This is a genomic window from Streptomyces sp. LUP30 (genome assembly GCF_001746365.1).
Taxonomy (GTDB): Bacteria; Actinomycetota; Actinomycetes; order Streptomycetales; family Streptomycetaceae; genus Streptomyces.
The window spans coordinates 1-57,671 of sequence record NZ_MJAJ01000008.1 but is presented as its reverse complement, the minus strand read 5'-3'; the positions used below and the strand labels follow the sequence as shown (position 1 = coordinate 57,671).

Genomic DNA, 57,671 nt, shown 5'->3' with positions numbered 1-57,671 from the left:
CGCGCCGGCCGCCCCGGCGGACACGGCATGTTCATCGTCCAGCGTCTCTGCCTGGACTGGGGTGTCATGCGGGCCCAGGGCATCGCCGGCAAGACGGTCTGGGCGGAACTGGGCGCTCCGGCCTGACGGGCCCCGACCGCGGCCCCCGTCGCCGACCCGCCCGGCGGGCGGCGCCCGCAAGCAGGGGGCCCGCCCGCACACTTCCCGCGCGCCCGCCCGCGCCCGCGGCGGCGCGCCCTCGTGGTTTCCCGGATTCGTAGGTTCCCGGGTTCCCGGGTTCGCAGGTCACCGAGCGCCGAGTCGATGGACGGGCTGATGGTCCGGCCGTTTTCGGCCTTCGCCGGTCGGTTTCCCGGCCGTCCCGGCGGCCCCGCGCCGACGCGCCCCCTCGGTCCCGGGGCTTGATCTCCGCCCTCAGGGCCTCCCCTCCATCGGCCCCGGTCCGTCCCCCGTGGAACCTCGGCGTCCCCTCCTGGGCCGCCAGCGGACGGGTTCCGGGCGGCCTTCGCGCCGCCCGGGCGCGGGTGTCGGATCGTCACAACTCCGGTCCGTGCCTTCTCTTCCCTCCTCATCGCCCCGGGCGTACCTTGACGGCTCAATCTGATGCCTCGTCAGTAAGGCGGGGCGGTGGGAGTGAGGGGACGGGACCGTGTCGAACCGGAAGCGAACCGCCGTGCTCGCGACTGCCGCGGCCCTGGCCGGCTCGGCGGTGCTGACGGCCGCCCCGGCGGCCATGGCCGAGGTCGTCAACGTCAACTACGTCTGCAAGACGCCCATCGGAGACAAGAGCGCCGTCTCGCCGATCGACATCAAGGGCGTCAAGAGCGGCGACGGATACCGGATCACGATGTCCTGGCAGAAGGGCGTCTCCTCCAGCCCCGTCGAACTCGGCGCGGGCTCCATGAAGCCGAGCGCCACCATCAAGCTGGGCGGCGCCGACAGCGGCATCGTGAACGTCACGGGCCCGGCCAACCAGGCCGCGATCCCCGAGAACACGCCCATCAAGATCAACGACCTGAGCGGCACGTACACCCCGAGGAAGAGCGGCAAGGTCACCCTCACGGCGGGCGTGCTGACCATCAAGGCGCTCGGCACGACCACGACCTGCACACCGAGCAACACCCCCGGTCCCTCCCTCACCCTCGACGTGACCGCGTCGGGCGGCGGCACGAGCGGGGGCACATCGGGTGGCGGTACGAGCGGGGGTTCGACCGGCGGAGCGGTGAGCGACGGCGGCTCCGGCGGGCAGCTCCCGCAGACCGGCCCCGAGGACTCCGCGATCGCCCTCGGCACCCTCGGCGGCACCGTGCTGCTCGCGGGCGCGGCGGGCGCCCTGTGGCTGACCAGGCGCAACCAGCCGGCCCGCGCCCGCCGCTGACCGCACCCGGAGGAGCGCTGGAGCCGCCGATGCCGTACGCCACCGCCCGCGTCCTGCTGCTGTCCCTGCCGCTGCTGTCCCAGGTGCTGCCGGCCGGTGTGCCCGGCGCCGGTCCGGCCGGCTGGTCGGCGTCGCCCTCCGGCGGAGGACGGCCGTCGTTCTACGCCGAGGGCACGCCCGGGACGGCGCTGCGGGACACGGTCGCCGTGACCAACCGGGGGACCCGTCCGCTGTCCGTGAGGCTGGGGGCCGCCGGTCCCGGCCTGCGGGTCGCCTTCGCCGAACCCGCCCTCGACGTCCCCGCCCGCACCCGCGCCGAGGTGCCCTTCACGGTGGCGGTCCCGGCGGACGCCCGGCCCGGCGACCGCGTCGGCCGGATCGTCGTGCGGGACTCGACCGGCCGGGAGAGCGACGTCCGGCTGCTGATCCGGGTCGGCGGTCCCCGGCTGGCCGCGCTGACCGTCGAGCACGTGGCCGTGCGCGGCGACCGCATCACCTACGAGCTGGTCAACCGCGGCACCACGGCGCTCGTCCCCCGGCTCGCCGTGCGCGCGGACGGCGTCCTGGGCGTCGTCCTGGACCGCGCCCCGCGCACCCTGCCCGTGCGCCTGTCGCCGGGCCGCCGTCTCGCGCTGTACGAGCCCTGGCCCGACCGCCCGGACCTGGACGCCGTCACCGTGCGGCTGACGGTCACCGCGCCCGGCGCGGCCCAGGCCACCGGGCGGGCGTCCGCGCGGTTCGTGTCCCGGAGCGCGGCGGCGGGCGCGGCGGGCGGCGCGCTGTCGGCCGCGGCAGCCGCCGTGTTCCTACGCCGGCGCCGGCGCCGGCCGGTCGTCACCGAAGCCGAGCCGAGGGGAGCGCTGACGTGAGAGGCGAGTTGCGGATCACGGCGACGGCGCCGTTCCTGCTCCTCCTGCTGTTGCTGTCCCTGGTCCCGTCGGCCGCCCCGGCCGCGGCCGCCGACCGACCGGTGGTGAAGGTGTCCGCGGCGCAGGCGGGCACGGGCGGCTCGGTCACCGTGAGCGGCAGCGGCTGGGGGCCGCGCACGCTGCTGATGCTGCTGGTCTGCGGGCAGGCGACGCCGGACCGGGGCGTGATCGGCGGCACCAACTCCTGTGCCAACGCCGACGGGCGCGCCGTCACCACCGACGCCGACGGCCGTTTCAGCCGGGCGCTGCCCGTGACGGAGCCGCCTGCGCCCTGTCCCTGTGTGGTGCACGTGGCGACCGCCACCGGCGCGAAGGCGCAGGCCGACGCGGCCTTCCAGGTGGCCGGGCACCCGGTCCGGCCACTGCCCGCGCAGACCGGAGGCGGACGTCTGTCGGTGCTCACGGACACCCGGCTCGACGGCTCCTCGGGACTGCTGACCTGGTTCGGGGCGCCGCCCGCGCGCACGCTGACGTTCACCGTCGGCAACGTCGGCACCGGGGCCGTGAAGGACCCCGTGTTCCAGGTCGGCGCCGCGCACGGGGTGTTCGCCCCGCAGTGGGACGAGCGGCAGTGGCGCGGCACGATCGGGCCCGGCGGGAAGGCCCGCGTCGAGCTGCCCGTGGAGCTGGCCGCGGGCGCGCACGGCGACTACACGGTCTCCCTGAAGTACGGCGGGAAGGTCCTCGCCGAGCAGCCGTGGGGGGTGGGCCGTCCATGGGGCGTGACCCTGTTCTGGATCCTGCTCTGCGTGGTCGTCCCGGGGGCGGTGTTCCGCGTCGGGCTGGCGGTGGTGGACCGGGTGCGTCCGCGCCGTCCGGCCCGGGGGCCCTCCCGGGTGTCCCGGCGCAGGCGGAGCACGGCCGTCCGGGCCCCGCAGGCCGCGCCCCCGGCCCCGGCCCCCGGCACGGCCCTGCCGTGGTTCACCCCGGACACCGGTCCGGGCCCTGCGGCACGGCTCTCCGCACCGCGGGAGGACCGACCCACGACCCCCATGAGCCCCACCACTCCCACGAGCACTACGACTCCCACGAGCCGTACGAGTCCCACGACCCCGGCAGGAAGGGATCCACGTGAGTGAGAGAGCCATGCCACCCGAACGGGCCCCCGCGCGCAGGCGGGCCGCGGCAGCGGGCGCCGCCGTCATGCTCACCGGGGCGGCCGTCCTGCTGGGCGTGACCGCCGGCCGGGCGCAGGCCGCGGAGGTGTCCTATGCCACCAAGTGCGTGCCGCCCTCGGGCATCGGCCTGCCCGACGTCAACGGCACCACGAAGGTCGAGATCACCGCGCCGGCCACGGCGAAGGTCGGCGACACCGTCGACGTCGTCTGGAAGTTCACGCAGGCCGCGTCGAAGAACCCCGACATCATCGATCTGCCGGCGAACTCCGTCCAGCCGTCCGGCACCCTCAAGGCGGCCGGCGCGCAGAGCGCCGACATCGCGATGCAGGGGCCGCGCGAGAACCCGGCGATCCCCAAGGGCGGCGCGATGACGCTGTCCGACATGAAGGGCTCGCTGAAGCTGACGGCGGCCGGACAGGTGACGCTGACGCCGGACGCGTACGTCGTCAACGCGCTGTCGACGGACACCAGATGCACCCCGACGCAGGCCGTCCAGCCCTCGGCGACCATCACGGTCACGTCCGGCGGCGGGAGTTCGGGTTCGTCGAGCGGCAGCCCCTCGCAGAGCGCGTCGTCCACGCCTTCCGGCACGCCCGGCGGGTCCGGGACGCCGTCCCCGTCGTCGTCGCCCACCCCGTCCTCGTCGCCGACCGGCGGCTCCGGCCGAACGGACTTCACCGGCAAGGTCGTCGACATCCCCTACACCTGCCAGTCGCCCATCGGCGAGAAGAAGGCCACCTCGCCGGTGCAGATCAACGCCAAGAAGAACGGCGGGAGTTACGGCCTGACCGTGCAGTTCAAGAAGTCGGTCATGAACAGCCCGATCGACATCCCGGCCAACTCCGTGAAGCCCTCGATGCAGGTGACCCTGGGCGGCTCGGACAAGGGCTCGGTGAAGGTGACGGGCCCGGCCAACCAGGCCCCCGTGAAGCAGGGCGCCCCGATCGAGATTCCCGACCTGACCGGCACGTACAAGCCCGGCGCGACGGGTGAGTCCACGCTCTCGCCGGGCGTCCTCGTCATCGAGGCCCTGGGCACGACCACCACGTGCACCCCGGACAGCACGGCGGTCTCGCTGACGCTGAACACCGAGGAGCAGGCCGGCGGCGCGTCGGGCGGCGGCGGTGCGTCGTCCTCGTCCTCCGGCGGCGGGGCCGCCTCCGGAGGCGGCGGCCTCGCGGAGACGGGCTCCGGCGACCACGGCGCGCTGAAGGCCCTGGGCCTGGTGGCGGGCACGGCGGTGCTGCTGGGCGGAGCGGTCTTCACGTTCCTGCCGGGCAGAAGGACCCGCTGAGGCGTCCCACGGCGCCGGCGGTCGAGCCGGGGCCGGGACGGGGGAGGGCCGGCGCACCCACTGGGTGCGCCGGCCCTCCCCCGCGGCGGGCGGACGTCAGTTGACGTCGCCCATCAGTTCCTTGACCTTCTTGCGGTACATCCACACCGCGAGGCCGGCGATCACGGCGAGCACGGCCTCCAGGGCCACGATCCCCGTCTTGTTGAGGTCGACGCCGGCGATGGAGAGCAGGCCGGTCGTGGCGTCACCGGCGGTGACGGCCAGGAACCAGACGCCCATCATCTGCGAGGCGTACTTCGCGGGAGCCATCTTCGTGGTGACCGACAGGCCGACCGGGGAGAGGGTCAGCTCGCCGACGGTCTGCACGAAGTAGATCGCCGCCAGCCACAGCGCGGCCGCCTTGTGACCGCCCTCGGCGATCGACAGCGGGGCCAGGAAGAGGAAGAAGGACGCGCCGACCAGCACGAGGCCCGTCGCGAACTTCACCGCGGTGCTCGGCTCCTTGCCGCGCCGGGCCAGCGCCAGCCACGCCCAGGCGAACAGCGGGGCCAGTGCCATGATCAGGACCGGGTTGACCGACTGGTACCAGGAGACCGGGAAGTCCCAGCCGAGGACGCTGTTCTTCGCGGAGGACTCGGCGAACAGGGACAGCGTCGAGCCGCCCTGGTCGTAGATCATCCAGAACACGGCCGCGGCGACGAAGAACCAGATGTACGCCGTCAGCTTGGACTGCTCGGCGCGGTCCAGTTCCCCGTCCCGCTTCATCCGGGCGATCACGAGGACCGGGATGATCAGGCCGGCCACGGTGATCGGGACCAGCAGCCAGTTCAGGGTGTAGACGCCGGAGACGCCCACGACCGTGTAGAAGACGATCGCGACGGCCGCCCAGAACGCGGCCTTGCGCAGTGTGGCCGCCTTCTCCTGCGCCGACAGCGGCGTGGGGACGACGTCCGAGCGGGCGCTCAGATGACGGCTGCCCAGCAGGAACTGGGCCAGGCCCAGACCCATGCCGAGTGCCGCGAGGGCGAAGCCCAGGTGCCAGTTGACGTTCTCGCCGAGGGTGCCGATGACCAGCGGAGCGGCGAACGCGCCCAGGTTGATGCCGATGTAGAACAGCGTGAAGCCGCCGTCCCGGCGCGGGTCGTCGGGACCGTCGTAGAGGTGACCGACCATCGTGGAGATGTTGGCCTTCAGCAGACCGGAGCCGATCGCGACCAGGCCGAGACCCGCGAAGAAGGTGCCGGCGTTCGGCAGCGCGAGGGTCAGGTGGCCGAGCATGATGATCGCGCCGGCCACGGCGACGGTCTTGCGGGGGCCGAGCACCCGGTCCGCGAACCAGCCGCCGGGGAGGGCGAGCAGGTACACGAGTGACAGGTAGACCGAGTAGATCGCGGTCGCCGTCGCGGCGCTGAGGTGCAGGCCGCCCGGGGCGACCAGGTACAGCGGGAGCAGGGCCCTCATGCCGTAGTAGGAGAACCGCTCCCACATCTCGGTCATGAAGAGAGTGGCCAGTCCGCGGGGGTGGCCGAAGAAGGTCTTCCCGGAGCCGGGGGTGTCCGGGCGGACCGAGTCCTTCGTCAGGCTGGACGCCATGTCGTTCCTTGCTGCTCGGGACGCGCTGCACTTGCGCGGTGCGCGCCCGGTGGGGGGCGGCCGGCACCGGCGGGCCGCCTCGTCCACCCCTACGCCCGGGGGGAGTCCGCTCCGGGTCTCGAAGCGGTGGACGGCGGTCACCGGGATCCACGCCCCCTCGCGTCGGGGGCCCGGCCACAGGTCATTCCTTTCGGGGCCGGCGGGAACCGGCCCGCACACAAAAGAGACCCTCGGCGTCAAGTCGACCGCCAAAGGTCCCTGTGTACTACAGGCGCTCTTTCACCATACGGCAGCACAACGCCGGATATGGAAGGACTTGAGACGCGAATCACAGGTGATCATGGAACCCTGGCGGCGTTTTCAAGGCCCCCGCCATCCTGTCATCCTCCGACCGCAGGTCCGTACCAAGATCGACCACGGGCCGGCCCCGGTCCGGCGCCCGGGCTGTCCGGCATGTCCCCAGGTAAGAAACAGCGTCGTCGATCACACTTCGGCCCCCGCCCGCGCGGACTACCATCAGCTCATGACCCGTGTACTGCTCGCCGAGGACGACGCGTCCATCTCGGAGCCGCTGGCCCGCGCCCTGCGCCGGGAAGGCTACGAGGTCGAGGTGCGCGAGGACGGCCCCACCGCGCTCGACGCCGGAATGCAGGGCGGCGTCGACCTGGTCGTCCTGGACCTCGGCCTGCCCGGCATGGACGGCCTGGAGGTGGCCCGCCGGCTCCGCTCCGAGGGCCACGCCATCCCGATCCTCATCCTGACCGCGCGCGCCGACGAGGTGGACACCGTCGTCGGCCTGGACGCGGGCGCCGACGACTACGTCACCAAGCCCTTCCGGCTGGCCGAACTGCTCGCCCGGGTCCGGGCCCTGCTCCGGCGCGGCGCGTCCGAGCCCCAGCAGCCGCCCGCCACGCACGGGGTGCGCATCGACGTCGAGTCGCACCGCGCCTGGATGGGCGACGAGGAACTCCAGCTCACCGCCAAGGAGTTCGACCTGCTGCGGGTCCTGGTGCGCGACGCGGGCCGGGTCGTCACCCGCGACCAGCTGATGCGCGAGGTCTGGGACACCACCTGGTGGTCGTCGACGAAGACCCTCGACATGCACATCTCCTGGCTGCGCAAGAAGCTCGGCGACGACGCGGCCAACCCCCGCTACATCGCCACGGTGCGCGGTGTGGGCTTCCGCTTCGAGAAGAGCTGAGTTACCCCGGAGGGGGCGGCCGCGGGACTCGGCCGTCGACGTGCGGTGCGTCGTCGGCCGCGGGCCGTGGTGCCTCTCGCGCAGTTCCCCGCGCCCCTGAGCGGGGGCGCCCGCACCCCGTCCTGTGAAGTCATCCCCCGGAGGGGCCGTGCGTCGCCGTCTGATCCAGTCCACGCTTGCCGTCGTGCTCGTCGTCATCGCCGTGTTCGGGGTGTCCCTCGTCATCGTCGAGACCCGCACGATCAGCAACAGCGCCCAGGAACGGGTGGACTCCGAGGCGCTGCGGCTGGCCAGCATCGTGGACAGCCGGCTGGTCGGCGCGGAGGACGTCACCGCCGAGATACTGCGCGACCAGGTCACCCAGGACCGTTACGCCGAGATCCGGATCCCCGGCCGGCCGGTCATCGAGGTCGGCGTCCAGCCCGAGGGCGACGTCATCCGGTCGACGGCCAAGGGCGAGGAGGGCGAGACCATCCTGGTCCAGGAGCCGCGCTCCACGGTGACCCGGGAGGTCGGCCGCACCCTGCTGATCATCGCCCTGGTGGCGCTGCTCGCGGTGATCGCGGCGGTGCTGCTGGCCATCCGCCAGGCGAACCGCCTCGCCTCGCCCCTCACCGACCTGGCGGAGACCGCCGAACGCCTGGGCTCGGGCGACCCGCGCCCCCGCCACAAGCGGTACGCCGTCCCCGAACTGGACCGGGTGGCCGACGTCCTCGACTCCTCCGCGGAGCGCATCGCGCGCATGCTCACCGCCGAACGCCGACTGGCGGCGGACGCCTCCCACCAGCTGCGCACCCCTCTGACGGCCCTGTCCATGCGTCTGGAGGAGATCACCCTCACCGACGACCCGGACACGGTGAAGGAGGAGGCGACGATCGCGCTGACGCAGGTGGAGCGGCTGACGGACGTCGTGGAACGCCTGCTGACCAACGCCCGCGACCCGCGCACCGGCTCCGCGGTCACCTTCGACCTCGACGAGGTCATCCAGCAGCAGCTCGCCGAGTGGCGCCCCGCCTACCGGGGTGTGGGCCGGGCCATCGTCAGCTCCGGGAAACGCCATCTGCGCGCGGTGGGCACGCCCGGCGCGGTCGCCCAGGTGCTCGCCGCCCTGATCGAGAACTCGCTGATGCACGGCGGCGGCACGGTCGCGCTGCGCACCCGCGTCACCGGCAACCAGGCCGTGGTCGAGGTGACGGACGAGGGCCCCGGCGTCCCCGCCGACCTGGGGGCCCGCATCTTCGAGCGGACGATCAGCGGCCGCAACTCCACGGGCATCGGCCTGGCGGTGGCCCGCGACCTGGCCGAGGCCGACGGCGGCCGGCTGGAGATGCTCCAGGCCCAGCCGCCGGTCTTCGGCCTGTTCCTGTCCCGCACGGCGCCGCAGAAGCGCACCCCGCAGGGCGAGGAGCCCACGGTCCGGTGAGGCCGGCTCGGCGCGCCGCTCGGCGGGGCTGAAGAGGGCCCGAAGACGACCGGAGGGCCGCCGGGCAGGGGGAGGGGTCAGCTCACGCGCTGCGTGGTCTTGGGCTCCGGTCGCCGGGACTGCTCCGCCACCGTCAGAAAGGCCTCCGCGTCGGCCACGGCCTCCTGCACGGGCAGCGTGCGGAACACCCACGTCCGGTACGACCAGAAGCGGAAGAGGGTCGCGATGCCGATGCCGAGGAACTTGAACACGTTGCTCTGCAGCGGGCTGTCCCAGCCGAACCAGTAGGTCGCCGCGTACAGCAGCCCGTTCTCGATCACCAGGCCCACCACGCTGAACAGCAGGAACAGCGTCAGTTCCTTGGTGCGCCCGCTCTTCTCGCGGTCACGGTAGGTGAAGTAGCGGAAGCCCACGTAGTTGAACGCGATCGCCACGACCGTCGCGATGACGCTGGCCCGCACCACCTGCAGGTCGGTGAGATGCCGGACCAGGTTGAAGACGCCGAGGTTCACCAGCAGGCCCGCGCCGCCCACGGCTCCGAACCTGGCCAGCTCACGAATGAGCCTCTTCAGCCCCGAGGAACCATGTGCCATGGTCGTACAGGCCCCCGTCCGGGAATCGGTTTCGTCAACCCAGCCATGCTAACCACCACTCTTCCCGGTTTCCTGTGGTCCGGCTCATGGGTCGGCCCGCACGGGGCGAGATGAGGGGAAACAGCGGGTATGAGGCCGGAAAGCCGGCGGTAAGAGGCGCGGGATTCGGCCGGGGTGGCGCGGCCGATACCCTGGGGGTGTGACGTTCCCGGTAGTCGGCATGGTCGGCGGGGGGCAGCTCGCTCGTATGACACACGAGGCGGGCATCCCGCTCGGCATCAGGTTCAAGCTCCTCAGTGACACCCCACAGGATTCCGCGGCGCAGGTCGTGAGCGATGTCGTCATCGGCGACTACCGCGACCTCGACACGCTGCGCGAGTTCGCGCGCGGGTGCGATGTGATCACCTTCGATCACGAACATGTGCCCACCGAGCACCTCCGGGCGCTGGAGGCGGACGGCATCCCCGTGCGCCCCGGCCCGGACGCGCTCGTGCACGCCCAGGACAAGGGCGTGATGCGGGCCCGGCTCGACGCGCTCGGCGTGCCGTGCCCACGGCACCGGATCGTGAGCGACCCGGCCGACGTCGCCGCGTTCGCGGCCGAGGGCGACGGTTTCCCCGTCGTCCTGAAGACCGTCCGCGGCGGTTACGACGGCAAGGGCGTCTGGGTCGTCGACTCCGCCGAGGAGGCCGAGGACCCCTTCCGCGCGGGCGTCCCCGTCCTCGCCGAGGAGAAGGTCGACTACGTCCGCGAGCTCGCCGCCAACGTGGTGCGCTCCCCGCACGGCCAGGCGGTCGCCTACCCCGTCGTCGAGTCGCGCCAGGTCGGCGGCGTCTGCGACACGGTGATCGCGCCCGCCCCCGGCCTCGACGAGACGCTGGCGCTCAAGGCCGAGCAGATGGCCCTGAGCATCGCCAAGGAACTCGACGTCGTCGGCCACCTCGCGGTCGAGCTGTTCCAGACCCGCGACGGCCGCATCCTCGTCAACGAGCTGGCGATGCGCCCGCACAACTCGGGCCACTGGTCGATGGACGGCGCGATCACCTCGCAGTTCGCCAACCACGTCCGCGCGGTCCTCGACCTCCCGCTCGGCGACCCGCGCCCGCGCGCCCCCTGGACGGTCATGGTCAACGTCCTCGGCGGCGACTACCCGGACATGTACTCGGCGTACCTGCACTGCATGGCCCGCGACCCCCAGCTGAAGATCCACATGTACGGCAAGGACGTGAAGCCCGGCCGCAAGGTCGGCCACGTCAACACCTACGGCGACGACCTGGACGACGTCCTCGAACGCGCACGTCACGCAGCCGGATACCTGAGAGGCACGATCACCGAATGAGCCCAGTCGTAGGCATCGTCATGGGGTCGGACTCCGACTGGCCCGTCATGGAGGCCGCCGCCCAGGCCCTCGACGAGTTCGAGATCGCGTACGAGGTCGACGTCGTCTCGGCGCACCGCATGCCGCGCGAGATGATCGCGTACGGCGAGCAGGCGGCCGAGCGCGGACTCAAGGCGATCATCGCGGGCGCCGGAGGCGCCGCCCACCTGCCCGGCATGCTCGCCTCCGTGACCCCGCTGCCGGTGATCGGCGTGCCCGTCCCGCTGAAGTACCTGGACGGCATGGACAGCCTGCTGTCCATCGTGCAGATGCCGGCCGGCGTCCCCGTCGCCACCGTCTCGGTCGGCGGCGCGCGCAACGCGGGTCTGCTGGCCGCCCGCATCCTCGCCGTCCAGGACGAGGAGCTCCTCGCCCGGATGCGCGATTTCCTGCAGGAGCTGAACGACCAGGCCACCGAGAAGGGCAAGCGCCTGCGGGCCAAGGTCGAGGGCTCGAACGGCTTCGGCTTCGGGAAGTGACGGCGAAGTGACGGAGCCCGCCTCGCTGGACGCGGCCCGCGAACTCCTGCGCGAGTTCCCGGTCGTCGACGGCCACAACGACCTCCCCTGGGCGCTGCGCGAACAGGTCCGCTACGACCTCGACGCCCGGGACGTCGCCCAGGACCAGCACGCCCACCTGCACACCGACATCCCCCGGCTGCGCGCGGGCGGAGTCGGCGCGCAGTACTGGTCCGTGTACGTGCGCGCGGACCTGCCCGACGCGGTCCCGGCGACGCTGGAGCAGATCGACTGCGTACGGCGGCTCATCGCCCGCCACCCGCGCGACCTGCACCCGACGCTGACGGCCGCGGACATGGAGACGGCGCGTGCGCAGGGCCGCATCGCCTCGCTCATGGGCGCGGAGGGCGGCCATTCCATCGCCAACTCCCTCGGCGTGCTGCGCGGCCTCTACGGGCTCGGCGTGCGGTACATGACGCTCACCCACAACGACAACGTCGACTGGGCGGACTCCGCCACCGACGAGCCCAAGGCGGGCGGGCTGACCGCGTTCGGCCGCGCGGTCGTGCGGGAGATGAACCGCGAGGGCATGCTGGTCGACCTCTCGCACGTGGCGGCGACCACCATGAGCGACGCGCTCGACGCCACCGGCGCGCCGGTGATCTTCTCCCACTCCTCCGCGCGCGCGGTGTGCGACCACCCCCGCAACATCCCCGACGACGTCCTGGAGCGCCTGCCCGCCAACGGCGGCATGGCGATGGTGACGTTCGTGCCGAAGTTCGTCCTCCAGGCGGCGGTCGACTGGACGGCCGCGGCCGACGACAACATGCGCGCCCACGGCTTCCACCACCTCGCCACCACCCCCGAGGCGATGAAGGTCCACCGGGCCTTCGAGGAGACCCACCCCCGGCCCGTCGCCACCGTCGCCACGGTCGCCGACCACCTCGACCACATGCGCGAGGTCGCCGGCGTCGACTGCCTCGGCATCGGCGGCGACTACGACGGCACGGCCTTCACCCCCGAGGGCCTCGACGACGTCTCCGGCTACCCCCGGCTGATCGCGGAGCTCCTGGACCGCGGCTGGTCCAAGGCCGACCTCGCCAAGCTGACCTGGAAGAACGCGGTGCGGGTGCTGGGCGCGGCCGAGGACGTGGCGCGGGACCTGCAGGCGACACGGGCGGCGTCCCACGCGACGATCGAGTCGCTGGACGGCTGACCCCGGCCGTCGGGGCGTGCGGGCGGGCCGGTGCGACCGGCCCGCCCGCACGCGTACCCCCGAACGCCCCGTCCACCAGGAAGCGCGCCGCCCGCCGTGCGACGGTGTCGGTACTGCTGACCGACGTACGGAGACCGTCATGGCCGACCTCCAGGACGAACTGCACGCCCTCCCCGAGGCCGGCGAGCTCCCCGACACGGCGCAGACCGCCCCCTTCGCCCCGCAACCGCCTCCGGGCGACCCGGCCGGTCAGCTGGAGCGGGCCAGGGCGCTCCTCGCCGCCCACCCGGTCATCGACGGCCACAGCGGCCTGCCCTGGGCGCTGCGCGACCTGCCCTGGTACGACCTGCAGCTCGGCGAGAGCGGCGTCGACACGGACGTGCTCCGTCTGCGCGAGGGGCAGGTGGGCGCGCTGCTGTGGTCACTGCACCTGCCCGAGCGTCTCGCGGGCGAGCGGGCCGTCGGCGCGACCCTGGAACAGCTGGACCTCGTCAGGTCGGTGATCGCCGCGCATCCCGAGGGCCTGCGACTGGCCCGCAGCGCCGGGCAGGTCATCGACGCCCGTAACTGCGGCCGGGTCGCCGTCGTCCTGGGCCCCGCCGGCGCCGCCGCGCTCGACGACTCCCTGGGCATCCTGCGCGTGCTCCACTCCCTCGGGCTGCGCGCCCTCACCCTGGCCGGCGCCTCGTGGGCGGGCGAGGCGGGGCTGACCCGGTTCGGCGAGGAAGTCGTGCGGGAGATGAACCGGCTCGGTGTGCTCGCCGACCTGTCCGGCGCCTCCGACGCCACGATCGGCCGCGCCCTCGCGCTGTCCAGGACGCCGGTCCTGTGCACCCGCTCCGCCGCCCGCTCCCTGCGCGCCCACCCCGACAACCTGTCCGACGCGCTGCTCGCCGAGCTCGGCGCGGCCAAGGGGCTGTGCCTGGTGCCGTCGTCGCCCGAACGGACCGGACCGCGTGTGCAGGACGTGGCCGACCATCTCGACCACGTCCGCGCGATCGCCGGCCCCGAGTGCGTGGGGCTGTCCGGCGCCCACGACCCCGGCGCCGGCCCCGACGCCGCCCCGGGCTACCCGCACCTGGTCGCCGAGCTCCTCGGCCGCGGCTGGCCGGAGACCGACGTCGCCCTGCTGACCTGGGGCAACATGCAGCGCGTCCTGCGCTCGGCGGACTTCGCGGCCCGCGCGGCACGCGAACGCCGCAAGCCGTCGACGGTACGCATCACCGAGCTGGACACGACGGACGACTGAACCGGCCCGCCCCTGGGGCAGGCGCCCCGGTCGCGGTCCGGCCCCGCGGTCAGGCCAGCGGCTGTTCGACGCGGCACAGGCAGAACGGGTGGCCCGCCGGGTCGGCGTACACCAGGAAGTCCTTCCTCTCGCGGTCCTCCAGGTCCAGCGGGCGCGCGCCCAGCTTGAGCACCCGCTCGTGGGCCTCGTCCATCTCCTCCCAGGTGGCGCCGCCGTCGAGGTCGAGGTGGAACTGCTGCGGATTGCGGTCGGCGCGCGGCCACTCAGGCGGGGTGTAGCCCTCCACCTGCTGGAAGGCGATCCGGGGGCCGCCGGGCACGTGCAGCACGAGCCAGTCGTCCGCCCCGTCCTCGGCCTCGGGCGTGCCGCCCAGGACCGCCGCGTAGAACGCGGCGAGCGCACGCGGATCGGGGCAGTCGAGCACGACGGAGCGGAAGCGGGCGACGGGCGGCATGGAACCCTCCTGGGCAGCACGTGTTGCGGGCCTCGGGCCGCCGCGTCGGACTCAGCAGCGGCACAGGCAGAACGGGTGCCCAGCGGGATCGGCGTACACACGCCATCCGCGGGAGCGGTCCTCCGCGTCCAGCGGCTTCGCGCCGAGTGCGAGCACGCCCCGCTCGGCGACGTCCAGATCGGCGACGGTCAGGTCGAGGTGGAACTGCTGCGACCGCTCCGGCGCCGGCCACGCGGGCGGCACGAACCCGGGGGCGGCCTGGAAGGCCAGCGACCGGCCGTCGGGCGTCTTCACGTCCACCCAGTCCCCGTCGCCGTCGACGGTGCCGCCCAGCACCTCGGCGTAGAAACCGGCCAGCACACGCGGGTCGGGACAGTCCAGGACGACCTGACCCCGCTCGGCGAGCTGCTGGCGTCCGCGCCCCTCGTGGTGACCGTCGACGAACAGGACGGCTCGGCCCGCCTCGCTCCCCCCGGCCCCGCCGACGGGGCCTCGCTGCTCTCCCGCACGGCCGCCGCCGTGGCCCAGGCGCTGGTCGCGGGCACCTGGACCCGGCTGAAGGCCTGCGAGGCCGTGACCTGCCACTGGGCGTACTACGACCGCAGCCCGGCCGGCCGGGGCCGCTGGTGCTCGATGCAGGTGTGCGGGGCACGCGCCAAGATGCGCCGGTACCGGGCGAAGTAGTCCACCCGGTAGCTCGCCGGGTGGTTCACCGGCCGGGTCACAGCCCGGTGGTGCAGAATGCAGCAAGACGCCGGTTCGGCCGACTGAGCCTCGGCCGAACCGGCGTCGTCCGGCGCCGCTACGCGGTCGGGCGGCCCATGGCCCGGTAGGTCCACCCCGCCTTGCGCCACAGCTCCGGGTCCAGCGCGTTGCGTCCGTCGAGGATCAGCCGGTCCGTCGCGACCTCGCCGAGCGCCGCCGGGTCCAGGTCGCGGAACTCCCGCCACTCGGTCAGATGCAGCACGGCGTCGGCGCCCCGGACGGCGTCGAGCGCCGAGTCGGCGTAACCCAGGGTCGGGAAGAGCCGGCGGGCGTTCTCCATCCCCTTCGGGTCGTACACGGTGACCTGTCCGCCCTGCAGATGGATCTGCCCGGCGACGTTGAGCGCGGGCGAGTCCCGGACGTCGTCCGAGTCGGGCTTGAAGGTGGCGCCCAGCACGGCGATCCGCTTGCCCAGGAAGGAACCGCCCCCCAGCTCCTGCCGGGCCAGCTCCACCATCCGCCCGCGCTGGCGCATGTTGATCGAGTCGATCTCACGCAGGAAGGTCAGCGCCTGGTCCGCCCCCAGCTCGCCGGCCCGGGCCATGAACGCGCGGATGTCCTTGGGCAGACAGCCGCCGCCGAACCCGATCCCCGCCCGCAGGAACTTCTTGCCGATCCGGTCGTCGTAGCCGATGGCCTCGGCCAGCTTGGCGACGTCGCCGTCGGCGGCCTCGCACACCTCCGCCATGGCGTTGATGAAGGAGATCTTGGTGGCGAGGAAGGAGTTGGCGGACGTCTTCACCAGCTCGGCCGTCGGGAAGTCCGTGACGACGAAGGGGGCGCCCTCCGCGACGGGCGTCTCGTACACCTGCCGCAGCAGCGCCTCGGCCCGCTCGCTGCGCACCCCGACGACGATCCGGTCCGGGTGCAGCGTGTCCTGCACCGCGAAGCCCTCCCGCAGGAACTCCGGGTTCCAGGCCAGCTCGGCGTCCTCGCCGGCCGGCGCGAGCGCGGCGATCGTGCGGGCCAGCCGGTCGGCGGAGCCCACCGGCACGGTCGACTTGCCGACGACCAGGGCGGGCCGCGTCAGATGCGGGGCGAGGGAGGCGACGGCGGACTCGACGTACGACATGTCGCAGGCGTACTCGCCGTGCTTCTGAGGCGTGTTGACGCAGACGAAGTGGACGTCGCCGAACGCCCCCACCTCGGCCCAGTCCTGGGTGAACCGCAGCCGCCCGCTCGTCCCCTCGAACCCGGCGACGTGCCGGCGCAGCAGCTCCTCGAGACCCGGCTCGTACATGGGGGTCTCACCGCGCTCGAGCATCTCGATCTTCTCGCGCACGACGTCGAGCGCGAGCACCTCGAAGCCCAGCTCGGCCATGGCCGCGGCGTGCGTGGCGCCGAGATAGCCGGTGCCGATCACGGTGATCTTGAGGGCCATGGATGCTCCTGGTGGGGGTTGCCGTCACTGCGCGCCCGAGCATAGTCGGGGCGTATCGGCGCCCCTCACCGGGCAGATCACGAGGGGAGACCCCTGTCGCCAAACTCACGTATCCCTGTGATCGGCGGGACCATTAAAATTTGAGTTACTTAACGGTAATTAGCATCGGTAAACGCAGCGTCTTTGGAGTGTGAGGACACCTTGGCCGGATCGGCTGACTTCGACCTGTACCGCCCGTCCGAGGAGCACGACATGCTCCGAGACGCCATCCGCTCACTCTCCGAGGCGAAGATCGCGCCGTTCGCGGCGGTGGTGGACGAGGAGGCCCGCTTCCCCCAGGAGGCGCTGGACGCGCTGGTGGCGAGCGACCTGCACGCCGTGCACGTCCCCGAGGAGTACGGCGGCGCGGGCGCCGACGCCCTCGCGACGGTGATCGTGATCGAGGAGGTGGCCCGCGTCTGCGTGTCCTCCTCCCTGATCCCCGCGGTGAACAAGCTGGGCTCGCTCCCGGTCATCCTCTCCGGCTCCGAGGACCTGAAGAAGAAGTACCTGTCGCCGCTGGCCAAGGGTGACGCGATGTTCTCGTACGCCCTCTCCGAGCCGGACGCGGGCTCGGACGCGGCCGGCATGAAGACGAAGGCCGTCCGCGACGGCGACCACTGGATCCTCAACGGCGTGAAGCGCTGGATCACCAACGCCGGCGTGAGCGACTACTACACGGTCATGGCCGTCACGGACCCGACGAAGCGCAGCAAGGGCATCTCCGCGTTCGTCGTCGAGAAGTCCGACCCGGGCGTCTCCTTCGGCGCCCCGGAGAAGAAGCTCGGCATCAAGGGCTCCCCGACCCGCGAGGTCTACTTCGACAACGTCCGCATCCCGGCCGACCGCATGATCGGCGAGGAGGGCACGGGCTTCGCGACCGCCATGAAGACCCTGGACCACACCCGCATCACGATCGCCGCGCAGGCCCTCGGCGTCGCCCAGGGCGCCTTCGACTACGCCAAGGGCTACGTCCAGGAGCGCAAGCAGTTCGGCAAGGCGATCGCCGACTTCCAGGGCATCCAGTTCATGCTCGCCGACATGGCCATGAAGATCGAGGCGGCCCGCCAGCTCACGTACGCGGCCGCGGCCAAGTCCGAGCGGCTGGATTCCGACCTCACCTTCCAGGGCGCGGCCGCCAAGTGCTTCGCCTCGGACGTGGCGATGGAGGTCACCACGGACGCCGTCCAGCTCCTCGGCGGCTACGGCTACACCCGCGACTACCCGGTCGAGCGGATGATGCGCGACGCGAAGATCACCCAGATTTACGAGGGCACGAACCAGGTCCAGCGCATCGTGATGGCGAGGAACCTGCCGTAGCAGGGTTTTTGCAGGTCAGAAGCTGCCACTGACCTGCGGCCCGCGCAGACGGCGACAGCCCCCGGCGTGCTGCCGGGGGCTGCCGACGAGTTCCGCCTCGACCGAGCCGGGTGTCGCGGCCTCAGTCCTCGAAGCCCTCGGCCACGCGGCGCTCGCGCAGTTCCATGATCGCCCGGCGGCGGGCCAGCCGGTGGGTGCGTCGGATCTGGGCCTCCTGGTAGCGGCGCTCGTCGCGTTCGGTCTCCGGGAGGACCGGCGGGACCGCACGCGGCTTGCCGTCGGCGTCGACGGCGGCGAAGACCAGGTAGGCGGAGCCGACCTGGGTCGCCGGGGCGGACTCGTTCCAGCGCTCGGCCAGCACCCGCACCCCGACCTCCATCGAGGTCCGGCCGGTCCAGTTGACCTGCGCCTTGACATGGACGAGGTCGCCGACCCGGACCGGCTCCAGGAACGCCATCTCGTCCATGGACGCGGTGACGGCGGGCCCGCCGGAGTGCCGGCCGGCCACCGCTCCCGCCGCGTCGTCGACGAGCTTCATGATCACGCCGCCGTGCACCGTCCCCAGCAGGTTGGTGTCGGCGTGGGTCATGATGTGGCTGAGGGTGGTGCGGGACGCGGACGTGGGCTTGCCCGGGATGTCCGGGGTACTGCCCGAGTCCGCCGCGGTGACCTGGTCTGTCATGTCCTCCACCTTATGCCGAGGGGGACAACCCGGGACTTTGTGTCAGGTTGGCAACAGCGCGGCCCTGATTCTCCGACGACCCTTGTACGGCACACTGCCCTGCCCTGCACACTGGTCCGCATGAACGATTGGCCCGAGGGATGGTCCGACAGGGACCGCGGCAACCGGTACGGCGGCGGCAGCGCCAGCGCGCAGCCCGAGAGCGCCCGCGTCATGCGCCAGGTCCGCCGTGGCCGGACGGCCCCGCCGCAGGGAGCCGGCGTCCCGCCGCAGCCGTCGTACGTCAACGGCCAGGGATACGGCGACTACACCAACGCCCAGCAGACCGGGTACGACAGCGGTTACAGCTCGGGCCAGGTCTACGGGGGCGGCGGCGACTCCGGCGGGCCCGGCGACTTCGACACGCGCGCCCCGCGCCCCGCGCCGAACTGGCGACGCCGCATCAAGTGGACGGCGATCAGCCTGGTCACCGTGCTGGTCGTGACGACCGTCGGCACGTACTTCTGGGCCGACGGCAAGCTCAAGCGCGAGGTCGACCTGTCGAAGGTCATCGACCGGCCCGAGGGCGGCGACGGCACGAACTACCTGATCGTCGGCTCCGACAGCCGTGACGGCATGTCCGCCGAGGAGAAGAAGAAGCTGCACACCGGCTCGGCCGAGGGCAAGCGCACCGACTCGATGATGATCCTGCACGTCGGGTCCGACGGCGACACGCTGGTCTCGCTGCCGCGTGACTCGGACGTCGAGCTCCCGACGTTCGTCGGCTCCGAGTCCGGCAAGACGTACAAGGGCACCGGTCGGCACATCAAGCTGAACGCCGCGTACGCCACGGACGGCCCCGAGCTGCTGGTGCGCACGATCGAGTTCAACACCGGCCTGCGCATCGACCACTACGTGGAGATCGGCTTTGCGGGCTTCGCGAGCATCGTGGACGCGGTCGGCGGCGTCGAGATCACCATCGACAAGGCCTTCAAGGACAAGTACTCGGGCGCCGACTTCCAGGCGGGCAAGCAGAAGCTGAACGGCGAGGAGGCGCTGGCCTTCGTCCGCACCCGGCACGCCTTCGCCGCGTCCGACCTGCAGCGCACCAAGAACCAGCAGAAGTTCCTCGCGGCCCTCGCCCACGAGGTGGCGACCCCCGGCACGGTCCTGAACCCCTTCAAGCTCTACCCGACGATGAGCGCCGGCCTCGACTCGCTCATCGTCGACAAGGACATGGGGCTGTACGACCTGGGATCCATGTTCTTCGCGATGAAGGGCGTCAACGGCGGCGACGGCACCTCGCTGAACATGCCGATCTCCGGCTCCACCGGCGGCAACCTCGTCTGGGACAAGGCGAAGGTGAAGCAGCTGGTGAACGAGTTGAACAACGACGAGAAGGTGACCGTCTCCGGCAGCTGAGGCCGACGCGGGCAGAGTTCAGGGGCGTCCTGCGGGGCGCCCCTGAACGCGTTTCCGGCGACGGTCACATGGTGGCGCCCGCCATCGTCCGGCACATCTCGGCGCAGCGGCGACAGGACTCGGCGCAGCGCATCATCTGGGGATCGTCCGGCATGGCCATACACGCCTCGGCGCACATGTCGCAGGCCTTGGCGCACAGGGCGCACATCTCGGCCGACATGGGCGAGCGCCGCATCATCATGTCGGCGCACATGCGGGTCGTCTCGGAGCAGTCCATGAGCGCGCGCATGACCTGCATCTGGGCCTGGCCGCCCATCTGCAGGCAGGAGCTCATGGTCTCCTCGCACATGCTGTGGCAGGACATGCACGCCTCGACGCAGTCCTGCATCTGCCGGCTCATCGGGGTCATCGTTCCGGGCTGGGTCATGGCTCCTCCTGGGGGTCATGAGGGTGAGGGGCCGGGTGGTCCCCGGCGCCCGCTCTCCCGTCGTACGCCCTCCAGCGGGCTCGCGCCATCAGAACGGACGGCACCATTTCGCACTATTTGCACCAGAAACCCACGTGGCCGGGCTCTCGCGCCGACCCACCGCCCAGGACCATCAGGGTCACATCCCGGGGGAGTTCCCCGACGGGGGCTTCCCGGACGGGGCTTCCCGGACGGGGCATCCCTCAGAGGGTCTCCGGTGGGCACCCCACCTCGTCACCCCTGACGACCCCGAACCCGCCCTGTTCCGCACCCGCCGCCCGCACCGTGCGCACCTGCCGGAAGTCCGCGCCCGCGATCACCTTCAGGGTCGGCCCGAGCCCCTTGACGGCACGCAGCTCGCTGCCCGGCAGGGCGGTGGCGAGGGACTTGGCGGAGCGGTCCCAGCGGGGGTCGTAGGCGACCACCGTGCGCGGGGCGACGGGGCCGCCCGCGGCGACCGGCCGGCGGGTGGTGCGAAAGCCCGTCGCCGCCAGCGCCGCGTCCACCCGCCGGCCGAGCCCCGGTGTGCGGGTGCCGTTCTCGACCTGCACCCGGATCTGCTGCGGCGCCACCGGCACCAGCGCACCCCGGCGGCCGATCGCCCGGGCCGTCGCCGCGAGGGGCTCGTCGTCGCGCAGGGACGCGAACAGGCGCGCGGACTTCACCGGATCCCACATCAGCGTCGACCCGATCCCCTTCACCAGGTATCCCATCCGGCCGATGGGAACGGTGGCGAACTCGGAGGAGGCGGGGGAGAAGGAGCGCATCGCCCGCCCGAGGTCGAGCAACTCGTCGGCGCCGAAGCCCCGGTCGGCCCGCACCGAGCCCAGCACCGCCCGGGTCACGTCCCGGAACCGCAGCGGGTTCAGCAGGACACCGGAGGAGGTCGCCCGGTCCACCAGGGCCGCCAGGAAGCGCTGCTGGCGTTTCATCCTGCCCAGGTCGGAGGAGGCGTCCGCGTGCCGGGAGCGCACGTACTGCAGCGCCTCGCCGCCCTGGAGCGTGTGCCGGCCCGGCGCCAGGTCCAGGCCGGTGTAGGCGTCCTTCAGCGGCAGCGCCGTGCAGATCGGCACGCCGCCGAGGACGTCCACCGTCTTCATGAAGCTGGTGAAGTCGACCTCCAGGTAGTGGTCGATCTTCACGTGCGTCATGTTCTCGACCGTGCGGACGGTGAGCTGCGGACCGCCCTCCGCGTACGCCGCGTTGAGCCTGATCGGATGGCCGCCGTGCTCCTTGCCGGTCACCTGGTCGGTGTGCGGGGGCGTCAGCGCGTACGAGTCGCGCGGGAGGCTGACCACGCTGGCCCGCTCCCGGTCCTCCGAGATGTGCACGATCATGATCGTGTCGGTGCAGTGACAGGGAGCCCCGCCCAGACGGTACCGGCGGCGCTCCGCCGGCGTGATCCGGTCGCGGCCGTCCGTGCCGACCAGCAGGATGTTCGTGCCGTGACCGCCCCGCGGACGGTTCTTCATGTCCTTGAAGGGGTCGACCCGGGCGATGCCCGCGTCGAGGCTGCTGATCACCGAGTGACCGATGCCGGCGGCCGCGAGGAGCACCACCGACAGCGTGGTCGCCGCCCGCACGGCCCAGCGCGGGCGTCCGCGTCGGGCGGGGGGACGCGGCACACGGCGCCGCGGGTGGGGGCGGCGCGGGAACCGGGACGGCGTGATGGGCATACGGGGCACCTCCGGGCGGCGGCCGTAGGGCGGTGGTAGCCGTTGGAACATAGGCCCATACGATCTGTCGACCGGTGCAGCGCACCCGGCGGGGCGGGCCCTGTCCCCCGTTCGCGGTAACGTGAGCCCCCTATGAACGCCAAGCCCGACGTGCAGCTCCCCGCAGTGTCCGTCATCATGCCCGTCCTCGACGAGGAGCGGCATCTGCGCGGAGCCGTCCAAGCGATCCTCGCGCAGGAGTACGCCGGCGAGATGGAGGTCGTGATCGCCATCGGCCCGTCCACGGACCGGACGGACGAGATCGCGGCCCAGCTCGTAGCCGAAGACCCGCGCGTGCACACGGTCCCCAATCCGACCGGGCGTACGCCCGCCGCGCTCAACGCCGCGATCAAGGCCTCGCGCCACCCGATCGTCGTCCGCGTCGACGGGCACGGCATGCTCTCGCCGAACTACATCGCCACCGCCGTGCGGCTCCTGGAGGAGACCGGCGCGCAGAACGTCGGCGGCATCATGCACGCCGAGGGCGAGAACGACTGGGAGCACGCGGTCGCCGCGGCCATGACCTCGAAGATCGGGGTCGGCAACGCCGCCTTCCACACGGGAGGACAGGCCGGCCCGGCCGAGACCGTGTACCTCGGCGTCTTCCGGCGGGCGGCTCTGGAGCAACAGGGCGGCTACAACGAGGAGTTCATCCGCGCCCAGGACTGGGAGCTGAACTTCCGGATCAGGGAGGCCGGCGGGCTGATCTGGTTCTCGCCCGAGCTGAAGGTGTCCTACCGGCCCCGTCCCAGCGTCAGGGCGCTCGCCAAGCAGTACAAGGACTACGGGCGTTGGCGGCACGTCGTCGCCCGCTACCACGAGGGCTCCATCAACCTGCGCTACCTCGCCCCGCCCACCGCGGTGTGCGCGATAGCCGCCGGCGTCGTGGTGGGCGCCGCGCTCACCCCGCTGGGCTTCGTGATCCCCGCCGGCTATCTCGCGGCGATCGTCGCCGGCTCGCTGCCGGCCGGCAAGGGGCTGTCGTTCCGGGCACGGCTCCAGATCCCCGTGGCCCTCGCCACCATGCACATGTCGTGGGGCTTCGGCTTCCTGACCAGTCCCAAGGCGCTGGCCAGGAAGGTCATCGCGTCGCGGCGGCCCGCGGTCCTCAGCGACGCGCGCTGACCACCGCGGGAGCCCGCCGGACCCGGACTACCAGATGTAGTCCGGGTCCACGTGCATGCACTGACTGGTGTCGGAGGCGTTGATGGCGCCGGCGCTGTCGGGCGTCCTGTCGTTCTTCACCGGCGCCTTGTACGTCGTCCCCGACCGCCAGTCCGCGCCCACGACGACCGTGACGCCGGAGACCCCGGTGGACTTCTTCACCTGGCCCGCCGGAACGCCGAGGGCCTTGGCGACGGCCAGGGCGTCGCCCTGCAGGTCGTCGCTCGGGTAGCTGATCACCGTCTTCGCCACGGCGGTGGCGACCGAGGTGTCCGCGACGGCCTCGGTGAAGCCCTTGCCGGCCAGCGCCTGTGAAATGGCCGTGGCCCGTCCGCGGACCGCGCCCTGGGCGCTCGTCGACGTGCCGTTGTGGACCTGCACCGCGATCTTGTCGCTCGCGGCCGCCGGATCGGCGACCGCCGTCGGCGAGGGAGCGGCGGTGGCCTTCCGGGCGTCCTTGCCGTCCAGGGCGATGTCCTCGCGCACCAGACGGAACAGCTGCCCGGCGTCGTCCGTGGGCACCACGCGTTCGCCCTGGTAGCGGTTGGGCATCGTCGTCATCGTGATGCGGTCGGTGGGCACCTTCTGCAGCTCGCCCGCCAGGTCGTACATCTTGCCGATGGTGTCCAGACCGTCGTCGACGGTGATCGCCTTCGTGGCCGCCTCGGCGAGCTTGCGCAGCTTGTTGGGGTTGGTCAGCTTGGCGCTGGCGCGCAGCTCACGGACCATCGAGTTCATGTACATGTGCTGCGCCTTGGCGCGGGCGAGGTCGGTGTCGTCCTCGAAGCCGTAACGGGTGCGCAGCCACTGCAGGGCCTGCTCGCCCTTGACGGAGTGCGTGCCCTTCTCCAGCTTCAGGCCGGAGCCCTTGCCGGCGCTGGTGTGCGAGTAGACGTTGGCGTCCACGCAGACCGGGACGCCGCCTATCGCGTCCGCCATCGAGACGACCCCGGCGAAGTCGATCATCATGAAGTGGTCGATGTGGATGTCGGTGAGCTTCTCCCAGGTGGCCACCGTGCAGCCCGGGCCGCCGCGGCTGAGCGACGCGTTCGTCATCCCGCCGTGCAGCGCCGGGTAGCTCGTGCCGTCGTCGGGGTCGGTGCACTTGGGGATGTCCAGCAGCGTGTCGCGCGGCATGCTCACCACCGACATGTTGCTGCGGTCGGCCGAGACGTGCAGCAGCATCTGGACGTCCGCGAGCGGGGGGCCGCCGAAGTCGTACTTGGCGCCGCCGAGCTTCTGGTTGGCCGCGGTGTCGCGGGCGTCCGAGCCGATCAGCAGGATGTTCAGCGCCGTCTGGCCGTCCGAGTTGGCCTTGGTGCCGGCGGCCCGGTCCTTGGCGTCGCCGATGTTCAGGTCGTCGTGCCTGATGTTCGCGTTGAGGTGCTCGTAGTAGAGGTATCCGGCCCCCGCGCCCCCGAGTATCACCACCGCCAGCACGGTCGCCGACCAGCGCAACGCGCGTCGACGCCGGCGTCTGCGGTCGGTCTCCCGGCCGTCCTGCCGTCCGCCGCCGCGTCTGCCGTCTCCGTCGGACGCGCTCTGGTCGCGCTGTTCCCGCTCGGCCGAAGACGTCGTGTCCCCGGCCGCCGGGACATCCCCCCGCACCCCGCTGCTCCCCGCCATTCCCCTGCCCCTCCCCGCTGTGCACCTGACACGGGCCCGCCCCGCGTCCAGTCAGACGCACGACGGGCCCGAAGGGTTACCTACTTGGCGCACTGGACCTTGTCGGCCGTGGACTTCTGGACCGTGTCGGGCACCTTCGTCGCCGCCGTGAGCGAGACGCCCGCGCCCTTGAAGTCCTTGCCCAGCGTCAGCGTCATGGTCGGCAGACCCTGCGCGTTCTGGACGCTCCTGCCCGGCTTCAGCGCGGTGCCGGGCAGCCCCATGACCGCGGCCAGCTTGCGCGCCTGGGCGGCCTGGTCGGGCGCGTACTCGAGGGTCGTCTTCGCCAGTGCCGCGGGCGCGTTGCCGGCGTTCTCGGACTTCGTCACGCCCTCGTCGTTCTGCAGCCAGTTGAGAGTCTCCTGTGCGCTGCCGGGAGGCGCTCCGCCGTTCATCACCTGCACCCGCACCTCGGAGGCGGAGGACTGGGCGCCCTTCAGACGGGCCGCGGCCGCCTTGGCCGCCGCGTTCTTCGAGGCCGCGGCCTGCTGCTTCACCGCGGTGAAGGAGACGTCGTCCCTGATCATCTGGAAGACGGTGGGCGCCGAGGACTTGTCGAGGACGACCGTGGCCTTGACCTTCTCGGCCGGGTTGTCGACGACGGGGACGGTGGTGAAGGTCAGGTTCTTGATGTCGAGCTTGCCCAGCTCCATGCCCAGGTCCTTCAGCTTGTTGATGCTGTCGAGCTGGGAGTCGACGGCCAGTGCCTTGGTGCCCGCCTCCGCCAGCTTGATCATCTTGGAGGGGCTGGAGAGCGTGTCGTTCGACTTCAGCTTGCGCATCAGGGCGCTGAGGAACTGCTGCTGGATCTGGATCCGGCTCAGGTCGCCGCCGAAGCCCACGGAGTGCCTGGTGCGCACGAAGGCGAGGGCCTGCTCGCCCTGGATGAGGTGGGTGCCCTTCGACAGCTTCAGGTGGGAGTCGGCGTCGTTGATGTCCTTGGCCAGGCACACCTCCACCCCGCCCACCGCGGTGGTCAGCGTCTTCACCGCGTTGAAGTCGGCGACCATGAAGTTGTCCGCCTTGATCCCGGTCAGCTCGGTGACCGTGCGCACGGTGCACGACGGCGTACGGCCGTCCTGGCCGAGGCTGGTGTTGAAGCGGACGCCTTCCGAGCCCTTGATGACCTTGTCCGTGCCGTCCTCCTGCTTGGTCTGGCAGTCCGGGACGTCGACGATCAGGTCGCGCGGGATGCTGAGCGCGGTCGCGTTCGTGCGGTCCTTGGAGACGTGCAGCAGGATCGTGGTGTCCGCGTGGCCGACGCTGCCGGAGTCGCCGTAGCCCTCGTTGCCGGAGCCGGTGCGCTTGTCGGTGCCGATCACCAGCAGGTTGATGGCCTTGTCCTTGCTGAACCCGCCGGTGCTCGCGCCGTCGTCGGAGACCGACGTGATGTTGCCGTTGAGGTGCTCGATGTACAGGTAGGCGGCGCCTGCCGTGCCCACGATCACGAAGGCCATGATCCCGCCGGTCCACACCAGGATCTTCTTCGCCCGCGACTTCTTCTTCACCGGCCGCCGGCCGCGCCGGCTCGCCGGTTCCTCCGGCGGCGCGCCGCGGCGCCGTCGCGGCCCGGGCACGTCGGCGCTCGGCGTCGCCTTCCCGGGCGGCGACGGCGGCGACTGCCGGTCCGGCTCGGCGGCGCGTGAGCGCGCCGGGCCCCCGTTGCCGCCGCCGGTCCTGCCGGAGGCGGATCTACGGGGTCCGGGCACCGGCGACTGCGGTGCGGAAGTACTCAGTCGCAGTTCGTATTCGCCGGTGTCCGGATTGAGCACCCACTGGTCTGCGGGGTCGATGTTCTCCGCCCGCCCACGGCCTTGCGCGTCCACGGTTGTCCGAATCCTCCGTCGGGGCCACGCGGCGCCTTTCCCCCTCAAGGCGCTCGGGTCTCGGTCACACGGTGCGCGACCCCAGGAAGGACCTCGCGGCCGGGTGCACCGGATCGCTCACACTATCCGCCCAGTTCGGAGTCGAGCGACGGCCGTGACAAATTCCACGCCCCTACAACCGGGCAATTCGCCCCATTTCTTTGAACTCCTGTTCGGCGGAAGGGGCTGCCTTGGCAAGCGCTTTACCCGCAACCGTCCTCGGCGGCGGTGTTTCCGCGGAAGGTGGGCACGGGCGGGCTGGGCGAAACCGCCTCGTGAGCCGTGCCGTTCGCCGCCGGAGGCCGGTACGGTCCGTGGCCGACCGACTCCGAAGGGGCGGATTTCGTGGGAAGTTCCCGGGAAACCATCACCGGTGTGTCCGTCCGCAGCCGATCGAAGAGTTTCTCCGCCTCGGGTTCCACCAGTTGGTCGCGATTGGCGTTGTAGACGTACGACTCCCGCGGAACGGTCAGGAATTGCACATGTTCGGTGGGAATGTTCCGCAGGCCGCGCACGAGTTCATACAGGCCGCGCAGACTCGCGAGATCCGGATCGGTGGTGAGCGAGGACGTGGCCGCGTCCAGCACCGGATACAGCTTCACCGGGTTCAGCAGGACGTCGTTGCTCTGCACCTTGTTGACGAGCGCCCCCAGGAACCGCTGCTGCCGGTCCATCCGGCCGGTGTCGCTGCCGTTGCCGAGGGACTTGCGGGCGCGTACGTACCCGAGCGCCTGTTCCCCGTCGAGCGTGACCTTCCCGGCCGGCAGCCGCAGCCGGGCCGCCTTGTCGCTGATCGGCTCGGACAGACAGACCTCGACCCCGTCCACCGCGTCGACCATGTCCTTGAACCCGCTGAAGTCGACGACGACGTGGTGGTCGATCCGCACCCCGGTGAGCTTCTCCACCGTGCGGATCGTGCAAGCCGAACCGCCGGCCTGGAAGGCGTAGTTGAACATCGTGAACATCGGCTCGGTGTGCGTCCCGTCCGGCCGACGGCATCCCGGCACGTCCACCATCAGGTCGCGCGGCAGGGAGACGGCGGTGGCGCTGCGCCGCCCGGCCGCCAGATGCAGCAGGATCGTCGTGTCGGACCGCTCGGACCCCAGGTCGCGCCCGTACTCCTCGTTGCCGTCCCCCGACCGCGAGTCGGACCCGATCACCAGGACGTTCGTCGCGTCCTTCACCAACGACGTCGGCCGCTCCTTCGCGTACCGCGCGAGCTCCGCCGCGGCCGCGTCGTCGGGCGTGATGTTCCCGTCGAGCTTCATGTAGACGGCCCACCCGGCCACCCCGGACCCCAGGACGATCACGGCCACGGCCCCCGCCCCGTACCGCGCCCACCGCCGCCGGCGCCGTCGCGCGAGCCCGCGCCCGTCGGCGGACGCCCCCGTCCCCGGCCCGAGAGGCCCGCCGCCCCGCCCTGCGAAGTGCGTCACGTCCGATCCCCCTCCCGCTTCCGGTCCCGCCGCGGCCCCGCCTCGGCCGCAGGAGCGCGGGAGCCGTCCCCTACGACGATGGCGTGAACGGGGGCGAAGGGGTGCCCGGGAGTGGGCCGAACGGCTGAGACGGCCCCGGGCTCCGGGGCCGTTCCCGTCGACGGGGGCACTCGCCCGCCGACCCGTGGCGCGCCTACCGACCCATGGCACACCCGCCGACCCATGGCGCGCCCGCCGACCCAGGCGCGCCCGCCGACCCACGGCGCGCCTACCGGGCCGTGGCCGTCACCCGCTCGCTCTCCACGCGCCGGGCCACGGTCTCCTCGTCGGCCTGCGCCAGGTTCCGGCACAGCACCACCGAGCCGCCGCTCGCCAGCGGCGCGAACAGCCCGGCGCTCAGCCCCTCCCAGGTGTCGTACGGCAGCCCCGACAGCAGCCGCGCCCCGGGCCCGGTCAGCCCCAGCCCCGAGGCCGCGGCCCGCGCCCGCTCCACGATCTCGGCCCCGGTGTACTCGGCCCCGGCGACGATCAGCGCGGGCTCCTCCGGGTCCACCGGGACGTACGGAGCGAACCGGTCCCCGAAGCTCGGGACGTCCACGGCGTAGTCGTCGTACCCCTCCGGAGGAGCGGGCACGAACCGCCGCCCGAGCGGAGCCAGCGACAGCGCGTACCGCTCCCCCCGGCATGCCAGCCCCGCCTCGAAGCGTCCGGGGCCGGCCACGACGAAGTCCGCCCGCGACGGATCCCCGGCCACATCCGCGACGACCCCGGTCGACGCGCATGCCAGCAGCCACACCGCCGTCTGCCAGTGCGCGGGCAGCAGCAGCGCGACCCGGTCGCCCGGCTCGGCGGACAGCCCGTCCTGGAGGAGGTTCGCGGTCTTGGCCACCCAGTTGGCGAAGGTGGCCACGGACAATTCGACCCGCTCGCCCGTGGCGTCGTCGTAGAAGGTCAGCAGGGGGCGCGCGGGATCCGCGGCGAGTGCGGAACGCAGCAGGTCGGCAGGGGTGCGATCGGTGGCAGTCACCCGCAGAAGCGTACGCGTCGGCCGTGCCGCCGCACCGGCCGCCGGGCCTTCGCGGAGCCACCGGTTCGGCGCAACGGACGCCGACGGTCCGTCAATTCCCCGATGGACAGATATGTATGACTATGTCCAGGATCGTTGGCATGCGTGGATTGCTTGCTTCCTCGATCGGCGTCACCTGCGCGGCGGCTCTCGCCCTCCCGCTGACGCCGCCCGCCGACGCGGCGACGGTGCGACCGGCACCGGCCGCGGAGGCGGCGTCCGCCGGGACCCTCAGGGCCACGAGCTCCGACACCCGGACCACTTCGACCCGACCCGGCGTCCCCGGCGTTCCCGGGGCGCCCGACCTTCCTGACCTCCCGGGCAGCACCCAGTCGCTGCCCCTCACCCCGCTCACCGGCGACCGTGCCCTCGGCGGCTCCCTGGGACTGTCCCGCCGGGAGGTGCGCCACTTCTCCCTCCTCGGCGTCGTCTGGGACGACCCGTCCGCCGAACTCCACGGCCGAGTCCAGGTCCGCACCCGTCCGGCCGGCGCCGACGCCTGGTCCGGCTGGCAGGACGTGGAGACCCACAACGCCGACCACGGCGCCGACCCCGGCACCACCGAGAGCGTCTCGGGCCGGGTCCGCGGCGCCACGGCCCCGCTCTGGGTCGGCGACTCCGACGGCGTCGAGGTCCGCGTCCGCCCGGAGACCGAACGCCGCACGGAGGAGACGGGCCGCGGCGCCCGCACCCTCTCGACCGTCCTCCCGCTCCCGGCCGGCCTGCGCCTGGACCTCGTCGACCCGGGCGAGGCCGCCCCCGAACACGTCCCGGCGGGCCCCCCGCACGGCCGGACGCTGTCCCCCGAGACCGACCCGCCGGGCGAACCGGGCGCCATGGACGGAACCGACGCCGGGTCGACCGGGGAGAACGGGCCGACCGGCGAGAACGCCGGGGCGACCAAGACGGGTGAGACGTCGAACGACATGGCGGCCGACCTGTCGGCCGAGGCCACCGCGGCCTCCGCCGCCAACGAAGCCCTCGCCCCGCCCGGCGCCCTGGAGATCCCGGGCCTGGACCGCACGGCCACCGAACGCGAACTCTTCGCCCTGCGCGGCGACGAGTTGACGCAGGCCCAGCGGGCCACGCCGTACATCGGCCCGCGCCCGACCATCGTCACACGCCGCGGCTGGGGCGCCGACGAGAGCCTGCGCGAGAGCGGCTTCCGCTACACGACCAAGGTCAAGGCCGCGTTCGTGCACCACACGGCGTCGGGCAACAGCTACAGCTGCGCCCAGGCCCCGTCCGTCATCCGCGGTATCTACCGCTACCACGTCAAGAGCATGGGCTGGCGGGACATCGGCTACAACTTCCTCGTCGACAAGTGCGGGAAGATCTACGAGGGCCGCGCCGGGGGAGTGGCGAAGCCCGTTCTCGGCGCCCACACCCTCGGGTTCAACACCAACAGCATGGGGATCGCCGTCCTCGGCACCTTCGGCAGCGCCAAGCCCAACGCCGCCACGGTCGACGCCGTGGCCCGGCTGACGGCGTGGAAGCTCGGCCTCTTCGGGGCGAACCCGAACGGCAGGACATACCTCACGTCCGGGGGTGGCAATCTCTACGCGAAGGGAAAGAGCGTGCGACTGAACGTGATCTCGGGCCACCGGGACGGGTTCGCCACGGAGTGCCCCGGCAAACAGCTCTACGGCAAGCTCGGCTCGGCCCGTTCGACCGCGGCGCGCTACCAGGGGCGTTGAACCGATCGGTGGGCGCTCGACCGGCCGGTCGCTTTCGGGAGCTCCGGGGCCGGGGGAGGTCCCGGAGGCCCCCGTGCCCCGAACGGCCGGAGCGCGCATCCGGATGGGGGCACATTCCGCGGCCGTCGGGGGGGACAGTCTGCCGGGACCGGGACGGAACGCCCACGGCCTGGAAGTCGCCACACAAGGGTCTGCATACACTGGCCGGCCGAATGACAGTTCGGCCGGTCCCGGCAGGAAGCAGAGACGAAAAGGTGACTGAAGCGATCCTCCTGGTCGGCGGCAAGGGCACCAGGCTGCGCCCGCTCACGGTGCACACGCCCAAGCCCATGGTCAGGGCGGCGGGGGTGCCGTTCCTCACGCACCAGCTGGCGCGGGCGCGAGCGGCGGGCGTGGACCACATCGTCCTGGCGACGAGCTATCTGGCCGAGGTCTTCGAACCGTACTTCGGCGACGGCTCGGCCCTTGGCCTGCACATCGAGTACGTGACGGAGGAGGAACCCCTCGGCACGGGCGGCGCGATCCGCAACGTGGCGTCCCGTCTCACCTCGGCCCCGGACGACCCGGTCCTGGTCTTCAACGGCGACATCCTCACCGGCCTGGACATCGGACGCCTGGTGGCCACCCACGAGTCGACCGGCGCGGACGTCTCCCTCCACCTCACCCAGGTGACGGACCCGCGCGCCTACGGCCTGGTCCCCACGGACGAGACGGGCAGGGTCCTGGCGTTCCTGGAGAAGCCCCAGACCCCCGAGGAGATCGTCACCGACCAGATCAACGCGGGCGCGTACGTCTTCCGCCGTTCGGTCATCGACACGATCCCGCCGGGCCGCCCGGTGTCGGTGGAACGCGAGACGTTCCCCGACCTGCTCTCGGCCGGAGCGCATCTGCAGGGCATGGTCGACTCGACGTACTGGCTGGACCTGGGCACCCCGGCCGCGTTCGTCCGCGGCTCGGCGGACCTGGTCCTCGGCCGGGCCCCGTCTCCCGCGGTCCCCGGCCGCTGCGGCGACCGTCTCATCCTGCCGACGGCGCGGGTCGCCCCCGACGCGAAGCTGACGGGCGGCACGGTGGTGGGCGAGGGCGCGTTCGTCGCGGAGGGCGCGCGGGTCTTCGGCTCGACGATCCTGCCGGGCGCGGTCATCGAACCCGGCGCCGTCATCACCGACTCGCTCATCGGCGCCCGGGCCCGCGTCGGCGAACGCTCCGTCCTCACCGGGACGGTCATCGGCGACGGCGCGGTCGTCGGCCCGGACAACGAACTCCGCGAGGGCGCGAGGGTGTGGTGCGACGCGAGGATCCCGGCCGGAGCGGTCCGCTTCTCGTCGGACCAGTAAGCGCCCTCAGCGCGCCCGGGCCCCTCCGAGGAGCACCCCGTGAGGGGTGCCCTCTGAGGGGTGCCTTCCGGGGGTGCCTTTCGAGGAGTGCCTTGTCGGGCGGGCGCCTTCAGGGAAGTGGGGACGAGGCCGTTCGGGCCGATACGGGGGCCGGAGCGCGGCGTCGGCCCGGCCTTCCCTCACAGCTTCCCGATGTCCCACCGGGGCATCTTCGGAACCCGCCGGGGCGGCACGCGTCCGCTCAGCAGGATCAGCCGGGCCGCCCGGTGCCGCTGCCCCGTCTGCCCCGGCTCCCGCCCCGCGTACGGCTCCAGCAGCTCCAGCATCACGGCGTCGTCGGCCTCCCGGTCCCCGGCCAGCGCGAACCCCACGATCCCCGGCAGATGCAGATCCCCCACGGTCACCGCGTCCGCCGCGCCATGGCTGCGCTGCACGGTCTCCGCGGACGTCCAGGGACCGACCCCCGGCAGGACCTCCAACCGGGCCTGCGCCTCGGCCGGCGCCATCCGCATCGCCTCCTCCAGCCGTCCCGCCACCCGTACGGCCCGCAGGATCGTGGACGCCCGCTTGTCGTCGACCCCCGCCCGATGCCATTCCCAGGACGGGATCAACGCCCAGGTCCGTGGCGCCGGCATCACCCACAGCAGGCCGCCCGCCGCCGGCCCGGGCGCCGGCTCCCCGAACTTCCGCACCAGCAGCCGCCAGGCCCGATACGCCTCGTCGGTGGTGACCTTCTGCTCCAGCACCGACGGGATCAACGACTCCAGCACCAGTCCGGTCCGCGTCAGTCTGAGCCCCGGTCGCCGATGCCGCGCCAGCGCCACCACCCGATGCCGGGGCTCGAACGCCTCCGGGGTGTCCGCGGCCCCGAGCATCTCGGGCAACTGCTCCAGCAGCCACTCGGCCCCGGGCCCCCACGCCTCGCCGCGCACCGCGCCGTCGCGGGCGGCGACGCGCAGTGTCCCCGGACCGGCGGGAGTGAGGCTGGCCCGCCACACGGACCCGTCCGGCGTCGCCCGGAACGTCGGATCACCAGGTCCCCGGCGCAGCGGCCCGAGCACCAGCCCGAGGTCGAGCGGGCCCTTCGGCGTCCAGTCGCGCACCCGCCCGGGCGCCGACGCCTGCCGCGGCACGCCCGCGGGCACACCGACATGCCCGCCGCGCACGGTCGTGCGCGTGGGCCGAGGAGAGAAGCGTCCTGCCACGATGGATGTCCCGGGTCATACGAAAACGGCTGCTACGAGAGTAGGCGCACCGCTCACCCCGCACCCCGCCGACCACGAACATCACGCTCCGGATCATCCGCACCGGTGGCACCCGTCGCACCACCCGAACCGGACGCCTCACCCACACCGGCCGCGCCCAACGGCCGCCCACACCACCCGCGTCGCCCGAGCCGCGGGCCGTTCCGTACCCCGACCCCCCTCGTGTCACCCGCAGCGCGCGATCCGCCCCGAGGGCCACACCCTGTGCCGAACGTCTCGCCCCCACAGCGAGCCCCCGCCCGCGCGGAGCACGACACCTCCCCCGGGTGTGGCGCTGCTCGGTGCGGCGGGCGCGCGCGGCGCACCGCCGCACCGAACCGCCGCGGCCTCAGCGCACCACGACGAAGTCGCCGACCTCCCGCTCCGGGCGGGACCGTGGCTCCTCCGCCGCGTGTCCGACCGCCACCGCTCCCATCGGGTCCCAGCCCTCCGGCAGCGCGAGCACCTCCCGGACCACGTCCCGGCAGAACATCGTCGACGACACCCAGGCGGACCCCAGCCGCTCCCCGGCCAGCGCGACCAGGAAGTTCTGCACGCCGGCGCCGGTCGCGACCACGAACATCTCCCGCTCGGCCGCGTCCCGCCGGGCGTCGCCGTAGGTGTGCGACCCGTCCATCACCAGACAGGGCACCACGAGATACGGCGCGTTCCGCAGTACGTCCCCCCGCCGCACCCGCTTGGCGATGGACTCCTCGGACTTCCCGTCCCGCCGCAGATCCGCGATCCACGCGTCCCGCATCGCGTCCAGCAGCCGTGACCGCGCCTCCTGCGACTCCAGCAGCACGAACCGCCACGGCGTCGTGTGATGCGGCGCCGGCGCGGTGACGGCCGCCGCCACCGCCCGCCGTACCGCCCCGGGGTCGACCGGCTCGTCGGTGAAGGACCGCACGGTCCGCCGCTGGGTGACCGCCGACCGCACCGCTTCCGAGGTCCCGAGCCGGAACATGTCGTCCCGTGCCCCCCGCACGAGTGCCCGGGCCCCCTCCTCGGCGCCCTCGGAACCGACCACATGTCCCAGACCCCGCACCACGGCCACCGGAAGCCCGGCGGCCTTGCCCTTCACGAGGTCGCCGGCGGCGGCCAGCTCGTCCGCCGTGGCGACGACCGTCGCGCTCAGCGCGTTGCCGTGCGCGTCCGTGTCCCCGCGCAGATCGTCCAGCACCCGTACCCCGGCGGCGCCGATCGCCACGTCCGTGAGCCCCGCCCGCCAGGGCCGCCCGAAGGTGTCGGTGACGACGATCCCGACATCGACGCCGAGCGCGTCCCGCAGCCCGTCGCGGAGCGCCCGCGCCGACGCGTCCGGGTCCTCCGGCAGCAACAGCACCGTCCCCGCCGGGGTGTTGGAGGCGTCGACCCCGGCCGCGGCCATGATCAGCCCCTGCCGGTTCTCGACGATCCGCAGCGCCCCGCGGCGGGCCACCACCCGCACCGTCTCCGCGTCGATCGCCGCCTCCCGGTCGTCCGCCCGGACGATCCGCCCCTCCGCCTTGGACACGATCTTCGACGTGACCAGCAGCACGTCCCCGTCGGCGAGCCCCGGCTCGGCGGTGGCGATGAGTTTGGCGAGGTCGTCCCCGGCCCGCACCTCGGGCAGCCCGGCCACGGCCCAGACCCGGTAACCGCTCTCCGAGGATCCGCTCATGTGCCCCGCACCTCCTCCGCCAGCCGCAACGCCTCGCGGGCCATCTGCGTGGTCGCGTCGAGGTCGCTCATCATCAGCGGGACGGCGCGGCAGCGGATCCCGGCCGCCTCCACCCGCTCCACGGTGTCCGCGTCCACGGTGTCGACGAGCCAGCCGTCGAGCAGTCCCGAGCCGTAGTGCTCGGCCACCGCCGCGGCCGTCGACTCCACGCCGACCGCCGCGAGCACCTTGTCGGCCATGCCGCGCACCGGCGCGTCCCCGACGATGGGGGACAGGCCCACCACCGGCACCCCGGCCTCGGCGATCGCCTCGCGGATGCCCGGCACCGCGAGGATCGTGCCGACGGAGACCACCGGATTCGACGGCGGGAAGAGCACGACGTCCGCCTCCGCGATCGCCTCCAGCACCCCCGGCGCCGGCTTCGCCTGCTCCGCGCCGACGGGCACGACCGCCTCCGCCGGCACCGACGCCCGCAGTCGCACCCAGTACTCCTGGAAGTGCACGGCCTTGCGCTCACCGTCGACGTCGACGGCCACATGGGTCTCGACGCGGTCGTCCGTCATGGGGATCAACCGCACGCCCGGCTTCCAGCGGTCGCACAGCGCCTCGGTCACCGCACTCAGCGGATAGCCGGCGCCGATCATCTGCGTCCGCACGATGTGCGTGGCGAAGTCCCGGTCGCCCAGACCGAACCAGCCGGGCCCCGCGCCGTAGGCGGCGAGCTCCTCCTTCAGATGGAAGGTCTCGTCGGCCCGCCCCCAGCCCTGTTCCTCGTTGATGCCGCCGCCGAGCGTGTACATCACCGTGTCGAGGTCCGGGCAGACCTTCAGCCCGAAGAGATGGATGTCGTCGCCGGTGTTGCCGATGACCGTGACGTCCGCGTCCGGCACGGCCTGCTTCAGACCGCGCAGGAACCGGGCACCGCCGATGCCGCCTGCCAGAACCACAATGCGCATGAGCGCAAGTCTCGCAGGCGGCGCCGACTGCGCGACGGGCGGTTGTGGACAACCGCCCGCCTGTGGACATCCCGCCCACCCGTACGGGCGGACGACGTCCGGACCGTGCGCCGACGGCGTCCGGCTACGCGCTGACGGGGTCCGCGGGGCCGTACGGGACGGGGGCCGCGCACGCCATCGTGGCCGCGCCGGCCGGGCGCACGTGTGACTGCGGGTGCATCGGCATCTCCGTCAGCCCCGGGAAGTAGACGTGCAGGCTCACCGCCGGCTCCAGCGCGTCGTTGACGACCTCGTGCACGAATCCCGGCGCGAACATTCTCTGCGCCCCGGCCCCGAGCGTCCGCTCGCCGCGTCGGGTGCGCTCGGTCAGCTCCCCGTCCAGCACGGTGAGCACGCCCGAGGAGCGGCCGTGGTCGTGCGGTCCGCTGCCCTGGCCGGGCACCCAGGACAGCAGCCACACCTCGTAGCCGGGGCCGGTGCGCAGCAGGTGGTACCAGCGGGACGTCGCGTCGTAGCGGACCAGGTGTTCCCACTGGGCGCGGTCGGCGGCGACGGAGCGGGCCAGGCCGACGAACTCGGCCACGGTGGCCGGGTGCTCGCGCGGGGCCTGCAGGAGGTGGGGGACTTCGAGGATGTCGCCGGCGATCTGGAGGTCGCTGTCGCTGTTCATGGATGCGGTGGTTCCTCGGCGGAGAGGGCGGCAGGAGTGGGGGGCTTGCTGGGTGTCGCGGACCGTCCGCCCGGATCACGGGTGGAACAGGGATGCCCTGGTGTGGGCCGGAGGGAGACAGCAGCCGAGTCGCGGTGGACTCAACGGGTGCAGCCGGAGCGCGTTGGGCTCAACAGCTGGAACGACGACAACAGCTACAGCGGACGAGGGCAGCACCGTGGGACCCGGCGGAGCCGGTCGAGGTGAGTGCCAAGTTCGCGAGCATGCCCACAAGGACACCGGTTCACACCCGCACTGTCAACTCGACACCCGGTATGTGGGACACGGTTCACCTCATTCGGTTCATCTCCGAGGTGAAAGGTTTGTGCATGGGGTGACCGGGACACATGGCGCACATGCCGGGCGCGCGAGCGTCGTGGTGATCCCGTGATCCGACTGTGATCAGGTTCGCTTCCACGCGCGTGCCGCAACGGGATCGAACCTCCGGGCGTCTTTCCCCGTACAGGCGCTGTGCGGGGCGGTGGCCCTCCGGGGCTCCATCTGCTTGTCAAGGTTTATGGCGATTTGAACACTTACTGCATGGCCTTGGTTCCGCAGAGTGAATAAGGGGCCCAATAGCAGATCTCGGCTTGACTCGCCCGGAGCAGCACACTTGTAATTTCACTCGTGTCGTTCAGCCGGAATCGGTAACGGCCACGTCACGGGGACGCGAAAGACAGAGCGAGGGGCGCACATGACCGAGCTGGTGCAGCAACTGCTGGTCGACGTCGACGACGCGGACGAGGAACTCGGCTGGCAGGAGCGCGCACTGTGCGCCCAGACCGATCCCGAGTCCTTCTTCCCCGAGAAGGGCGGCTCCACCCGCGAGGCGAAGAAGGTCTGCCTCGCCTGCGAGGTCCGCTCCGAATGCCTGGAGTACGCCCTCTCCAACGACGAGAGATTCGGCATCTGGGGCGGCCTGTCGGAGCGGGAACGCCGCAGGCTGAAGAAGGCGGCGGTCTGAGAACCGCCCACGCCGCACGGGCGCGACGGCCGACGCCCCGGCGGCACGGTGTCTCGATATCGAGACACATGGAGGCGCCTTCGGGCGCCAGGGTCCGAACGGCCCGTCGCGTGTGGGTTGTCCACAGGCGGCGGGCCGTCGTCCTGCCCAGCCGATAGTGTGGGCGCTCGTCCGAGACGCTTCCGCGCCCCCACGCGGCGCAGGCGTCCACCGCAGTCCAGCGAACCGGGGCCCGTACCTCGATGTCCGTGCACAGCCACACGGCAGCCCACCAAGACGGCGCTGCCACACCTGAGTTCCCGCGTCATGTCGTGACCGCGGTGATCGTCTCCCACGACGGTGCCCGCTGGTTGCCCGACGCGCTCGCCGGGCTGCTCGGCCAGGAGCGCCCCGTCCAGTCCGTGATGGCCGCCGACACCGGCAGCTCGGACGACTCCGCGCGGCTGGTCACCGAGGCCCTCGGCGACGACCGCGTCCTGCACCTCGCCCGCCGCACCGGCTTCGGCCAGGCCGTCGAGGAGGCCAACCGTACGGCCCCCGTCCTCACCCCCGAGGAACTGCCCTACCTCAAGCGCCCCAGCGGCTGGGACCCCGTCACGCGCACCTGGCGCGACGACGCCTACGACCTGCCGGACCTCCCGCACGGAGAGCCCGTCCAGTGGCTGTGGCTGCTGCACGACGACAGCGCCCCCGAACCGGACGCGCTGGCCGAACTGCTGCGCGTGGTGGAGAACGAACTCGAACTCGGCCGTGACGACGTGGCCGTCGTCGGCCCCAAGCTCCGCGGCTGGTACGACCGCCGCCAGCTCCTCGAGGTCGGCGTCACCATCGCCCACTCCGGCCGCCGCTGGACCGGCCTGGACCGCCGCGAACAGGACCAGGGCCAGCACGACCACGTCCGGTCCGTGCTGTCCGTGTCCACCGCCGGCATGCTGATCCGCCGCGACGTCTTCGAGCAGCTCGGCGGGTTCGACCGCCGGCTGCCCCTGATGCGCGACGACGTCGACCTGTGCTGGCGCGCGCAGGCCGCCGGCCACCGCGTCCTCATCGCCCCCGAAGCCGTCGTACGGCACGCGGAAGCCGCCTCCCGCGAGCGCCGCGCCGTCGACTGCGCGGGCCGCACCACCGCCTCCCCGCACAAGGTCGACAAGGCCGGCGCCGTCTACACCCTCCTCGTCAACAGCCGTACGGCGCTGCTGCCCTGGATCCTGGTCCGCCTCGTCCTCGGCACCCTGGTGCGCACCCTCGCCAACCTCGTCGGCAAGGTCCCCGGACAGGCCCTCGACGAGATCCGCGGCCTGCTGAGCACCCTGCTGCGCCCCGAGCGGATCATCGCCGGGCGACGCAGGCGCGGAAAGCCGAAGGTCGACAAGGACGAACTGCGCGCCCTGTTCCCGCCGCCCGGCGCGACCGTGCGGGCCACCGTCGAGCAGGCCGTCGGCGACTACTTCGGCTCCTCCGATCCCGAGGCCGTCTCCGGAGCGGGCCGGCACGGCGGCGCCGTCGAGTCCGGCCCCGGCGGCGACGACGCCGACTTCCTGGAGATCGAGCAGTTCGCGCGCCTCAAGCGCATCGCCCGCAAGCCCGGCCCGGTGCTCTTCCTGGTCCTGCTGCTCGTCTCCCTCGTCGCCTGCCGCAACCTGCTCGGCGGCGGCGCCCTCGCGGGCGGCGCCCTGCTGCCCGCCCCGGCCGACGCCTCCGAACTGTGGGCCCGCTACGCCGACGCCTGGCACCCGGTCGGCGTCGGCGGCACCCCCGCCGCACCGCCCTACCTCGCGGTCATCGCGACCCTGGCCACCCTGCTGCTCGGCTCGACCGGCCTCGCGGTCACCCTGCTGCTGGTCTGCTCGGTCCCGCTGGCCGGCTTCACCGCCTACTTCGCCTCCCGGCCGCTCGTCGAGTCACGCCTCCTGCGCGCGTGGGCGGCCGTCGTCTACGCCTTCCTGCCCGCAGCGACCGGCGCCCTCGCCGGCGGCCGCGTCGGCACCGCCGTCCTGGCCGTGCTGCTGCCGCTCATCGCCCGCGCGGGCGCCGCCGCGAGCGGCCTGACACACCGCTCCGGAGGCCGCGGCAGCTGGCGCGCCACCTGGGCGTACACCCTGCTGCTGACGATCACCACCGCGTTCACCCCGATCGTCTGGCCCATCGCCCTCGTCCTCGGCCTCGCGGTGCTGGCCGTGCGCCGCCGCGACCTCACCGCCTACGGCCCGCGCTTCCTGGCCCAGCTGGGCACCCCTCTGCTGATCCTCGCGCCCTGGTCGCTGACCCTGCTGCCCTTCGGGTTCTTCACCCAGGCCGGCCTCGACTACGGCCCCTCGACCGCCACCGCGCTCGACCTGCTCGGCGCCAGCCCCGGCGGCCCCGGCACCGTCGACGGCCTGATGCTCATCGGCGTCGTCCTCGCCGCGCTCGCCGCCCTGCTGCGCTCCGAACGCCACTTCGGCGTCTGGGCGGCCTGGGCCGTCGCCCTGGTGGGCCTGGTCTTCGCGGTGCTGTCCAACAGCTCCACCTGGGCCGGCCCCGCCACCCTCGTCTACGGCCTCGCCCTCCTCGCGGCCGCCGTCATCGGCGCCGACGGAGCACGCACGCGTGTCGCCGAGCAGAGCTTCGGCTGGCGCCAGCCGGTCGCCGCGCTCATCGCCTTCGCCTCCGCGGCGGGCCCGCTGCTCGTCGCCGCCGGCTGGATGATCGGCGGCGCCGACGGCCCGCTGGAGCGCCGCGACCCCGTCCAGGTGCCCGCGTTCGTCGCCGAGGAGGCGGGCGACCGCGACCAGGCCCGCACCCTCGTCCTCGACAGCGACGCCGCCCACGTCGGCTACATGCTGGTCCGCGGCTCCGGCGCCCGGCTCGGCGACGCCGAACTCGCCGCCGCCGACGGCGAGAACAAGCAGCTCGACAAGGTCGTCGCCAACCTCGTCGCCGGCTCCGGCGCCGACCAGGCCGACCAGCTCGGCAAGTTCGCCGTGGGCTACGTCCTCGTCCACAAGGGCGCGCCCCGCGAGGCCACCCGCGTCCTGGACGCCACCCCCGGCCTGAAGCGGCTCAGCCAGCAGGACGGCAGCGCCCTGTGGCGGGTCGACCAGGAGGTCTCCCGCGCCGCCGTCGTCGCCGACTCCGGCAAGGGCGCGGCCACCCCGGTCGCCGCGGGTCCCGTCGACGTCCACACCACCGTCCCCGACGGCTCCGGCAGCCGCGTGCTGCGCCTGGCCGACGCCGCCGCCGACGGCTGGACGGCCACCCTCGACGGCAAGACCCTCACCCCGACCACCGTCGACGGCTGGGCCCAGGGCTTCGAACTCCCCGCCTCCGGCGGCAGGCTGGACGTCACCTACGACGACCCGTTCACCCACACCGCCTGGCTGTGGGCGCAGGGCCTGCTCGCCCTCGTCCTCGTCGTCCTGGCCCTCCCCGGCCGCCGCCGTGACGTCGACGACGACCTCCCCGAGGAGGAGCCGATCCCCGCCCAGGCCGTCGACGGCGAGGGCCGCCGCGCCCGCCGGCTGCGCGCCCAGGCAGAGGCAGAGACAGAGGCTGAGGCCGAAACCGACGCAGATCCCCAGGAACCCGGCCGACACGACGAGTTCCCGGCCCCCGGGGAGGAACAGCCCCCCGTCGCGGTCCCGCAGCAGCCCTATGCCGACTGGGACCAGCCGACCTACGCCGGCGCCGAATACGGCGGCTACACGGGCGAGCAGTACCAGGGCGAGCAGTACCCGGGCGCCCAGCAGTACCAGCAGCAGGGCTACGACCAGCAGGCATACGACCCCTACCAGGCCGGTCAGTACGACCCGTACGCCTATGACGGCCAGGCCCAGCAGGCGTCGTACGACCAGACCTACCAGCAGCAGGGCTACGACCCGTCGGGCTACGGCCAAGGCGGGTACGACCCCGCCTACGACCCGGACCGGCACCCCCGCGGCGCCGATGACGAGCGTCCCGACGGGAGCCAGCAGTGAACCGCACCACCCTGTCCCTGATCGCCGGCACGGCCGCGCTGGCCGCCGTCACCGGGTTCGCCACGCTCAACCAGCCGGACGCCTCCGGCGCGGACTCCGCCCGGGCTGCCGCCGAACTGCCGGTGGAGCGCACGAGCCTGCTCTGCCCCGCGCCCAGCACCTCCGAACTCGCCGAGACGTCGTACACGTCCTTCACGCCCGTCACCAAGGGCACAGGCGCGGACGGGAAGGCCGAACTCACCCCCGCCGCCGAGGAGTCGGCGGACCCGGCGACCGCCACGCCCGGTGGCAAGACGAGCGGCAAGACGGACGGCAAGACGAACGGCAAGACGGACGGCAAGACGAACGGCAAGAAGAAGCCGGCAGCGAAGCCCGCCCTCACCCCCAAAGCGCCGGGCGCACCGGCCGTCGGCACCACCACGGGCGGCGACGCGCCCGCGCTCCTGGGCACCGCGGAGGGCAGCTCCGCGCCCGGCTGGACCGTCCAGCAGACCACGGAGGTCCCCGCGGGCAGCGGCCGCGGCCTGCAGGGCCTCGCCTGCTCCGCGCCCGACACGGAGTTCTGGTTCCCGGGGGTCAGCACGGCAGCCGACCGCTCGGACTACGTCCACCTCACCAACCCGGACGACTCCGCCGCCGTCGTCGACATCGCGCTCTACGGCAAGGACGGCGCCCTGGAGACCACGGTGGGGGAGGGCCTCACCGTTCCCGCGCACTCCAGCGAGCCGATCCTGCTGTCCACGCTCACCGGCGAGAAGCAGGAAGACCTCACCGTCCACGTCAACGTCCGCAGCGGCCGCCTCGGGGCCGCCGTGCAGGCCCTGGACGAAAAGCTCGGCGGCGACTGGCTGGCCCCCGCCACGGACCCGGCGCCCACCCAGGTCGTCCCGGGCATCCCCAAGGACGCCACGGCCGTCCGCCTCGTCGCCTACGCCCCGGGTGACGCGGACGCCGACCTCAAAGTGCAACTCGCCTCCCCCTCAGGTCTGATCACCCCGGCCGGGCACGAGACGCTGCACGTCAAGGCCGGCAGGACGATCTCGGTCGACCTGGGCGACGTCACGCGCGGAGAGGCCGGATCCCTGGTCCTGACCCCCACCGACCAGTCGGTCCCGGTCGTCGCCGCCGTACGGGTCCTGCGCGGCAAGGGCGCCGACCAGGAGTCCGCGTTCATCCCCGCCACCGCTCCGGTCGGCACGCGCGCGTCCGCAGCCGGCAACAGCGCCAAGGGCGCCACCCTCTCCCTGACCGCCCCCAAGGGCACCGCCCAGGTCAAGGTCACCGCGTCCGCGGGCAGCGGCGGCGGCACGGCCGTCTCCAAGACGTACACGGTCCGGTCCGGCACCACCCAGGACGTCGAACTCCCCGTCCCCGGCGGCCTGAAGGGCAACTACGCCCTGACCGTGGAAACCCTCACGGCCACCCCCGTCTACGCCTCCCGCACCCTGACGTCCACCCAGGAAGGCGTCCCGGGCTTCACCGTCCAGACCCTGCCGGACGACCGGGGGACGGTGTCCGTGCCGCAGGCCGACGAAGACGTCGCGGTGCTGCAGAAGTAACCCGAAAGGGCCGTACAGGCCCCCGGACGGAGGCGTGCGGGGGCGGGGCCAGTGCTCAGTCCTCGCCGTAGCGCGGATCCACCGTCTCCGGGGTCAGCCCCAGCAGCTCCGCGACCTGCTCCACGACCACCTCGTGCACCAGCGCGGCGCGCTCGTCGCGCCCCTTGGTGCGGATCTCGACCGGCCGCCGGTAGACGACGACCCGCGCCCGCCGGCCCTCGCGAGCGGCGATCGTCCCGCCCAACGGGACCGCCTCGTCGTTCCAGGGCTCCGGTGCCGCGTCCAGCCGCGGCACCTCCAGCACCATGAAGTCGATGTCGGCGAGCTGCGGCCACCGCCGCTCCAGGCGCTCGACGGAGTCCTGCACGAGATCGGCGAACACATCGGCGCGGCTGGCCGCCAACGGCACCTGCGGCGGCGCGATCGGCCCCCGCATGCCCCGGCCGTGGCGATCACGACGACGGGGACCTGGGCCTGCGGCGGGGGGCGGTACGGGGCTGTCCATCACTACTGAAGCGTAGTCCCCGCCGCTCCCCGCCGCTGGGCCCCACACGCCTTCCCGGCCTGCCCGGGCCGCCGCTCACCCAGGTCACAGGACGACCGTTCCAGCCAAGATCGGGCTCGATTCCGTATCTCTCCGAGACCGGTGAACTCGTGGCAATTGGTGCCCTTTGTGCCGAGTGATGACCGTGCTCCTGCGGCCACTTCCTCTCAGGGGCTGGTGTTCGCGCAGGTCAGCGGGGTATGACTGGAGTGGCCCGTGGGGCGTTTCACAACACGACACGGTGGAGTGACCTGGTGGAGAGTCGTCGCGGCCCGCTCAAGAGTGCGGTACCGTCCAACGTCGTGAGCCCTGTACGTCGCTGTTCGCGCACCGCCTGCGGCCGACCCGCCGTCGCGACGCTGACGTACGTCTACGCCGACTCGACCGCGGTCCTCGGCCCCCTCGCCACCTACGCCGAACCCCACTGCTACGACCTGTGCGCCGAGCACTCCGAACGCCTCACCGCCCCGCGCGGCTGGGAGGTCGTCCGGCTCCTCGACGGGTCGACGCCCGCCCGCCCGAGCGGTGACGATCTGGAAGCGCTTGCCAACGCCGTCCGCGAAGCCGCCCGCCCGCAGGAACGCGCGGCCGGAGCCGGCGGCGTCGGACGCCGGGCGGACCCGATGGAGGTCGCCCGACGCGGCCACCTGCGGGTGCTGCGCTCGCCGGACAACTGAACCGGCTCCCGCTCCCCTGCCTCCAGGGTTGATGCGCGCCCGTCGGCGCACCGGTCGTCGGCACCCCGGCACCCTGCTCCCCGGTATCGCGCTGTCCCTGATTCCCGGCCTCATTCCGGGCCCTCCGTGTGCGCCGTCATCGGGAAATCGCTTTCTGCTCAATTCTTCGCCCGGAGCGGCACGTTCCGCTTGCGTCCCGCGAACCGGCCGCTCCCCATGCCCGGTTCGCCGTCTTTCACGCACGCCTCCACCCCGCCCCACCCGTCGCCCCGCCCTCGCCTCGGGCAACTCGACGCCGACAGCTTCGCCTTGACGACACCTCAGGGGCCGGCGGCCGACCCGCACGCGCGCGTGCCCGACGAGCCCGCCCTGTCTCCCTCGGCGCACCGGGCCGCCGACGGGACCGCGGCTGCCCGGCTCCCCGGCGGCCCGACAGCGGACGCCGAACCGGCCCGGGTAGTTTGTGGTGACCTACAGGACTTCAGGAAGGTTGGCCGTGGCTGCTGATCTGTCACAGATCGTGAAGGCGTACGACGTGCGCGGAGTGGTCCCGGACCAGTGGGACGAGTCGCTGGCCGAACTCTTCGGGGCGGCCTTCGCCCAGGTGACCGACGCCGAGGCGATCGTCGTGGGCCACGACATGCGCCCCTCCTCGCCGGCCCTCAGCGACGCCTTCGCACGCGGCGCGGCGGCACTCGGCGTGCACGTCACCCGGATCGGCCTGTGCTCCACGGACCAGCTGTACTACGCGTCGGGCGCGCTGAACCTGCCCGGAGCGATGTTCACCGCCTCGCACAACCCGGCCCGCTACAACGGCATCAAGCTGTGCCGGGCCGGCGCGGCCCCGGTCGGCCAGGACACCGGCCTGACCCAGATCCGCGAACTGGTCGAGAAGTGGACGGAGACGGGCGCACCCGAATCCGCACCCGAGCGGGGAACCGTCTCCGACACCGACACGTTGAAGGACTACGCGGCACACCTGCGCGCACTCGTCGACCTGACCTCCATCCGCCCCCTGAAGGTCGTCGTCGACGCGGGCAACGGCATGGGCGGCCACACCGTCCCCACGGTCCTCGAAGGCCTCCCCCTGTCCGTCGTGCCCCTCTACTTCGAACTGGACGGCACCTTCCCCAACCACGAGGCCAACCCCCTGGACCCGGCGAACCTCGTCGACCTCCAGAAGCGGGTCCGTGAAGAGGGCGCCGACCTCGGTCTCGCCTTCGACGGCGACGCCGACCGCTGCTTCGTCGTCGACGAGCGGGGCGAGCCGGTCTCCCCGTCCGCGATCACGGCCCTGGTCGCCGTCCGGGAACTCGCGCGCAGCGGCGGCCGGGGCACGGTCATCCACAACCTGATCACCTCCCGGACCGTCCCCGAGGTCGTCGGCGAGCACGGTGGCACCCCCGTCCGCACCCGCGTGGGCCACTCCTTCATCAAGGCCGAGATGGCCCGCTCCGGCGCGATCTTCGGCGGTGAGCACTCCGCGCACTACTACTTCAAGGACTTCTGGAACGCCGACACCGGCATGCTCGCCGCGCTCCACGTCCTGGCGGCCCTCGGCGGGCAGGACGGCCCCCTGTCCCGCCTCGTCGCCGAGTACGACCGCTACAGCGGCTCCGGCGAGATCAACTCCACGGTCGCCGACCAGGCCGACCGCATCGCCGCGATCAGGGCGGCGTACGGCGACCGCGACGACGTCACCCTGGACGAACTCGACGGCCTGACCGTCTCGTCCGCCGACTGGTGGTTCAACGTGCGCCCCTCCAACACCGAACCCCTCCTGCGCCTCAACGCGGAAGCCCGGGACGAACCGACGATGACCAGGATCCGGGACGAGGCCCTGGCGATCATCAGAGCCTGAGCGCCCGGAGCGCCCAGCCCGGTCGCCGAGCCCGGAGAACCCAGCCCGGAGAACCCAGCCGTGAGCGTCCCGAGCACGCAGCCCGACGACCCGCGCGGGCACCCGTATCCGGGCGGTGAGGAGCAGGGAGGACCAGCGCCGGGCCCGGGTGAGCGGCGGGAACGACCCCCCACGACGGCCACCCGGGCCCGGCGCCCGCCGGAGCCCCCTCCCCACCCGCTCTCACCGCATCCCGGCCAACCCCCACGCCCCACCCTCACCGGCGGTACCCTGACCAGGCACTACCGCACGCCCTCAGCACCACCCGGCACCACACCCCGGACGCACACCGGCCCACCCCGAAGGGACACCCCATGCCGCTCGAAGCCGGCCTCCTGGAGATCCTCGCCTGCCCCGCCTGCCACGCCCCCCTCGAGGAGCAGGACACAGAGCTGATCTGCACGGGCCAGGACTGCGGCCTGGCGTACCCCGTCCGCGACGGCATCCCCGTCCTGCTCGTCGACGAGGCCCGCCACCCCGCGTGACCTCACGCCGCGCGCTCCACCCGCGGCCACCGCCCCACCCCCCGGCACCGGCCCTTGCGCCCCGCCCCACCGGCGCGCTCGCCCGATGCCCAGCCCACCGCCACGCACCGACCCCACCCGGGCGATCACGCACCGCGGGGAGCAGCGGGAACGGCCCCCACAGGCCATGCCGAACCCCGCCACCTCCCCGCGCGCACCTCAACCCCCGGCCCCGCACACCGACGACGCCTCCGGGCGATCGGAGACTGCCGCCATGCTCGACGACTCGCTGCTCGACACGCCGGAGGCCCTCGCCGAGGCCGACCACCGGGCACTCCTGCGCGGCGCGGCCGAAGCCGGCGCCCGCGTCCGCACCGCCGCCCGGTACGCGACCGAGGCCGGCGTCCGCGCCCTCGAACCGGACGGCCGCCCCCGCGCCATCCTCATCGCGGGCCCCGGCGCCGCCGCCGTCAGCGTCGCCGACCTCCTCGGCACCCTCGCCGGCGCCGCCTGCCCCGTCGTCCACCTGTCGCCCACCGGCGTCGCCCCCGACGCGGGCGCCCTGCGCTGGGAACTCCCGGGCTGGGCCGGGTCCGTCGACCTCCTCCTCATCGCCACCCCCGACGGCGGCGAACCCGGCCTCGCCCTCCTCGCCGAGCACGCCTACCGCCGCGGCTGCACCGTCGTCGCCGTCGCCCCCCCGAACACCCCCGTCGCCGAAACGGCCACCACGGGCCACAGCCTCTTCGTCCCCATGGCGACCGCGCCGTACGAACAGGACGAACAGCCCCCCGTCGCCGCCTCCGCCCCCGGCGTCCTGTGGGCCCTCCTCACCCCCCTGCTCGCCCTCCTGGACCGCATCGCCCTGCTCTCCGCCCCACCCGAGGCGCTGGAGGCGGTCGCCGACCGGCTCGACCACGTCGCCGAACGCTGCGGCCCCGCCGTCGCGACCTACAGCAACCCGGCGAAGACCCTGGCCGGCGAACTCGCCGACGCACTCCCCGTGATCTGGACCGAAGGCACCTCCGCCGGGCCCGCCGGCCGCCGTTTCGCCGCCGCCCTCGCCGAACTCGCCGGCCGCCCCGCCCTCGTCGCCGAGCTCCCCGAAGCCCTCGCCGAACACAGCGCCCTCCTCGCAGGCCCCCTCGCCGCGAGCGCCGACCCGGAGGACTTCTTCCGCGACCGCGTCGAAGAAGCACCCGCCCTGCACGCGCGCGTGGTGCTGCTGCGCGACCGCCCCATCGGCGGCCTCACCGCCGCCCCCGCCGCCCGCGACCTGGCCCTCGGCCACGACACCCCGATCAGCGAACTCGAACCCGAGGAGGGCGACGCACTCGTCACCCTCGCCGAGCTGATCGCCACCACCGACTTCGCCGCCGTCTACCTGGCGCTCGCCTCAGGAGCCTGATCCCCTCGACCGTCCGCCGACCGCGGCCGGACGCCCGACGACCGACCCCGGGGCAGGCAGCGACACCCAGGGCAGGCAGAGAGAACCGCATGGACCGCCTCGACAACACCATCCGCCCCTACGCCTGGGGTTCCCCCACCGCGATCCCGCACCTGCTCGGCGCCCGGCCTACCGGCGAACCGCAGGCAGAGATGTGGATGGGCGCCCACCCCGGCGCACCCTCACGCACCGGCCGGGGCACCCTCGCCGAGGTGATCGCCGCCGACCCGGCACGCGAACTCGGCGCACGCACCGTCGACGCGTTCGGCCCGCGCCTGCCCTTCCTCCTCAAACTCCTCGCCGCCGGCGCCCCGCTCTCCCTCCAGGTCCACCCCGACCTCACACAGGCCGCGCAGGGCTACGCGGACGAAGAACGCCGCGGGATCCCCATCGACGCCCCGCACCGCAACTACAAGGACGCCAACCACAAGCCCGAACTCATCTGCGCCCTCACCGAGTTCGACGGCCTCTGCGGCTTCCGTCCCCCCGCACAGGCCGCCGACCTCCTCGACGCCCTCGGCGTCGGCTCCGTCAAGCCCTACGTCGACCTCCTGCACGCCCACCCGGAGGACGCCGCCCTGCGCGAAGTCCTCACCGCGATCCTCACCGCCGACCGCGAGGAGACGGCCCACACCGTCGCCGAGGCCGCCGCCGCCTGCGACCGCCTCGGCGGCGAGCACGCCCCCTACGCAGGCATCGCCCACCACTACCCCGGCGACCCCGGCGTCCTCGCCGCCATGCTGCTCAACCACGTCCGACTCCAGCCCGGCGAAGCCCTGTTCCTCGGCGCCGGCATCCCGCACGCCTACCTCAACGGCCTCGGCGTCGAGATCATGGCCAACTCCGACAACGTGCTGCGCTGCGGCCTCACCCCCAAACACGTCGACGTCCCCGAACTGCTGCGCGTCGTCCGCTTCGAACCCGGCGACCCCGGCGTCCTGCGCCCCGAGGCCGCACCCGACGGCGAAGAGGTCTACGAGACCCCCATCGACGAGTTCCGCCTGTCCCGCCACGTCCTGGCGGAGGGCGGCGCCACCCACGACCTGACCCGCGACACCCCGCAGATCCTGCTCTGCACGGCGGGGACCGTACGGGCGGGCGAACACCGACTCACCCCCGGTCAGTCCGTGTTCGTGCCCGCCGCCGACAAGGCATCGGCGTCCGGCGTCGGCACTCTCTTCCGCGCCACGGTGATTGTCTGACCGCGCTTGTGGATACCTGAACAGCCGTCGCCGGAACGGGCTGCAAGAATGACCCACCGGCAAAGGACGTGCAAAGGCCTGAACGGCGAACCGCATGCACGAAGGCGAAGGGACAACGCGAAAACATGAGCGCGTCAGGCGGCAGTAGGGCGATCGTGGCGGCACTCGGCGCCAACCTCGCGATCGCGGCATCGAAGTTCGTGGCGTTCGCCTTCAGCGGCTCGTCGTCCATGCTCGCCGAAGGCGTGCACTCCCTCGCCGACTCCGGGAACCAGGCCCTGCTCCTCATCGGCGGCAAGAAGGCCCAGCGCGAGGCGACACCCCAACACCCCTTCGGCTACGGCCGCGAGCGCTACATCTACGCCTTCCTCGTCTCCATCGTCCTCTTCTCGGTCGGCGGCATGTTCGCCATCTACGAGGGCTACGAGAAGATCAAGCACCCGCACGAGATCGAGCACTGGTACTGGCCCGTCGGCGTACTCGTCTTCGCGATCATCGCCGAGGGCTTCTCCTTCCGCACGGCCATCAAGGAATCCAACGAACTGCGCGGCAAGCTCTCCTGGTCGCAGTTCATCCGCCGCGCCAAGGCCCCGGAACTGCCCGTCGTCCTCCTGGAGGACTTCGGCGCGCTGATCGGTCTCGTCCTCGCCCTCGGCGGCGTCGGCCTGGCCCTCCTCACCGGCGACGGCGTCTGGGACGGCATCGGCACCGTCTGCATCGGCGTCCTCCTCGTTCTCATCGCCCTCGTCCTCGCCGGCGAGACCAAGTCCCTGCTCCTCGGCGAGTCCGCCGGCCTGGAAGACGTCCAGAAGATCGAGGCCGCCGTCGTCGACGGGCACACCGTCACCGGCGTCATCCACATGCGCACCCTCCACCTCGGCCCCGAGGAACTCCTGGTCGCCGCCAAGATCGCCGTCCAGCACGACGACACCGCCGCCCAGGTCGCCACCGCCATCAACGCCGCCGAGGCCCGCATCCGCGCCGCCGTCCCCATCGCCCGCGTGATCTACCTCGAACCCGACATCTACAGCGAGGCCGAGGCCGCCAAGGGCCCCGACCGCGAGGCCACCCCGGGCGGCCCCGCCCAGCAGCCCACCGAGCACTGAGCCCGAGCACTGAGTCCGCGCACTGAGCACTGAGCGCGACCACCGCACCGTCCGACAGGGCACGCGAACACCACCGGCAGGCCCTGCCGCCGCCCCCCGGCCGCCCACAAACGGCTTGATCCGACCGGATGCGGACTGGGGCGGCCCGCGCCCGCGGTGTAGCTTGGGACGGAGCCAGACGTCGCTGCTGATGGCGGTCGGGCGGTCCGAGCGGACCGGCCGAGGGAGAGAGGGCCTCCGACGGACTGCGCTACGCGTACGCGGGCATGCCTGTGTCCTCCTTGGGGCACCCCTGTGTCCGCCGGCGCGCAGACCAGCCGTATCCACCCTCTCGACCGACCCCGAGGAGCAGCACACCATGACGACTGTCGATAACCGACAGGACTTCAAGGTCGCCGATCTCTCCCTGGCCGCTTTCGGCCGCAAGGAGATCACTCTCGCCGAGCACGAGATGCCGGGCCTGATGGCGATCCGCCGGGAGTACGCCGAAGCACAGCCGCTGGCCGGTGCGCGCGTGACCGGTTCCCTGCACATGACGGTGCAGACGGCCGTACTGATCGAGACGCTGGTCGCGCTGGGCGCCCGCGTCCGTTGGGCGTCCTGCAACATCTTCTCCACCCAGGACCACGCGGCGGCGGCGATCGCCGTCGGCCCCGAGGGCACGGTGGACGACCCGCAGGGCGTGCCCGTCTTCGCCTGGAAGGGCGAGACGCTGGAGGAGTACTGGTGGTGCACGGAGCAGGCGCTGACCTGGCCGGACAGCCCCACCGGCGGCCCGAACATGATCCTCGACGACGGCGGTGACGCCACCCTCCTCGTCCACAAGGGCGTCGAGTACGAGAAGGACGGCAAGGTCCCCTCGGTCGACACCGCCGAGAACGACGAGCACCGTGTCGTCCTCGAACTCCTCAACCGCACCATCACCGAGGGCTCGCAGAAGTGGACCCAGCTCGCCTCGGAGATCCGCGGCGTGACGGAGGAGACCACGACGGGCGTGCACCGTCTGTACGAGATGCAGCGCGACGGCGTCCTCCTGTTCCCGGCGATCAACGTGAACGACGCGGTGACGAAGTCGAAGTTCGACAACAAGTACGGCTGCCGCCATTCGCTGATCGACGGCATCAACCGCGCCACCGACGTCCTCATCGGCGGCAAGACGGCCGTCGTGTGCGGCTACGGCGACGTCGGCAAGGGGTGCGCCGAGTCGCTGCGCGGCCAGGGCGCGCGAGTGATCGTCACGGAGATCGACCCGATCTGCGCGCTGCAGGCGGCGATGGACGGCTACCAGGTCACGACGCTGGACGAGGTCGTCGACAAGGGAGACATCTTCATCACGACGACGGGCAACAAGGACATCATCATGGCCTCGGACATGGCCAAGATGAAGCACCAGGCGATCGTCGGGAACATCGGCCACTTCGACAACGAGATCGACATGGCCGGCCTGGCCGGGATCCCCGGCATCGTCAAGGACGAGGTCAAGCCGCAGGTCCACACGTGGACCTTCCCCGACGGCAAGGTGATCATCGTGCTGTCGGAGGGCCGCCTGCTGAACCTCGGCAACGCCACCGGCCACCCGTCGTTCGTGATGTCGAACTCCTTCGCGGACCAGACGCTGGCGCAGATCGAGCTGTTCACCAAGCCCGACGAGTACCCCACGGGCGTCTACACGCTGCCCAAGCACCTGGACGAGAAGGTCGCCCGCCTCCACCTCGACGCCCTCGGCGTCAAGCTGACCACACTGCGCCCCGAGCAGGCGGCGTACATCGGCGTCGAGGTCGACGGGCCCTACAAGTCCGACCAGTACCGCTACTGAGTCCGCAGCCCGCCCGCTGAGAAACGCGTCCGTGCACTGACTGCGCCCCTCAGCACCAGGCAGGCCCTCTCAGGTCCTCCGAGGCAGGCCCCCGCACCCCCGTGACGGGGGCCTGCCCCTTCGGCCCACGGCCGGACCGGCCGTCAGCCGGCCCGACCCGCTCACCGGGACGACGCAACGGACCCGACCGGCCGGCCCGTCACACCCCAGGACCCCGATGCCCCGCGGCCGCTATTCGCTCCACGATCCGCACGATCACACCCCCCTCGCACACGAGCACTTCCACTGCGCCCCCGGCCCCTCCGGCTGGCGCTACGTCTCCCAGCTGACCACCCCCGCCGGCGATCACACCGGTTCCGTCGACCTCACCCTCGACGACCTCGGCCGACCCCTGCGCCTCGAACTCCACGCGAGCAGCTGGCAGGTACGCGGCGCAGCCCTGGACGGCGTCACCTGGGTCCGTACCGACCCCACCGGCGTCGATGCCACGGAAGGCAACGTCCCCGCCCACGCCTTCACCGGCACGTCCCCCGCGTTCCTCGTCGCGACCACCCGGCTCCTGCGCCTCACCCCCTCCTCCTCGGCAACCCGCGTACGCCTCGTCGCCTTCACGGATCCGGTCCTCGCCCCGCGCACCGTGGACCAGTCCTGGGCCTTGCTGGGAAGAGAAGCACACGCCACTGACAACGGCCCCCTGACCGTGGACGAATACCAGGTCACAGCCCTGGACACCGGCGAACAGCACACCGTGCACATCGCCGGGGACGTCGTCCTCGCGGCCCCCGGCGTCGAGCTGGAAGACCTGGAGACACCCCCGTCCACCTTCGCCTGAACCGCTTCCGGTCAGGCAGCCCTACGCAGGCGGCACGAACCCGGTGCCGGCCCCCTCAGGCCGATCACCGACCTCCCGCACCGGAGCAGCCTCGTACCGCCCGGGCGGCGACGCAGCGGCCGCCGACGGTTCGTACGACGACGTCGGGGGCCCCGTCGGGGACGGCGCCGGCGACCCGTACGGCCTCGGCGGGTCAAAGGCCGTCGGCGGCCGGTACGGGTCCGGTGGACTGAAGGAGCCGCCAGTGAACACCCGCCTCGCCTCCCGGACCTGCCGCTCCTGCACCACCGCCGCCAGAAAAGCGGCCGGCGGCACCCCCTGCGGGACCGGAACCCCCGTCCGCGCCGCGACATCACCCGCCAACCGCTGCGCCATCGCCCAGCCGACCTGCGGATCCAGCTGATTCATCCGCCCCAGGTACTGGCGCACCGCCAGCCACAGCCCATCCGGCACCGCGGACAGATCGAGCCCCTGGAAACGCCCCGCCAGCCAGGGCGGAGGCGGCGGCACGAAACCGGACCGCGCCACCGGAACCCGCTCACGCACCACCAACGTCCCGGCGAAGACATCGCCCAGCCGCCGCCCCCGCGCCGACACGAGCGAGGCGATACAGGCCACCACCCCGAACGTCAGCAGAATCTCCACCACACCGACCGCACCCCGCACCAGCGCGTGCCGGAACCGGATCGGCCCGCCGTCGTCCCGCACCACCCGCAGTCCGCACGCCATCTTGCCGAGCGAACGACCGTGGCTCAGCGTCTCCACCGCGATCGGCCCGCCCACCGGCACCAGCAGGAACGTGGCGATCGACAACGCGATCTGCGCCGCGTCGTCCAGGGAAGCCGTCGCAGCCAACAGCGCGACACCCACCACGAGGTAGACCACGAAGACCACCACCAGGTCGAGCAACGTGGCCAACGCCCGGCTCGGCAGCCTGGCAGGCCGCAGCTCCAGCGCCACCGCCTCACCCGTCACCAGCTCACTCACGCCCGTCGTCCCTTCCCTGGCCCGCCCCCGTGAACGGTCAGTCTGCCAAGCTGAAGGCACATCGCGCCGCAGTAGGACAAGCTGACATCACCACCGGCCGCTGAAGAACAGCCGAGGAGCAGGCACACCGATGGACCTCGACGTCTTCGTCTCCGCCCACCGAGCGGAATGGGAACGCCTCGACGCGCTCCTGCGCCGCCGGCGCCACCTCACCGGCGCAGAGACCGACGAACTCGTCACCCTCTATCAGCGCACCGCCACCCACCTCTCCCTCATCCAGTCGAGCGCCCCCGACCCCCAGCTCACCGGCAGGCTCACCCAACTCGTGGCTCGCGCGCGGAGCGCCGTGACCGGAACCCGTCGCGCCTCCTGGCGTGACGTGACGCGCTTCCTGACGCGCAGCTTCCCGGCCGCGGTCTACCGGGCGCGCCACTGGTGGGTGCCGACCGCGCTGCTCTCCACCGCCGTCGCCGTCCTCCTCGGCTGGTGGATCGGAACCCACCCGGAGGTCCAGTCCTCCATAGCGGCCCCCGACGAGCTGCGTCAGCTCACCCGGCCGGGCGGCCTCTACGAGACGTACTACTCGAGCCACCAGGCAGCGGCCTTCGCCGCTCAGGTCTGGACGAACAACGCACAGGCCGCCGCGATGTGTCTCGTCCTGGGCGTCTTCCTGGGGCTGCCGGTCCTCTGGATCCTCTTCCAGAACATGCTCAACCTCGGCATCGGCGCCGGCCTCATGTCCTCCGCGGGCCGACTCGACACCTTCCTCGGACTGGTCCTGCCACACGGCCTGCTCGAACTGACCGCGGTCTTCGTCGCGGCCGGCACCGGACTCCGCCTGGGCTGGACCGTGATCGACCCCGGCCCCCGCACTCGCCGCAACGCCCTGGCCGAAGAGGGCCGGGCCGCCGTGGGCATGGCGATCGGACTCGCCCTGGTCCTGTTCGTCTCCGGCTGCATCGAAGGGTTCGTCACCCCGTCCGGCCTGCCCACCTGGGCTCGCATCGCGCTCGGCATCACCGCCGAACTGGCCTTCCTGGCTTACGTCTATGTCCTCGGCGGCAGGGCCGCCCGCGCCGGCGACACAGGCGACGTCGAGGAGGCCGAGCGCAGCGCCACGGTGCCGACGGCCGCCTGATGTGCGACCGGCCCCGATGAACTGCTAGTCTCCTCTTCGCCCCACAAAAGCCGTTGACACGGAGCGCGTGGGGAGGTAGATTCGAACAGTTGCCTGGAACTGGACAGCGTCCGGTCGGCAGCGGTTAGTATCTAGTCGGCCTCTCGAATCGCAGATTCCATCGAGGCCCTCCCGATAAGTCGGAAAACGAATGGCCGGTCAAAACGGCCTGAGACTTCTGATAAAGTCGGAACCGCCGGAAAGGGAAACCGCGAAACAAAAGCGGGAACCTGGAAAGCACCGAGGAAATCGGATCGAGAAAAAGATCTGATAGAGTCGGAAACGCAAGACCGAAGGGAAGCGCCCGGAGGAAAGCCCGAGAAGTTCGGGTGAGTACAAAGGAAGCGTCCGTTCCTTGAGAACTCAACAGCGTGCCAAAAATCAACGCCAGATATGTTGATACCCCGTCCCCGGCCGTGAAAGCCGAGGATGAGTTCGGGTGAGTACAAAGGAAGCGTCCGTTCCTTGAGAACTCAACAGCGTGCCAAAAATCAACGCCAGATATGTTGATACCCCGTCCCCGGCCGTGAAAGCCGAGGATGAGGTTCCTTTGAAGTAAACACAGCGAGGACGCTGTGAACGGCCGGGCTTATTCCGCCTGGCTGTTCCGCTCTCGTGTGTGCGATCCCGATTACGGGAAAACATTCACGGAGAGTTTGATCCTGGCTCAGGACGAACGCTGGCGGCGTGCTTAACACATGCAAGTCGAACGATGAACCACTTCGGTGGGGATTAGTGGCGAACGGGTGAGTAACACGTGGGCAATCTGCCCTTCACTCTGGGACAAGCCCTGGAAACGGGGTCTAATACCGGATAACACTTCCACTCGCATGGGTGGAGGTTAAAAGCTCCGGCGGTGAAGGATGAGCCCGCGGCCTATCAGCTTGTTGGTGAGGTAATGGCTCACCAAGGCGACGACGGGTAGCCGGCCTGAGAGGGCGACCGGCCACACTGGGACTGAGACACGGCCCAGACTCCTACGGGAGGCAGCAGTGGGGAATATTGCACAATGGGCGAAAGCCTGATGCAGCGACGCCGCGTGAGGGATGACGGCCTTCGGGTTGTAAACCTCTTTCAGCAGGGAAGAAGCGAAAGTGACGGTACCTGCAGAAGAAGCGCCGGCTAACTACGTGCCAGCAGCCGCGGTAATACGTAGGGCGCAAGCGTTGTCCGGAATTATTGGGCGTAAAGAGCTCGTAGGCGGTCTGTCGCGTCGGATGTGAAAGCCCGGGGCTTAACCCCGGGTCTGCATTCGATACGGGCAGACTAGAGTGTGGTAGGGGAGATCGGAATTCCTGGTGTAGCGGTGAAATGCGCAGATATCAGGAGGAACACCGGTGGCGAAGGCGGATCTCTGGGCCATTACTGACGCTGAGGAGCGAAAGCGTGGGGAGCGAACAGGATTAGATACCCTGGTAGTCCACGCCGTAAACGGTGGGAACTAGGTGTTGGCGACATTCCACGTCGTCGGTGCCGCAGCTAACGCATTAAGTTCCCCGCCTGGGGAGTACGGCCGCAAGGCTAAAACTCAAAGGAATTGACGGGGGCCCGCACAAGCAGCGGAGCATGTGGCTTAATTCGACGCAACGCGAAGAACCTTACCAAGGCTTGACATACACCGGAAACGGCCAGAGATGGTCGCCCCCTTGTGGTCGGTGTACAGGTGGTGCATGGCTGTCGTCAGCTCGTGTCGTGAGATGTTGGGTTAAGTCCCGCAACGAGCGCAACCCTTGTTCTGTGTTGCCAGCATGCCCTTCGGGGTGATGGGGACTCACAGGAGACTGCCGGGGTCAACTCGGAGGAAGGTGGGGACGACGTCAAGTCATCATGCCCCTTATGTCTTGGGCTGCACACGTGCTACAATGGCCGGTACAAAGAGCTGCGAAGCCGTGAGGTGGAGCGAATCTCAAAAAGCCGGTCTCAGTTCGGATTGGGGTCTGCAACTCGACCCCATGAAGTCGGAGTTGCTAGTAATCGCAGATCAGCATTGCTGCGGTGAATACGTTCCCGGGCCTTGTACACACCGCCCGTCACGTCACGAAAGTCGGTAACACCCGAAGCCGGTGGCCCAACCCCTTGTGGGAGGGAGCTGTCGAAGGTGGGACTGGCGATTGGGACGAAGTCGTAACAAGGTAGCCGTACCGGAAGGTGCGGCTGGATCACCTCCTTTCTAAGGAGCACTTCT

At 72.0% G+C, this 57,671-nt stretch carries 47 protein-coding genes and 1 rRNA gene (1 of these 48 running past the window's edge); 30 read left to right on the top strand and 18 right to left on the bottom strand.

The window, feature by feature from the left end; all coding sequences use genetic code 11:
• The 5 genes from BG482_RS09800 to BG482_RS09780 all read left to right on the top strand — a co-directional run.
• Nucleotides 1-126, top strand: partial view of an ATP-binding protein gene (locus BG482_RS09800; protein ID WP_069768539.1) — the final stretch only. Its footprint begins 435 nt before the window's first position; only the last 126 of its 561 coding nucleotides appear in the window; its start codon lies off the left edge, out of view; it ends in the stop codon at nucleotides 124-126.
• Between the two features lie 523 nt (nucleotides 127-649).
• Entirely contained in the window at nucleotides 650-1,378 is a 729-nt protein-coding gene (locus BG482_RS09795; RefSeq protein WP_069768538.1) for an LPXTG cell wall anchor domain-containing protein, read from the top strand.
• Nucleotides 1,379-1,407: 29 nt separating this feature from the next.
• Nucleotides 1,408-2,247 (top strand): hypothetical protein, encoded by an 840-nt coding sequence (locus BG482_RS09790; RefSeq protein ID WP_069768537.1) that lies wholly within the window; start codon nucleotides 1,408-1,410, stop codon nucleotides 2,245-2,247.
• Nucleotides 2,244-3,386, top strand: coding sequence for a hypothetical protein (locus tag BG482_RS09785; protein ID WP_069768536.1), 1,143 nt, complete (start codon nucleotides 2,244-2,246; stop codon nucleotides 3,384-3,386). Before BG482_RS09790 ends, BG482_RS09785 begins: the two co-directional genes overlap by 4 nt.
• Nucleotides 3,387-3,450: 64 nt before the next feature.
• On the top strand, nucleotides 3,451-4,719 hold the full coding sequence (locus BG482_RS09780) for a hypothetical protein (protein ID WP_069768659.1): 1,269 nt from the start codon (nucleotides 3,451-3,453) through the stop codon (nucleotides 4,717-4,719).
• Nucleotides 4,720-4,815: 96 nt separating this feature from the next.
• On the opposite strand, the gene BG482_RS09775 is transcribed toward BG482_RS09780, so the two are convergent.
• On the bottom strand, nucleotides 4,816-6,312 hold the full coding sequence (locus BG482_RS09775; RefSeq protein WP_069768535.1) for an oligopeptide:H+ symporter: 1,497 nt from the start codon (nucleotides 6,310-6,312) through the stop codon (nucleotides 4,816-4,818).
• A 523-nt stretch (nucleotides 6,313-6,835) separates the two neighbouring features.
• Between BG482_RS09775 and BG482_RS09770 the strand changes: the two genes are divergently transcribed.
• Both BG482_RS09770 and BG482_RS09765 read left to right on the top strand, forming a co-directional pair.
• Nucleotides 6,836-7,513, top strand: coding sequence for a response regulator transcription factor (locus tag BG482_RS09770; RefSeq protein ID WP_069768534.1), 678 nt, complete (start codon nucleotides 6,836-6,838; stop codon nucleotides 7,511-7,513).
• Between the two features lie 148 nt (nucleotides 7,514-7,661).
• Nucleotides 7,662-8,936, top strand: a complete 1,275-nt coding sequence (locus BG482_RS09765) for an ATP-binding protein (protein WP_069768533.1) — start codon at nucleotides 7,662-7,664, stop codon at nucleotides 8,934-8,936.
• Between the two features lie 77 nt (nucleotides 8,937-9,013).
• Here the strand turns inward: BG482_RS09765 and BG482_RS09760 are convergent, their stop codons facing one another.
• Nucleotides 9,014-9,529 (bottom strand): GtrA family protein, encoded by a 516-nt coding sequence (locus BG482_RS09760; protein WP_069768532.1) that lies wholly within the window; start codon nucleotides 9,527-9,529, stop codon nucleotides 9,014-9,016.
• Nucleotides 9,530-9,728: 199 nt separating this feature from the next.
• On the opposite strand from BG482_RS09760, the gene BG482_RS09755 reads away from it, so the two are divergent.
• The 4 genes from BG482_RS09755 (at nucleotide 9,729) to BG482_RS09740 (ending at nucleotide 13,830) form a co-directional block, all read left to right on the top strand.
• Nucleotides 9,729-10,868 (top strand): 5-(carboxyamino)imidazole ribonucleotide synthase, encoded by a 1,140-nt coding sequence (locus tag BG482_RS09755; RefSeq protein ID WP_079141718.1) that lies wholly within the window; start codon nucleotides 9,729-9,731, stop codon nucleotides 10,866-10,868.
• A 20-nt stretch (nucleotides 10,869-10,888) separates the two neighbouring features.
• A complete protein-coding gene (gene purE, locus BG482_RS09750) occupies nucleotides 10,889-11,386 on the top strand; it encodes a 5-(carboxyamino)imidazole ribonucleotide mutase (protein ID WP_069768530.1) in 498 nt (165 codons plus the stop codon).
• Nucleotides 11,387-11,393: 7 nt separating this feature from the next.
• Nucleotides 11,394-12,581, top strand: a complete 1,188-nt coding sequence (locus BG482_RS09745) for a dipeptidase (RefSeq protein ID WP_069768529.1) — start codon at nucleotides 11,394-11,396, stop codon at nucleotides 12,579-12,581.
• Nucleotides 12,582-12,720: 139 nt separating this feature from the next.
• Nucleotides 12,721-13,830 (top strand): dipeptidase, encoded by a 1,110-nt coding sequence (locus BG482_RS09740; RefSeq protein WP_069768528.1) that lies wholly within the window; start codon nucleotides 12,721-12,723, stop codon nucleotides 13,828-13,830.
• A 49-nt stretch (nucleotides 13,831-13,879) separates the two neighbouring features.
• Here BG482_RS09740 and BG482_RS09735 read toward each other — a convergent pair whose 3' ends face one another.
• Together BG482_RS09735 and BG482_RS09730 are read right to left on the bottom strand one after the other, a co-directional pair.
• The gene (locus BG482_RS09735; RefSeq protein ID WP_069768527.1) at nucleotides 13,880-14,284 is read right to left on the bottom strand and encodes a VOC family protein; all 405 of its coding nucleotides are present in this window, start codon (nucleotides 14,282-14,284) and stop codon (nucleotides 13,880-13,882) included.
• A gap of 51 nt (nucleotides 14,285-14,335) precedes the next feature.
• A complete protein-coding gene (locus tag BG482_RS09730; RefSeq protein WP_069768658.1) occupies nucleotides 14,336-14,731 on the bottom strand; it encodes a VOC family protein in 396 nt (131 codons plus the stop codon).
• Here BG482_RS09730 and BG482_RS09725 point away from each other — a divergent pair.
• Complete coding sequence (locus tag BG482_RS09725) at nucleotides 14,711-14,968, top strand: CGNR zinc finger domain-containing protein (RefSeq protein ID WP_370745769.1); 258 nt, start codon at nucleotides 14,711-14,713, stop codon at nucleotides 14,966-14,968. The genes BG482_RS09730 and BG482_RS09725 overlap by 21 nt on opposite strands.
• A gap of 118 nt (nucleotides 14,969-15,086) precedes the next feature.
• Here BG482_RS09725 and BG482_RS09720 read toward each other — a convergent pair whose 3' ends face one another.
• Nucleotides 15,087-16,430, bottom strand: a complete 1,344-nt coding sequence (locus BG482_RS09720) for a UDP-glucose/GDP-mannose dehydrogenase family protein (RefSeq protein ID WP_069768526.1) — start codon at nucleotides 16,428-16,430, stop codon at nucleotides 15,087-15,089.
• Between the two features lie 201 nt (nucleotides 16,431-16,631).
• On the opposite strand from BG482_RS09720, the gene BG482_RS09715 reads away from it, so the two are divergent.
• Nucleotides 16,632-17,789, top strand: a complete 1,158-nt coding sequence (locus tag BG482_RS09715) for an acyl-CoA dehydrogenase (RefSeq protein WP_069768525.1) — start codon at nucleotides 16,632-16,634, stop codon at nucleotides 17,787-17,789.
• A gap of 121 nt (nucleotides 17,790-17,910) precedes the next feature.
• Here the strand turns inward: BG482_RS09715 and BG482_RS09710 are convergent, their stop codons facing one another.
• Nucleotides 17,911-18,471, bottom strand: coding sequence for an acyl-CoA thioesterase (locus BG482_RS09710; RefSeq protein ID WP_069768524.1), 561 nt, complete (start codon nucleotides 18,469-18,471; stop codon nucleotides 17,911-17,913).
• A 120-nt stretch (nucleotides 18,472-18,591) separates the two neighbouring features.
• On the opposite strand from BG482_RS09710, the gene BG482_RS09705 reads away from it, so the two are divergent.
• On the top strand, nucleotides 18,592-19,872 hold the full coding sequence (locus BG482_RS09705; RefSeq protein WP_069768523.1) for an LCP family protein: 1,281 nt from the start codon (nucleotides 18,592-18,594) through the stop codon (nucleotides 19,870-19,872).
• Between the two features lie 64 nt (nucleotides 19,873-19,936).
• Here the strand turns inward: BG482_RS09705 and BG482_RS09700 are convergent, their stop codons facing one another.
• Together BG482_RS09700 and BG482_RS09695 are read right to left on the bottom strand one after the other, a co-directional pair.
• Complete coding sequence (locus BG482_RS09700) at nucleotides 19,937-20,299, bottom strand: four-helix bundle copper-binding protein (protein WP_069768522.1); 363 nt, start codon at nucleotides 20,297-20,299, stop codon at nucleotides 19,937-19,939.
• A gap of 242 nt (nucleotides 20,300-20,541) precedes the next feature.
• Nucleotides 20,542-22,014 (bottom strand): LCP family protein, encoded by a 1,473-nt coding sequence (locus tag BG482_RS09695; RefSeq protein ID WP_079141717.1) that lies wholly within the window; start codon nucleotides 22,012-22,014, stop codon nucleotides 20,542-20,544.
• A 132-nt stretch (nucleotides 22,015-22,146) separates the two neighbouring features.
• Between BG482_RS09695 and BG482_RS09690 the strand changes: the two genes are divergently transcribed.
• Nucleotides 22,147-23,178: a glycosyltransferase family 2 protein gene (locus BG482_RS09690; RefSeq protein ID WP_069768520.1), complete on the top strand. Its 1,032-nt coding sequence runs from the start codon at nucleotides 22,147-22,149 to the stop codon at nucleotides 23,176-23,178.
• 27 nt (nucleotides 23,179-23,205) lie between these two features.
• Here BG482_RS09690 and BG482_RS09685 read toward each other — a convergent pair whose 3' ends face one another.
• The 4 genes from BG482_RS09685 to BG482_RS09670 form a co-directional block, all read right to left on the bottom strand.
• Nucleotides 23,206-24,843, bottom strand: coding sequence for an LCP family protein (locus tag BG482_RS09685; RefSeq protein ID WP_079141716.1), 1,638 nt, complete (start codon nucleotides 24,841-24,843; stop codon nucleotides 23,206-23,208).
• 80 nt (nucleotides 24,844-24,923) lie between these two features.
• Nucleotides 24,924-26,708, bottom strand: a complete 1,785-nt coding sequence (locus BG482_RS09680) for an LCP family protein (protein ID WP_079141715.1) — start codon at nucleotides 26,706-26,708, stop codon at nucleotides 24,924-24,926.
• Between the two features lie 242 nt (nucleotides 26,709-26,950).
• Nucleotides 26,951-28,063, bottom strand: a complete 1,113-nt coding sequence (locus BG482_RS09675; RefSeq protein WP_370745768.1) for an LCP family protein — start codon at nucleotides 28,061-28,063, stop codon at nucleotides 26,951-26,953.
• Between the two features lie 388 nt (nucleotides 28,064-28,451).
• A complete protein-coding gene (locus BG482_RS09670; protein WP_069768518.1) occupies nucleotides 28,452-29,210 on the bottom strand; it encodes a TIGR03089 family protein in 759 nt (252 codons plus the stop codon).
• A gap of 140 nt (nucleotides 29,211-29,350) precedes the next feature.
• Here BG482_RS09670 and BG482_RS09665 point away from each other — a divergent pair, with 140 nt between their 5' ends.
• Together BG482_RS09665 and BG482_RS09660 are read left to right on the top strand one after the other, a co-directional pair.
• Nucleotides 29,351-30,946, top strand: a complete 1,596-nt coding sequence (locus BG482_RS09665; RefSeq protein WP_069768517.1) for a peptidoglycan recognition protein — start codon at nucleotides 29,351-29,353, stop codon at nucleotides 30,944-30,946.
• Nucleotides 30,947-31,200: 254 nt separating this feature from the next.
• A complete protein-coding gene (locus tag BG482_RS09660; RefSeq protein ID WP_069768516.1) occupies nucleotides 31,201-32,283 on the top strand; it encodes an NDP-sugar synthase in 1,083 nt (360 codons plus the stop codon).
• A gap of 179 nt (nucleotides 32,284-32,462) precedes the next feature.
• Here BG482_RS09660 and BG482_RS09655 read toward each other — a convergent pair whose 3' ends face one another.
• From BG482_RS09655 to BG482_RS09640, 4 genes are all read right to left on the bottom strand, one after another.
• Nucleotides 32,463-33,488 carry a DNA-3-methyladenine glycosylase gene (locus tag BG482_RS09655; RefSeq protein WP_069768515.1) on the bottom strand — a complete coding sequence of 342 codons (1,026 nt, stop codon included), beginning with the start codon at nucleotides 33,486-33,488 and terminating at the stop codon, nucleotides 32,463-32,465.
• Nucleotides 33,489-33,876: 388 nt separating this feature from the next.
• A complete protein-coding gene (locus BG482_RS09650; protein ID WP_069768514.1) occupies nucleotides 33,877-35,190 on the bottom strand; it encodes a coenzyme F420-0:L-glutamate ligase in 1,314 nt (437 codons plus the stop codon).
• Entirely contained in the window at nucleotides 35,187-36,146 is a 960-nt protein-coding gene (gene cofD / locus BG482_RS09645) for a 2-phospho-L-lactate transferase (RefSeq protein WP_069768513.1), read from the bottom strand. Before cofD ends, BG482_RS09650 begins: the two co-directional genes overlap by 4 nt.
• Before the next feature lie 124 nt (nucleotides 36,147-36,270).
• Nucleotides 36,271-36,816, bottom strand: coding sequence for a cysteine dioxygenase family protein (locus tag BG482_RS09640; RefSeq protein ID WP_069768512.1), 546 nt, complete (start codon nucleotides 36,814-36,816; stop codon nucleotides 36,271-36,273).
• Between the two features lie 733 nt (nucleotides 36,817-37,549).
• Between BG482_RS09640 and BG482_RS09635 the strand changes: the two genes are divergently transcribed.
• The 3 genes from BG482_RS09635 to BG482_RS09625 all read left to right on the top strand — a co-directional run bounded on the left by BG482_RS09635 (nucleotide 37,550) and on the right by BG482_RS09625 (nucleotide 43,334).
• On the top strand, nucleotides 37,550-37,819 hold the full coding sequence (locus BG482_RS09635; protein WP_069768511.1) for a WhiB family transcriptional regulator: 270 nt from the start codon (nucleotides 37,550-37,552) through the stop codon (nucleotides 37,817-37,819).
• 242 nt (nucleotides 37,820-38,061) lie between these two features.
• Nucleotides 38,062-41,775, top strand: a complete 3,714-nt coding sequence (locus BG482_RS09630; RefSeq protein ID WP_079141713.1) for a glycosyltransferase — start codon at nucleotides 38,062-38,064, stop codon at nucleotides 41,773-41,775.
• Nucleotides 41,772-43,334, top strand: coding sequence for a DUF5719 family protein (locus BG482_RS09625; protein ID WP_069768509.1), 1,563 nt, complete (start codon nucleotides 41,772-41,774; stop codon nucleotides 43,332-43,334). The genes BG482_RS09630 and BG482_RS09625 overlap by 4 nt, the downstream gene beginning before the upstream one ends.
• Nucleotides 43,335-43,389: 55 nt before the next feature.
• On the opposite strand, the gene BG482_RS09620 is transcribed toward BG482_RS09625, so the two are convergent.
• Nucleotides 43,390-43,770, bottom strand: a complete 381-nt coding sequence (locus BG482_RS09620) for a metallopeptidase family protein (RefSeq protein ID WP_069768508.1) — start codon at nucleotides 43,768-43,770, stop codon at nucleotides 43,390-43,392.
• A 362-nt stretch (nucleotides 43,771-44,132) separates the two neighbouring features.
• Here BG482_RS09620 and BG482_RS09615 point away from each other — a divergent pair, with 362 nt between their 5' ends.
• From BG482_RS09615 to BG482_RS09585, 8 genes are all read left to right on the top strand, one after another.
• Nucleotides 44,133-44,555, top strand: coding sequence for a DUF3499 domain-containing protein (locus tag BG482_RS09615; RefSeq protein WP_069768507.1), 423 nt, complete (start codon nucleotides 44,133-44,135; stop codon nucleotides 44,553-44,555).
• Nucleotides 44,556-45,051: 496 nt separating this feature from the next.
• Entirely contained in the window at nucleotides 45,052-46,416 is a 1,365-nt protein-coding gene (locus BG482_RS09610) for a phosphomannomutase/phosphoglucomutase (RefSeq protein WP_069768506.1), read from the top strand.
• Nucleotides 46,417-46,769: 353 nt separating this feature from the next.
• Nucleotides 46,770-46,940, top strand: coding sequence for a Trm112 family protein (locus tag BG482_RS40780; RefSeq protein ID WP_079141712.1), 171 nt, complete (start codon nucleotides 46,770-46,772; stop codon nucleotides 46,938-46,940).
• Between the two features lie 253 nt (nucleotides 46,941-47,193).
• Nucleotides 47,194-48,327 carry an SIS domain-containing protein gene (locus BG482_RS09605; protein WP_069768505.1) on the top strand — a complete coding sequence of 378 codons (1,134 nt, stop codon included), beginning with the start codon at nucleotides 47,194-47,196 and terminating at the stop codon, nucleotides 48,325-48,327.
• Nucleotides 48,328-48,416: 89 nt separating this feature from the next.
• Complete coding sequence (gene manA, locus BG482_RS09600) at nucleotides 48,417-49,568, top strand: mannose-6-phosphate isomerase, class I (protein ID WP_069768504.1); 1,152 nt, start codon at nucleotides 48,417-48,419, stop codon at nucleotides 49,566-49,568.
• Between the two features lie 125 nt (nucleotides 49,569-49,693).
• A complete protein-coding gene (locus tag BG482_RS09595; RefSeq protein WP_069768503.1) occupies nucleotides 49,694-50,674 on the top strand; it encodes a cation diffusion facilitator family transporter in 981 nt (326 codons plus the stop codon).
• Between the two features lie 358 nt (nucleotides 50,675-51,032).
• Nucleotides 51,033-52,490: an adenosylhomocysteinase gene (gene ahcY, locus BG482_RS09590; protein ID WP_069768502.1), complete on the top strand. Its 1,458-nt coding sequence runs from the start codon at nucleotides 51,033-51,035 to the stop codon at nucleotides 52,488-52,490.
• 217 nt (nucleotides 52,491-52,707) lie between these two features.
• Nucleotides 52,708-53,322, top strand: coding sequence for a hypothetical protein (locus BG482_RS09585; RefSeq protein WP_069768501.1), 615 nt, complete (start codon nucleotides 52,708-52,710; stop codon nucleotides 53,320-53,322).
• 21 nt (nucleotides 53,323-53,343) lie between these two features.
• Here the strand turns inward: BG482_RS09585 and BG482_RS09580 are convergent, their stop codons facing one another.
• Entirely contained in the window at nucleotides 53,344-54,309 is a 966-nt protein-coding gene (locus BG482_RS09580) for an RDD family protein (protein WP_069768500.1), read from the bottom strand.
• Nucleotides 54,310-54,439: 130 nt separating this feature from the next.
• Between BG482_RS09580 and BG482_RS09575 the strand changes: the two genes are divergently transcribed.
• On the top strand, nucleotides 54,440-55,447 hold the full coding sequence (locus BG482_RS09575) for a stage II sporulation protein M (protein ID WP_069768499.1): 1,008 nt from the start codon (nucleotides 54,440-54,442) through the stop codon (nucleotides 55,445-55,447).
• A 683-nt stretch (nucleotides 55,448-56,130) separates the two neighbouring features.
• Nucleotides 56,131-57,656: ribosomal RNA gene (locus BG482_RS09570) — 16S ribosomal RNA — on the top strand.
• Nucleotides 57,657-57,671: the final 15 nt, after the last annotated feature.

Bases quoted from the DNA above. Each gene is read 5' to 3' on its own strand.
- BG482_RS09790 (WP_069768537.1), top strand. From the start codon at position 1,408: ATGCCGTACGCCACCGCCCGCGTCCTGCTGCTGTCCCTGCCGCTGCTG.
- BG482_RS09780 (WP_069768659.1), top strand. From the start codon at position 3,451: ATGCTCACCGGGGCGGCCGTCCTGCTGGGCGTGACCGCCGGCCGGGCG.
- BG482_RS09775 (WP_069768535.1), bottom strand. From the start codon at position 6,312: ATGGCGTCCAGCCTGACGAAGGACTCGGTCCGCCCGGACACCCCCGGC.
- BG482_RS09770 (WP_069768534.1), top strand. From the start codon at position 6,836: ATGACCCGTGTACTGCTCGCCGAGGACGACGCGTCCATCTCGGAGCCG.
- BG482_RS09760 (WP_069768532.1), bottom strand. From the start codon at position 9,529: ATGGCACATGGTTCCTCGGGGCTGAAGAGGCTCATTCGTGAGCTGGCC.
- purE (WP_069768530.1), top strand. From the start codon at position 10,889: ATGGGGTCGGACTCCGACTGGCCCGTCATGGAGGCCGCCGCCCAGGCC.
- BG482_RS09740 (WP_069768528.1), top strand. From the start codon at position 12,721: ATGGCCGACCTCCAGGACGAACTGCACGCCCTCCCCGAGGCCGGCGAG.
- BG482_RS09735 (WP_069768527.1), bottom strand. From the start codon at position 14,284: ATGCCGCCCGTCGCCCGCTTCCGCTCCGTCGTGCTCGACTGCCCCGAT.
- BG482_RS09720 (WP_069768526.1), bottom strand. From the start codon at position 16,430: ATGGCCCTCAAGATCACCGTGATCGGCACCGGCTATCTCGGCGCCACG.
- BG482_RS09710 (WP_069768524.1), bottom strand. From the start codon at position 18,471: ATGACAGACCAGGTCACCGCGGCGGACTCGGGCAGTACCCCGGACATC.
- BG482_RS09705 (WP_069768523.1), top strand. From the start codon at position 18,592: ATGAACGATTGGCCCGAGGGATGGTCCGACAGGGACCGCGGCAACCGG.
- BG482_RS09700 (WP_069768522.1), bottom strand. From the start codon at position 20,299: ATGACCCAGCCCGGAACGATGACCCCGATGAGCCGGCAGATGCAGGAC.
- BG482_RS09695 (WP_079141717.1), bottom strand. From the start codon at position 22,014: ATGCCCATCACGCCGTCCCGGTTCCCGCGCCGCCCCCACCCGCGGCGC.
- BG482_RS09690 (WP_069768520.1), top strand. From the start codon at position 22,147: ATGAACGCCAAGCCCGACGTGCAGCTCCCCGCAGTGTCCGTCATCATG.
- BG482_RS09685 (WP_079141716.1), bottom strand. From the start codon at position 24,843: ATGGCGGGGAGCAGCGGGGTGCGGGGGGATGTCCCGGCGGCCGGGGAC.
- BG482_RS09665 (WP_069768517.1), top strand. From the start codon at position 29,351: ATGCGTGGATTGCTTGCTTCCTCGATCGGCGTCACCTGCGCGGCGGCT.
- BG482_RS09650 (WP_069768514.1), bottom strand. From the start codon at position 35,190: ATGAGCGGATCCTCGGAGAGCGGTTACCGGGTCTGGGCCGTGGCCGGG.
- cofD (WP_069768513.1), bottom strand. From the start codon at position 36,146: ATGCGCATTGTGGTTCTGGCAGGCGGCATCGGCGGTGCCCGGTTCCTG.
- BG482_RS09640 (WP_069768512.1), bottom strand. From the start codon at position 36,816: ATGAACAGCGACAGCGACCTCCAGATCGCCGGCGACATCCTCGAAGTC.
- BG482_RS09635 (WP_069768511.1), top strand. From the start codon at position 37,550: ATGACCGAGCTGGTGCAGCAACTGCTGGTCGACGTCGACGACGCGGAC.
- BG482_RS09630 (WP_079141713.1), top strand. From the start codon at position 38,062: ATGTCCGTGCACAGCCACACGGCAGCCCACCAAGACGGCGCTGCCACA.
- BG482_RS09620 (WP_069768508.1), bottom strand. From the start codon at position 43,770: ATGCGGGGGCCGATCGCGCCGCCGCAGGTGCCGTTGGCGGCCAGCCGC.
- BG482_RS40780 (WP_079141712.1), top strand. From the start codon at position 46,770: ATGCCGCTCGAAGCCGGCCTCCTGGAGATCCTCGCCTGCCCCGCCTGC.
- BG482_RS09605 (WP_069768505.1), top strand. From the start codon at position 47,194: ATGCTCGACGACTCGCTGCTCGACACGCCGGAGGCCCTCGCCGAGGCC.
- manA (WP_069768504.1), top strand. From the start codon at position 48,417: ATGGACCGCCTCGACAACACCATCCGCCCCTACGCCTGGGGTTCCCCC.
- BG482_RS09595 (WP_069768503.1), top strand. From the start codon at position 49,694: ATGAGCGCGTCAGGCGGCAGTAGGGCGATCGTGGCGGCACTCGGCGCC.
- ahcY (WP_069768502.1), top strand. From the start codon at position 51,033: ATGACGACTGTCGATAACCGACAGGACTTCAAGGTCGCCGATCTCTCC.
- BG482_RS09585 (WP_069768501.1), top strand. From the start codon at position 52,708: ATGCCCCGCGGCCGCTATTCGCTCCACGATCCGCACGATCACACCCCC.
- BG482_RS09575 (WP_069768499.1), top strand. From the start codon at position 54,440: ATGGACCTCGACGTCTTCGTCTCCGCCCACCGAGCGGAATGGGAACGC.